At 64.7% G+C, this 54,996-nt stretch carries 59 protein-coding genes (1 of these 59 cut by a window edge); 28 read left to right on the forward strand and 31 right to left on the reverse strand.

What is annotated here, in order from left to right:
• Positions 1 to 370, forward strand: the 3' portion of a protein-coding gene (locus MOK15_RS08690; protein WP_242931244.1) for a TetR/AcrR family transcriptional regulator. Its footprint begins 224 nt before the window's first position; 370 of the gene's 594 nt are visible here — the last part of the coding sequence; the start codon falls outside the window, past its left edge; its stop codon occupies positions 368 to 370.
• 6 nt (positions 371 to 376) lie between these two features.
• Here the strand turns inward: MOK15_RS08690 and MOK15_RS08695 are convergent, their stop codons facing one another.
• The 5 genes from MOK15_RS08695 to MOK15_RS08715 form a co-directional block, all read right to left on the reverse strand.
• Positions 377 to 1,366: a nucleotidyltransferase family protein gene (locus MOK15_RS08695; RefSeq protein ID WP_242931245.1), complete on the reverse strand. Its 990-nt coding sequence runs from the start codon at positions 1,364 to 1,366 to the stop codon at positions 377 to 379.
• Positions 1,363 to 2,226 carry an HprK-related kinase A gene (locus tag MOK15_RS08700; RefSeq protein ID WP_242931246.1) on the reverse strand — a complete coding sequence of 288 codons (864 nt, stop codon included), beginning with the start codon at positions 2,224 to 2,226 and terminating at the stop codon, positions 1,363 to 1,365. Before MOK15_RS08700 ends, MOK15_RS08695 begins: the two co-directional genes overlap by 4 nt.
• The gene (locus MOK15_RS08705) at positions 2,223 to 2,531 is read right to left on the reverse strand and encodes an HPr-rel-A system PqqD family peptide chaperone (protein WP_242931247.1); all 309 of its coding nucleotides are present in this window, start codon (positions 2,529 to 2,531) and stop codon (positions 2,223 to 2,225) included. The genes MOK15_RS08700 and MOK15_RS08705 overlap by 4 nt, the downstream gene beginning before the upstream one ends.
• Before the next feature lie 40 nt (positions 2,532 to 2,571).
• The gene (locus MOK15_RS08710; RefSeq protein ID WP_242931248.1) at positions 2,572 to 3,744 is read right to left on the reverse strand and encodes a glycosyltransferase; all 1,173 of its coding nucleotides are present in this window, start codon (positions 3,742 to 3,744) and stop codon (positions 2,572 to 2,574) included.
• A gap of 122 nt (positions 3,745 to 3,866) precedes the next feature.
• The gene (locus MOK15_RS08715) at positions 3,867 to 4,205 is read right to left on the reverse strand and encodes a hypothetical protein (protein ID WP_242932693.1); all 339 of its coding nucleotides are present in this window, start codon (positions 4,203 to 4,205) and stop codon (positions 3,867 to 3,869) included.
• A 202-nt stretch (positions 4,206 to 4,407) separates the two neighbouring features.
• On the opposite strand from MOK15_RS08715, the gene MOK15_RS08720 reads away from it, so the two are divergent.
• From MOK15_RS08720 to MOK15_RS08755, 8 genes are all read left to right on the forward strand, one after another.
• Entirely contained in the window at positions 4,408 to 5,694 is a 1,287-nt protein-coding gene (locus MOK15_RS08720) for an ATP-binding protein (RefSeq protein WP_242931249.1), read from the forward strand.
• Positions 5,695 to 5,797: 103 nt separating this feature from the next.
• Entirely contained in the window at positions 5,798 to 6,850 is a 1,053-nt protein-coding gene (locus MOK15_RS08725; RefSeq protein ID WP_242931250.1) for a substrate-binding domain-containing protein, read from the forward strand.
• 10 nt (positions 6,851 to 6,860) lie between these two features.
• On the forward strand, positions 6,861 to 8,255 hold the full coding sequence (gene pstC / locus MOK15_RS08730; protein WP_242931251.1) for a phosphate ABC transporter permease subunit PstC: 1,395 nt from the start codon (positions 6,861 to 6,863) through the stop codon (positions 8,253 to 8,255).
• A gap of 130 nt (positions 8,256 to 8,385) precedes the next feature.
• Positions 8,386 to 9,627, forward strand: coding sequence for a phosphate ABC transporter permease PstA (gene pstA / locus MOK15_RS08735; RefSeq protein WP_242931252.1), 1,242 nt, complete (start codon positions 8,386 to 8,388; stop codon positions 9,625 to 9,627).
• A gap of 8 nt (positions 9,628 to 9,635) precedes the next feature.
• The gene (gene pstB, locus MOK15_RS08740; protein ID WP_278254132.1) at positions 9,636 to 10,424 is read left to right on the forward strand and encodes a phosphate ABC transporter ATP-binding protein PstB; all 789 of its coding nucleotides are present in this window, start codon (positions 9,636 to 9,638) and stop codon (positions 10,422 to 10,424) included.
• 33 nt (positions 10,425 to 10,457) lie between these two features.
• Entirely contained in the window at positions 10,458 to 11,153 is a 696-nt protein-coding gene (gene phoU, locus MOK15_RS08745; protein ID WP_242931253.1) for a phosphate signaling complex protein PhoU, read from the forward strand.
• Positions 11,154 to 11,156: 3 nt separating this feature from the next.
• Complete coding sequence (gene phoB, locus MOK15_RS08750) at positions 11,157 to 11,858, forward strand: phosphate regulon transcriptional regulator PhoB (RefSeq protein ID WP_242931254.1); 702 nt, start codon at positions 11,157 to 11,159, stop codon at positions 11,856 to 11,858.
• A gap of 252 nt (positions 11,859 to 12,110) precedes the next feature.
• Positions 12,111 to 13,400: an amino acid permease gene (locus tag MOK15_RS08755; RefSeq protein WP_242931255.1), complete on the forward strand. Its 1,290-nt coding sequence runs from the start codon at positions 12,111 to 12,113 to the stop codon at positions 13,398 to 13,400.
• Between the two features lie 58 nt (positions 13,401 to 13,458).
• Here MOK15_RS08755 and dnaJ read toward each other — a convergent pair whose 3' ends face one another.
• A complete protein-coding gene (gene dnaJ, locus MOK15_RS08760) occupies positions 13,459 to 14,598 on the reverse strand; it encodes a molecular chaperone DnaJ (RefSeq protein WP_242931256.1) in 1,140 nt (379 codons plus the stop codon).
• A 120-nt stretch (positions 14,599 to 14,718) separates the two neighbouring features.
• The gene (dnaK, locus tag MOK15_RS08765; RefSeq protein WP_242931257.1) at positions 14,719 to 16,617 is read right to left on the reverse strand and encodes a molecular chaperone DnaK; all 1,899 of its coding nucleotides are present in this window, start codon (positions 16,615 to 16,617) and stop codon (positions 14,719 to 14,721) included.
• A 173-nt stretch (positions 16,618 to 16,790) separates the two neighbouring features.
• Here dnaK and MOK15_RS08770 point away from each other — a divergent pair, with 173 nt between their 5' ends.
• From MOK15_RS08770 to MOK15_RS08785, 4 genes are read left to right on the forward strand one after another with little or no spacing between them, the layout of a single operon-like run.
• Entirely contained in the window at positions 16,791 to 17,267 is a 477-nt protein-coding gene (locus MOK15_RS08770; protein WP_242931258.1) for a copper chaperone PCu(A)C, read from the forward strand.
• Complete coding sequence (locus tag MOK15_RS08775) at positions 17,264 to 17,722, forward strand: vgr related protein (RefSeq protein ID WP_242931259.1); 459 nt, start codon at positions 17,264 to 17,266, stop codon at positions 17,720 to 17,722. Before MOK15_RS08770 ends, MOK15_RS08775 begins: the two co-directional genes overlap by 4 nt.
• A gap of 31 nt (positions 17,723 to 17,753) precedes the next feature.
• Complete coding sequence (locus tag MOK15_RS08780; protein ID WP_242931260.1) at positions 17,754 to 17,996, forward strand: type II toxin-antitoxin system ParD family antitoxin; 243 nt, start codon at positions 17,754 to 17,756, stop codon at positions 17,994 to 17,996.
• A complete protein-coding gene (locus MOK15_RS08785) occupies positions 17,993 to 18,289 on the forward strand; it encodes a type II toxin-antitoxin system RelE/ParE family toxin (RefSeq protein ID WP_242931261.1) in 297 nt (98 codons plus the stop codon). Before MOK15_RS08780 ends, MOK15_RS08785 begins: the two co-directional genes overlap by 4 nt.
• Positions 18,290 to 18,342: 53 nt before the next feature.
• Here the strand turns inward: MOK15_RS08785 and sdhA are convergent, their stop codons facing one another.
• Genes sdhA through sdhC form a run of 3 tightly spaced genes read right to left on the reverse strand, consistent with a single transcriptional unit; the run spans position 18,343 to position 20,941 of the window.
• Positions 18,343 to 20,157 (reverse strand): succinate dehydrogenase flavoprotein subunit, encoded by a 1,815-nt coding sequence (gene sdhA, locus MOK15_RS08790; protein WP_242931262.1) that lies wholly within the window; start codon positions 20,155 to 20,157, stop codon positions 18,343 to 18,345.
• Positions 20,157 to 20,546 carry a succinate dehydrogenase, hydrophobic membrane anchor protein gene (sdhD, locus tag MOK15_RS08795; protein WP_242931263.1) on the reverse strand — a complete coding sequence of 130 codons (390 nt, stop codon included), beginning with the start codon at positions 20,544 to 20,546 and terminating at the stop codon, positions 20,157 to 20,159. Before sdhD ends, sdhA begins: the two co-directional genes overlap by 1 nt.
• On the reverse strand, positions 20,546 to 20,941 hold the full coding sequence (gene sdhC, locus MOK15_RS08800) for a succinate dehydrogenase, cytochrome b556 subunit (RefSeq protein WP_242931264.1): 396 nt from the start codon (positions 20,939 to 20,941) through the stop codon (positions 20,546 to 20,548). Before sdhC ends, sdhD begins: the two co-directional genes overlap by 1 nt.
• Before the next feature lie 275 nt (positions 20,942 to 21,216).
• Here sdhC and MOK15_RS08805 point away from each other — a divergent pair, with 275 nt between their 5' ends.
• From MOK15_RS08805 to MOK15_RS08815, 3 genes are read left to right on the forward strand one after another with little or no spacing between them, the layout of a single operon-like run.
• Complete coding sequence (locus tag MOK15_RS08805) at positions 21,217 to 22,452, forward strand: methyl-accepting chemotaxis protein (RefSeq protein WP_242932695.1); 1,236 nt, start codon at positions 21,217 to 21,219, stop codon at positions 22,450 to 22,452.
• A 39-nt stretch (positions 22,453 to 22,491) separates the two neighbouring features.
• Positions 22,492 to 23,487 carry a 50S ribosomal protein L11 methyltransferase gene (locus tag MOK15_RS08810; RefSeq protein ID WP_242931265.1) on the forward strand — a complete coding sequence of 332 codons (996 nt, stop codon included), beginning with the start codon at positions 22,492 to 22,494 and terminating at the stop codon, positions 23,485 to 23,487.
• A 31-nt stretch (positions 23,488 to 23,518) separates the two neighbouring features.
• Complete coding sequence (locus MOK15_RS08815) at positions 23,519 to 24,238, forward strand: dienelactone hydrolase family protein (protein ID WP_242931266.1); 720 nt, start codon at positions 23,519 to 23,521, stop codon at positions 24,236 to 24,238.
• A gap of 81 nt (positions 24,239 to 24,319) precedes the next feature.
• Here the strand turns inward: MOK15_RS08815 and MOK15_RS08820 are convergent, their stop codons facing one another.
• Together MOK15_RS08820 and MOK15_RS08825 are read right to left on the reverse strand one after the other, a co-directional pair.
• Positions 24,320 to 25,450 carry a M14-type cytosolic carboxypeptidase gene (locus MOK15_RS08820; RefSeq protein ID WP_242931267.1) on the reverse strand — a complete coding sequence of 377 codons (1,131 nt, stop codon included), beginning with the start codon at positions 25,448 to 25,450 and terminating at the stop codon, positions 24,320 to 24,322.
• Positions 25,447 to 26,058 carry a hypothetical protein gene (locus tag MOK15_RS08825; RefSeq protein WP_242931268.1) on the reverse strand — a complete coding sequence of 204 codons (612 nt, stop codon included), beginning with the start codon at positions 26,056 to 26,058 and terminating at the stop codon, positions 25,447 to 25,449. Before MOK15_RS08825 ends, MOK15_RS08820 begins: the two co-directional genes overlap by 4 nt.
• A gap of 198 nt (positions 26,059 to 26,256) precedes the next feature.
• On the opposite strand from MOK15_RS08825, the gene ykgO reads away from it, so the two are divergent.
• The gene (gene ykgO / locus MOK15_RS08830) at positions 26,257 to 26,382 is read left to right on the forward strand and encodes a type B 50S ribosomal protein L36 (protein WP_003046794.1); all 126 of its coding nucleotides are present in this window, start codon (positions 26,257 to 26,259) and stop codon (positions 26,380 to 26,382) included.
• A gap of 226 nt (positions 26,383 to 26,608) precedes the next feature.
• Here the strand turns inward: ykgO and pyk are convergent, their stop codons facing one another.
• On the reverse strand, positions 26,609 to 28,066 hold the full coding sequence (gene pyk / locus MOK15_RS08835) for a pyruvate kinase (protein ID WP_242931269.1): 1,458 nt from the start codon (positions 28,064 to 28,066) through the stop codon (positions 26,609 to 26,611).
• Between the two features lie 104 nt (positions 28,067 to 28,170).
• Here pyk and MOK15_RS08840 point away from each other — a divergent pair, with 104 nt between their 5' ends.
• The 6 genes from MOK15_RS08840 (at position 28,171) to ruvC (ending at position 31,088) form a co-directional block, all read left to right on the forward strand.
• The gene (locus MOK15_RS08840) at positions 28,171 to 28,470 is read left to right on the forward strand and encodes a DUF1244 domain-containing protein (RefSeq protein WP_242931270.1); all 300 of its coding nucleotides are present in this window, start codon (positions 28,171 to 28,173) and stop codon (positions 28,468 to 28,470) included.
• A 62-nt stretch (positions 28,471 to 28,532) separates the two neighbouring features.
• Positions 28,533 to 28,775 carry a DUF2312 domain-containing protein gene (locus MOK15_RS08845; RefSeq protein WP_242931271.1) on the forward strand — a complete coding sequence of 81 codons (243 nt, stop codon included), beginning with the start codon at positions 28,533 to 28,535 and terminating at the stop codon, positions 28,773 to 28,775.
• A gap of 81 nt (positions 28,776 to 28,856) precedes the next feature.
• Positions 28,857 to 29,183 carry a heavy metal-binding domain-containing protein gene (locus tag MOK15_RS08850; protein WP_242931272.1) on the forward strand — a complete coding sequence of 109 codons (327 nt, stop codon included), beginning with the start codon at positions 28,857 to 28,859 and terminating at the stop codon, positions 29,181 to 29,183.
• Entirely contained in the window at positions 29,180 to 29,674 is a 495-nt protein-coding gene (locus MOK15_RS08855) for an arsinothricin resistance N-acetyltransferase ArsN1 family B (protein ID WP_242931273.1), read from the forward strand. The genes MOK15_RS08850 and MOK15_RS08855 overlap by 4 nt, the downstream gene beginning before the upstream one ends.
• A 72-nt stretch (positions 29,675 to 29,746) precedes the next feature.
• Positions 29,747 to 30,490 carry a YebC/PmpR family DNA-binding transcriptional regulator gene (locus MOK15_RS08860; RefSeq protein WP_242931274.1) on the forward strand — a complete coding sequence of 248 codons (744 nt, stop codon included), beginning with the start codon at positions 29,747 to 29,749 and terminating at the stop codon, positions 30,488 to 30,490.
• Between the two features lie 106 nt (positions 30,491 to 30,596).
• Positions 30,597 to 31,088, forward strand: a complete 492-nt coding sequence (gene ruvC, locus MOK15_RS08865; protein ID WP_242931275.1) for a crossover junction endodeoxyribonuclease RuvC — start codon at positions 30,597 to 30,599, stop codon at positions 31,086 to 31,088.
• Between the two features lie 29 nt (positions 31,089 to 31,117).
• Here ruvC and MOK15_RS08870 read toward each other — a convergent pair whose 3' ends face one another.
• The 6 genes from MOK15_RS08870 to MOK15_RS08895 all read right to left on the reverse strand — a co-directional run bounded on the left by MOK15_RS08870 (position 31,118) and on the right by MOK15_RS08895 (position 36,015).
• A complete protein-coding gene (locus tag MOK15_RS08870) occupies positions 31,118 to 31,396 on the reverse strand; it encodes a DUF2218 domain-containing protein (protein WP_242931276.1) in 279 nt (92 codons plus the stop codon).
• A 3-nt stretch (positions 31,397 to 31,399) separates the two neighbouring features.
• Positions 31,400 to 32,044: a PadR family transcriptional regulator gene (locus MOK15_RS08875; protein WP_242931277.1), complete on the reverse strand. Its 645-nt coding sequence runs from the start codon at positions 32,042 to 32,044 to the stop codon at positions 31,400 to 31,402.
• Positions 32,045 to 32,429: 385 nt separating this feature from the next.
• Positions 32,430 to 33,671: a threonine synthase gene (locus MOK15_RS08880; protein ID WP_242931278.1), complete on the reverse strand. Its 1,242-nt coding sequence runs from the start codon at positions 33,669 to 33,671 to the stop codon at positions 32,430 to 32,432.
• A gap of 149 nt (positions 33,672 to 33,820) precedes the next feature.
• Positions 33,821 to 34,375 carry a nucleotide exchange factor GrpE gene (gene grpE / locus MOK15_RS08885; RefSeq protein ID WP_242931279.1) on the reverse strand — a complete coding sequence of 185 codons (555 nt, stop codon included), beginning with the start codon at positions 34,373 to 34,375 and terminating at the stop codon, positions 33,821 to 33,823.
• A complete protein-coding gene (gene hrcA, locus MOK15_RS08890) occupies positions 34,372 to 35,415 on the reverse strand; it encodes a heat-inducible transcriptional repressor HrcA (protein WP_242931280.1) in 1,044 nt (347 codons plus the stop codon). The genes grpE and hrcA overlap by 4 nt, the downstream gene beginning before the upstream one ends.
• Positions 35,416 to 35,520: 105 nt before the next feature.
• Positions 35,521 to 36,015: a DUF6438 domain-containing protein gene (locus MOK15_RS08895; RefSeq protein WP_242931281.1), complete on the reverse strand. Its 495-nt coding sequence runs from the start codon at positions 36,013 to 36,015 to the stop codon at positions 35,521 to 35,523.
• 166 nt (positions 36,016 to 36,181) lie between these two features.
• Here MOK15_RS08895 and rph point away from each other — a divergent pair, with 166 nt between their 5' ends.
• The gene (gene rph / locus MOK15_RS08900) at positions 36,182 to 36,898 is read left to right on the forward strand and encodes a ribonuclease PH (protein WP_242931282.1); all 717 of its coding nucleotides are present in this window, start codon (positions 36,182 to 36,184) and stop codon (positions 36,896 to 36,898) included.
• A gap of 137 nt (positions 36,899 to 37,035) precedes the next feature.
• Complete coding sequence (gene rdgB / locus MOK15_RS08905; RefSeq protein ID WP_242931283.1) at positions 37,036 to 37,665, forward strand: RdgB/HAM1 family non-canonical purine NTP pyrophosphatase; 630 nt, start codon at positions 37,036 to 37,038, stop codon at positions 37,663 to 37,665.
• Between the two features lie 7 nt (positions 37,666 to 37,672).
• Here rdgB and MOK15_RS08910 read toward each other — a convergent pair whose 3' ends face one another.
• Positions 37,673 to 38,233, reverse strand: a complete 561-nt coding sequence (locus tag MOK15_RS08910) for a CAP domain-containing protein (protein ID WP_242932696.1) — start codon at positions 38,231 to 38,233, stop codon at positions 37,673 to 37,675.
• A 61-nt stretch (positions 38,234 to 38,294) separates the two neighbouring features.
• Here MOK15_RS08910 and hemW point away from each other — a divergent pair, with 61 nt between their 5' ends.
• The gene (gene hemW / locus MOK15_RS08915) at positions 38,295 to 39,470 is read left to right on the forward strand and encodes a radical SAM family heme chaperone HemW (protein WP_242931284.1); all 1,176 of its coding nucleotides are present in this window, start codon (positions 38,295 to 38,297) and stop codon (positions 39,468 to 39,470) included.
• Positions 39,471 to 39,503: 33 nt separating this feature from the next.
• On the opposite strand, the gene MOK15_RS08920 is transcribed toward hemW, so the two are convergent.
• The 11 genes from MOK15_RS08920 to ptsP form a co-directional block, all read right to left on the reverse strand.
• Entirely contained in the window at positions 39,504 to 40,022 is a 519-nt protein-coding gene (locus MOK15_RS08920; RefSeq protein ID WP_242931285.1) for a tetratricopeptide repeat protein, read from the reverse strand.
• Positions 40,023 to 40,114: 92 nt separating this feature from the next.
• Positions 40,115 to 41,290, reverse strand: a complete 1,176-nt coding sequence (locus MOK15_RS08925; protein ID WP_242931286.1) for an RsmB/NOP family class I SAM-dependent RNA methyltransferase — start codon at positions 41,288 to 41,290, stop codon at positions 40,115 to 40,117.
• A 115-nt stretch (positions 41,291 to 41,405) separates the two neighbouring features.
• Complete coding sequence (guaB, locus tag MOK15_RS08930; protein ID WP_242931287.1) at positions 41,406 to 42,863, reverse strand: IMP dehydrogenase; 1,458 nt, start codon at positions 42,861 to 42,863, stop codon at positions 41,406 to 41,408.
• Between the two features lie 111 nt (positions 42,864 to 42,974).
• A complete protein-coding gene (locus tag MOK15_RS08935) occupies positions 42,975 to 43,583 on the reverse strand; it encodes a protein-methionine-sulfoxide reductase heme-binding subunit MsrQ (RefSeq protein WP_242931288.1) in 609 nt (202 codons plus the stop codon).
• Positions 43,583 to 44,512, reverse strand: a complete 930-nt coding sequence (msrP, locus tag MOK15_RS08940) for a protein-methionine-sulfoxide reductase catalytic subunit MsrP (protein ID WP_242931289.1) — start codon at positions 44,510 to 44,512, stop codon at positions 43,583 to 43,585. Before msrP ends, MOK15_RS08935 begins: the two co-directional genes overlap by 1 nt.
• Before the next feature lie 202 nt (positions 44,513 to 44,714).
• Positions 44,715 to 46,661, reverse strand: coding sequence for an ATP-dependent zinc metalloprotease FtsH (ftsH, locus tag MOK15_RS08945; RefSeq protein WP_242932697.1), 1,947 nt, complete (start codon positions 46,659 to 46,661; stop codon positions 44,715 to 44,717).
• Between the two features lie 66 nt (positions 46,662 to 46,727).
• Positions 46,728 to 46,919 carry a hypothetical protein gene (locus tag MOK15_RS08950; RefSeq protein ID WP_242931290.1) on the reverse strand — a complete coding sequence of 64 codons (192 nt, stop codon included), beginning with the start codon at positions 46,917 to 46,919 and terminating at the stop codon, positions 46,728 to 46,730.
• Between the two features lie 131 nt (positions 46,920 to 47,050).
• Positions 47,051 to 48,007 carry a tRNA lysidine(34) synthetase TilS gene (gene tilS / locus MOK15_RS08955; protein WP_242931291.1) on the reverse strand — a complete coding sequence of 319 codons (957 nt, stop codon included), beginning with the start codon at positions 48,005 to 48,007 and terminating at the stop codon, positions 47,051 to 47,053.
• A complete protein-coding gene (locus MOK15_RS08960) occupies positions 47,998 to 48,909 on the reverse strand; it encodes a hypothetical protein (protein WP_242931292.1) in 912 nt (303 codons plus the stop codon). Before MOK15_RS08960 ends, tilS begins: the two co-directional genes overlap by 10 nt.
• 91 nt (positions 48,910 to 49,000) lie before the next feature.
• Positions 49,001 to 49,894: a helix-turn-helix domain-containing protein gene (locus tag MOK15_RS08965; protein WP_242931293.1), complete on the reverse strand. Its 894-nt coding sequence runs from the start codon at positions 49,892 to 49,894 to the stop codon at positions 49,001 to 49,003.
• Positions 49,895 to 49,965: 71 nt separating this feature from the next.
• Positions 49,966 to 52,242, reverse strand: a complete 2,277-nt coding sequence (ptsP, locus tag MOK15_RS08970) for a phosphoenolpyruvate--protein phosphotransferase (protein WP_242931294.1) — start codon at positions 52,240 to 52,242, stop codon at positions 49,966 to 49,968.
• Positions 52,243 to 52,403: 161 nt separating this feature from the next.
• Between ptsP and MOK15_RS08975 the strand changes: the two genes are divergently transcribed.
• Positions 52,404 to 53,561 (forward strand): pyridoxal phosphate-dependent aminotransferase, encoded by a 1,158-nt coding sequence (locus MOK15_RS08975; protein ID WP_242931295.1) that lies wholly within the window; start codon positions 52,404 to 52,406, stop codon positions 53,559 to 53,561.
• 157 nt (positions 53,562 to 53,718) lie between these two features.
• Positions 53,719 to 54,885 (forward strand): pyridoxal phosphate-dependent aminotransferase, encoded by a 1,167-nt coding sequence (locus MOK15_RS08980; RefSeq protein WP_242931296.1) that lies wholly within the window; start codon positions 53,719 to 53,721, stop codon positions 54,883 to 54,885.
• Positions 54,886 to 54,996: the final 111 nt, after the last annotated feature.

Genomic DNA, 54,996 nt, shown 5'->3' on the forward strand with positions numbered 1-54,996 from the left:
GTTGCCAGTCGACGCTTTGCTGGCACCGGGCGCCGAACCGGCGGCAGCGCTGACCGCCTTGCTGCACGAAGCCGCACGCATCTATGCCGCCGATCCGCAGGCGCCGGGATGCCTGGTGCTGGAAGGCGCGCGCGGCACCGATCCGCAGGCCGCGACCCACGCCTGCCACTGGAAGAAGATGAGTGCGGAGCGCGTGCGCGACTTCCTGCGCCCGACCCATCCCCGGCAGGCAGAAGTCGTCACCGACTATATGACGGCGATCATGTCGGGCATGTCCGCCGACGCACGCGGAGGCAAAAGCGCCGACCAGCTGGTCGCGGTCGCCGACATGGCTGGCCTGGCGATCGAAGCGATGCTGGCAGGGGACTGATTTTCTTTATTGGGGCCGATGCCCCTTGCGCCATTTGGTCCAGAGGTGCCGGGCCAGCATGTGCGGCGGCATACGCAGCCAGTGTGAACGGATATAAAAGGCGAAGACCAGCGGCTTGCGCGTCTCCTGCCCCCAGCCATTGCGGGCGAGCAGCCGGGCGCGGATCAGGCGATCCCACAGGGTCAGCCGCGCGCCCTCCCCATAAAGCGATGCGGCGAGCCGCCGCGCCTGACGAACATGCGGCAGCAAGCCATGATGCGCCGCGCGCACCTCCAGCACCACCGGATCGGCATCAGGCAGCAGGCAATATATATCCCACAGGTTGCGCAAGCCGCCCTGGAGATCGCCGTCTGCCAGCATATGCGCCGCCGCATGGACGATCCGGTCTTCAGCCGAAAGCATATATAATCCATCGGTTATCTCGACGGCATCGGCGATCATCGCGGCCGCGTCGGGCGTCTGGCGCGCGGTCAGCGGCAGTACTGTATGATGCACGTCGATCATCCGGTCGCGCGTCCGATGGATCATCGGCGGCAGTTCATGCATCCACTGGCGATAATAGGCGTCGTCATAGGGATCAGGCTTCACCCATTCCCAGCCCGCCGTCATCAGGGCTTTCTCCACCATCGGCATCGCGGCGCGCGGCACCAGAATGTCGAGGTCGCCGATGAAGCGCCCCTGCCCCGCGCGCAGCTCCGCAGCGGCATAGGCCGTCCCCTTGAGCAGGATGGTCCGCACACCGGTGCCTCGCAGCGCCTCGACGCAGCGATCCGCTTCCCAGAGCGCCTGCCGCGCCTCCCGCATCGTGTCGAGCCGGGCATCGGCCAGGATCGGCGCGACGGACGGCGGCACCATGATGCCCTTCAGCCGATGGGCGAGGGTGCCGATCAACCGCTCGGCGCGGGCGACAGCGATCAGGCCGTTCCAGCTTTCCGCGCTCAACCTCGCAACCGACGCGGGATCGCGCAGCGCGCGGACCAGCAGCGCCGCGCTCATGCCAGTTCTTCCCACAGCCGCTCGACCATTTCGAACGCCGCCTCACCCGAAGGGAAGTCGATCGCCCGTGCCGGCACCGCCTGCACGAAGCGCGCGAGCGCGGCAAACCCCGGCTCCCCCAGCGCGACATAGTTGGTCGAGGCCTGGGTCAGCCGCATGAAGATTTCGCCCTGCCCCACCGCCCGCACATCGGCATCATGGCCGAAGCGCGGGAAGAGCAGCAGGCGCGGCATCGCCCCGTCGTCCATGCGGGCGACGGCATCGCCACGCGGGATCATGTGGCGGATATCGCCCTTGGCCGTATCGCGCAGCAGCGGTCCCATGCGGACGTCGCCGACCTCAGCCGCCACCACATCGATCGCCTTGTTCTTGAGCGAGACGAGGCGCGGGAAAGGCAGGATCGCCCCGCTATCCAGATCCAGCAGCGCGAATTCGTCGCCCATCAGCCGCCAGCCACGTTCTCCCAGTAACGCGGCCAGCGTTGACTTGCCCGACCCGGACTCGCCGGTCATCACCAATACGCGCCCGTCCTTCTCGACGCTCGACGCATGAAGCAGCAAATGCCGCCGCCAGCCGAGCGCCATCTGCAAATTCATCCCCATTTCCGCCGCCAGAAGGCCATGGGCGAGGCTCATCGGCGCGGCGTCGGCCAGGCCATGGTCGCCGGTGATGAAGATGGAGGGCCGCACCCAGCGACGCGCAAGACTGGTCGGCTGGAGCCGGACGGTGAAGTCGGCGATCGTCCCGCTCGCCTGCGGATAGGCGGCATAGAGCCGTGCAAGCTGGTCAACCGGCGCGGCCCAGGACGATCCGATGCGGAAAGTCGCCGGACCGATGCGCAGGGTCAGTTCATGCTTCATGCCGGGCGTACCAGGCCAAGCGCCACCAGCGCATCGAGATGCGCCGCGATTTCGGGCAACGCCGCCTCGCGCGGGCCAAGGTCGTAGGCATGGGCCAGCCGGTCATGCACATCCGCGACGCTGACGCGCTGGCCATCGATCAGATGATCGAGGATTTCGGGCACCGGGCTGATGACCATATGGGTCTGGCCCGAATGCGGATGATAGAGCAGCACCAGATCGTCGAGCACGCAGACGCGCACCGCGTCACGCCCATCCAGACGATAATAGCCCGTTCCTTCCACCACCGCACTCCTGCTGCTCATCCCCCTCTTAGCGCGGGAGAGTAGCCAAGTGCCTAACGCCTCAGCGAAAAGCGGGCGATGGCAGCGGCCAGCGTTCCGGTTGCCGCACGAGCGATGCGAAGGCGCGCAGATAGGCGTCGAGCGCGGTCGTAACGCCATGGTCGCGCACCGCCGATTCCAGCAGGGCGGGCGATGCGGGACAGACAAGCGCCCGCTCGATGGCGCAGGCGAAGGCCGTAACGTCACCTACCGGCACGACCGGATGCTGACCCGCGGCCGCCAATAGGGGACGAATATTGGGCGTGCTGTCGGTCGCGACGACACCCGCGCCGCAGGCCAGCGCCTCGATCAGCGTCGCGCACAGCCCTTCCCAGCGCGACGGCTGGAGCAGCAGGTCCGTTTCGCCCATCAACGCCGCGATCCGATCGGGATCGCCGACATAGCCCACAAAATCGATCCGGTCGGCGATGCCAAGGTCGTGCGCCTGCCGCTGCAACGCCGCGAGCAACGGCCCCTGCCCCGCGATCGTCAACCGCCAGTCGAGATGCGGCAGCCGCGCCAGCGCGGCAAGCGCCGTCGCCTGATCCTTCTGCGGCGCAAGGCGACCGACCATCAGCAGGCGGAAAGGCGCGCCCGGATCGCGCGGACAGCGCGCGGCGCCTATATGCGCCATGACCGGCGTCACCGTGGGACGGGGCAAGAGGCGGACATCGCCCCGTCCTTTGGTGACGCCGGTCAGCAAGGCGCGGTCATGCTCGCCCATCACGATCGTGAGGGCGCTGAGCCGGGTGATCGCGCGAAAGCGCCTGAGCCGCGCCCAGGCATTCAGACCATGCGCGGCCGGACGGACGATCGGATTGGAGATGCGTGCAACCGATCGCGTGCGGGTGCCGAGGCAGGCGAGCGCGGCCAGCATGTTGCTCTGGTTGCCCGCCGAATAGAGAATGTCCGGGCGATGCCGGCGGACCATGGCGGCAAGCGCCGGGAATTGCCCGATCATGGCAAGCCGCCGCTGTCCGCGCGGCGCGGGCACACGCCGGACGGTCAGGCCGGGATCGATCAGATGCGCATTGGCCCCTTCCCTGCGCGCCATCCACAATTCGACCGCGACACCCCGACGCAGGAGGTGGTTGGCCAGCAGGATGGCGACGCGATCCAGCCCCCCGTCACCTGGCTGATACAGATAGACCGCTATGGAAAGACCAGGCGTCGAAGGCCCGAAATAAAGATACATGCTACCACGTCCGCCGCTGAAACAACCCCTGTCAGGTTCGACGGCATCAACACGGACAAGCCGTATCCGGTTCTAATCGTTGCGCTGGCGGTTCGGAGAAATGGTCGCGGAAAAAGGCCGGATCAGCGCGGCATCTGCAAAGAAGCGTAGCAGGTGAAGCCGCTCGTCCCCTGCTGCAGGCGACGGATATAGTTCAGATAGGCCTGGTTCTGATCGTAGCTGGTGCCCGGCAGTGGACGCCCCCGGATCGCCTGCTTCACCTGTTCGCCGGTGAAGCTGCGTCCGGTGCCGGGGAAAGCGCCGGGCGTGCCGGCAGGTACGACCTGACCATTGGGCGCGATATAATTGCCCGCCCGTCCCTGGTCCGGCACCGATATGGTGCAATTGAGCACCGAAGCGGCCGTATTGGCAAGCGCGGGGCGGATGGAAACGATCGCCGACGCGGCGACCGCGCCGCCCATCAGCAACTGACGACGCGAGGCAAGCGCCTGGTCCGCCGGACCTTCCGACGCCAGCGCGTGCTGTGGCGTGATGCCATCCTTGTCAGGCGTCGCTTCGCTCATCTTTTCCCGTTTCGCATCTCGCGCTTGCCAAAGCGTAAAGATTGCACGCTATTGCAGCAAGACATCGCAGCAAATGCGCGACAAATCCAGCACGGTAACTATGAATCGACTGAGCATTTCGCAAATCACCGCCTCCCTCGCCATGCTGTTGCTGGGCACGGGCGGCGCCCTGATGCTGGGCGCGCATCCGATCAGTATCGCCCTGCCGGTGGTGGCGGGCATCCTCGTGCTCCTCATCGCATCGGCGGACACCGGCGTTCGACCCGCTGCCTCGACTGTGATGCTGGACCAGCCCGACCTGATCGCCCATCCCGATTTCGCCAGCCTGCTGGAGGGAATTTCCGATCCGCTGATGCTGGTGGAGAAAGGCCGGATCGTGCGCGCCAACCGTGCCGCCCAACGCCTGCTGGGCGCGCATATCGAGGGGGAGGATGCGCGCATCGCCATCCGCCACCCGGCCGCCGCCGAACGGCTGGCCAGCATGGCCCCGCTCGCCGAACCGATCATGATCGAACTGGTGGGGCTGGGCACGCGCGACCAGCGCTGGCAGATGCGGGTTGCACCCGTTGGGGCGGTGAAGGACATGCGCCGGCTGGTCCATCTGGTCGACCATAGCGGCACCCATGCGGCCGAACGGATGCGCGTGGATTTCGTCGCCAATGCCAGCCACGAACTGCGCACGCCGCTGGCGGGCATATTGGGCTTTATCGAGACGCTGGCCGACCCGGAAATGGGCAAGGATGTCGAAACGCGCCAGCGCTTCCTCAAGATCATGGACGGCGAAGCCCGCCGGATGCAGCGGCTGATCGACGATCTCATCTCGCTGTCGCGAATCGAGGCGGAAAAATATCGCGTACCCGACGCCGTGGTCGACCTGTCCGAACTGGCGGCGGAAGTCGTCGGCGTCTTCCGCGCCAGCCATGGCGAACGCGGGCGCGAAGTGGAGATGGAGATAGCGCCAAAGCTGCCCGTGGTGCAGGGCGATCGCGCCCAATTGTCGCAACTGCTCCACAACCTCATCGGCAATTCGGTCAAATATGGCCGCCCCGGCACGCCGATTCGCGTCACGCTGAACGAAGGACCGAGCAACATGACCCGGCTGATCGTCGCCGACGAAGGCGAAGGCATCGGCCCCGATCACCTCCCCCGCCTGACCGAGCGCTTCTACCGTGTGGATTCGGGGCGCAGCCGGGCGATGGGCGGCACGGGCCTGGGCCTCGCCATCGTCAAGCATATCGTGGAGCGGCATCGCGGCCGATTCGACATCGCCAGCACCGTGGGCAAAGGGACGACCATCACCGTGCTGCTGCCTCCGCCGGTCGAAGAAAACCAAGGAAAAATCGACGAGAAAAGGCGTCCTTCGGCACTTTCGGACACGGTGTCATGAAAATGAAACCTGATTGTCACAAAGGCGCGATGGTCCGCGATTAGGGGCGTCTCCATTAGGGGGCGGCGATATCCGAATCGCGGCCATGATGATGGAGGTTCCCGTGAAGAAGTTCGCCCTGCTCGCTGCCACGACCGTGAGTGTCCTCACCCTTGCCGCCTGCGGCGATCAGAACGGTGGCGCCGGCGCCACCCGCGACCAGATCCGCGCGGTCGGCTCCTCCACCGTCTATCCCTTCGCCACTGCGGTCGCCGAACTGTTCGTTCAGGGCAATCCCGGCATGAAATCGCCGATCGTCGAATCGACCGGCACCGGCGGCGGCATGAAGCTGTTCTGCGCGGGCGTGGGCGCACAGCATCCTGACATCGCCGACGCCTCGCGCCGGATGAAGAAGGCCGAGTTCGACCAGTGCGCCGCCAATGGCGTCAAGGACATCGTGGAAATCCAGATCGGCGTCGATGGCCTCGCCTTCGCCGAATCGAAAAAAGGCCCCGGCCTCAAGCTGACCCCCAAGATCGTCTATGAGGCGCTGGCCGCCAATCCCTATGGCAAGGGTCCGAACAAGACCCAGACCTGGAAGGATGTCGACCCCAGCCTGCCCGCCATTCCCATCTCCGTCTTCGGTCCGCCCTCGACCAGCGGCACCCGTGACTCGCTCGCCGAACTGATCCTCGAAAAGGGCTGCCAGACCGACGAGGCGATGAAGGCGCTCAAGGAGAAGAATGAGGACGAATATAAGGCGACCTGCACCCGCATCCGCGAGGACGGCAAATATGTCGATTCGGGCGAGAACGACAATCTGATCGTCCAGAAGCTGGGCGCGAACCCCAATGCCGTCGGCATCTTCGGCTACAGCTTCCTTGAGGAAAACAAGGACACACTGAACGACATTTCGATCAACGGCGTCGAGGCGACCTACGAAACCGTATCGACCGGCCAATATCCGGGCGCGCGCCCGCTCTACATCTATGTGAAGAAGGCGCACATGACGGCCATCCCCGGTCTTCAGGGCTTCCTCAACACCTTCGCCGCCAACTGGAACCCCGACGGCGCGCTGACCAAGCGCGGCATGGTCGCGGCGCCGGAAGATGTGCGCAAGAAGAGCGCTGAAACGGTCAAGGCGCTGACCACGCTCGACGGTTCGCAGTTCAAGTAAGCGAAGGCCAATGACCGGACCCGCTATCCTCCTGCTGCTCGCGGGCCTGGGCGCCATCGCCTGGGTCAGCGCCCGCGCCCGCGCGCTGCGGTTACAGACCGCGGCGCGGGTCACCGGGCGGCGTGACGCCGTCCACAGCCTGCCTGGCTATCATGGCTGGTATGTCGCGCTGTGGACGCTCATTCCCGCCGGTATCTTCCTGGCCGTCTGGGCCAATGTGTCACCGGGCCTGGTGACGCAGGCCGTGCTGGCCGACCCGGCGGCGCAGAGCCTGCCCGCCGACGTCTTTTCCCGCTCCGCCATATTGGGCGAGGCGCGGGCGATCGCGTCGGGATTGCAGGCCGGCGCCTTCAACCCGGCCAGCCAGGCGCTGGTCGAGCCTTATCGCGAAGCGCTCAACATCTATGGCGTGGCCGGCGCGGCGTTGGCGCTGATCCTGGCCTTTGCCGGCGGCGCCTACGCCTTCACCCGCATCCGGCCCGACTTCCGGGCGCGCACGCGGGTCGAGCGGCTGGTGATGGCGACCCTGCTGGTCGCCTCGCTGCTGGCGATCGTCACCACGCTGGGCATCGTCGCTTCCCTGCTGTGGGAAAGTTTCCGCTTCTTCTCGATGGTGAACCCGCTCGATTTCCTCTTCGGCACCAAATGGTCGCCGCAATCGGCCGCCATGGGCTATGGCAATAAGGATGCGTTCGGCGCAGTGCCGCTCTTCTGGGGCACCATCTTCATCGGCGCGATCATCGCCATGATCGTCGCCATTCCGCTGGGCCTGATGAGCGCGGTCTATCTGACCCAATATGCGACGCCGACCGTGCGCAAGTGGATGAAGCCGATCCTGGAGGTGCTGGCCGGTGTTCCAACCGTCGTCTACGGCTATTTCGCTGCGCTGACCGTCGCCCCGGCGCTCCGCGATCTCGCCGTTTCGGTGGGCATCCATGGCGCCTCGTCCGAAAGCGCGCTGGCCGCCGGTCTGGTGATGGGCGTGATGATCATCCCCTTCGTCTCCTCCATGGCCGACGACAGCATCGCCGCCGTGCCGCAGTCGATGCGCGACGGCAGCCTGGCGATGGGTGCGACCACCAGCGAGACGATCACCCGCGTCCTCATCCCCGCCGCCCTGCCCGGCGTGGTCGGCGGCGTCCTGCTGGCCGTCAGCCGCGCCATCGGCGAAACGATGATCGTGGTGATGGCTGCCGGCCTTGCCGCCAACCTGACCGCCAATCCCTTCGCCAGCGTGACCACCGTGACGACCCAGATCGTCCAGTTGCTGACCGGCGACCAGGAATTCGACAGTGCCAAGACGCTGGCCGCCTTCGCACTCGGCCTGGTGCTGTTCATCGTTACTCTGCTGCTCAACATCGTGGCCCTGCGGGTCGTGAAGAAATATCGCGAGGCTTACGAATGAGCCGGAATATCAAAAATCCGTTCGCCCTGAGCCTGTCGAAGGGCACGCCTGAGCGGAGCGAAGGCTCTGTGCTTCGCTCCGCTCAGCATGGGGCTTCGACTTCGCTCAGCCCGAACGGGGAAAAGCTATAATGTCAGTCCGCAACCCCACCGACTGGAAGTCGGATGTGATGCGCAGGCGGATCGCGCGGCGCTATGGCGCGGAGCGCCGCTTCCGCCTGCTGGGCCTGGGCGCGGTCGCGTTGAGCGCGGCCTTCCTCGCCTTCCTGCTCTTCACCATGATGGGCAATGGCCTGCGCGGCTTCACCCGGACCGAGATCGCGCTGAAGGTCGACTTCCCAGCCTCGCCGCTGCTGCTCGACCCCGCCACCATCACCGATGAGGCACTGGCCAACGCCAACCTGCCGATGGTGACGGGAGAGGTTGCGAAAAAGGCGCTGGGCGCGGATGCCGACGCCTTGCTCTCTCCCACCGCCTGGGTCAGCATCCGCGATGCGATCAAGGCCGATCCGAAGATCCTGAGCCGAACCGAAACCATTCGCGTCCCCGCCTCCACCGCGATCGACCTTGCCGCCAAGAGCAAGGGTTCGCCGGAAGCGGAGGCCGCCGTCGCCCGTCTCAAACAGGCCGGCGTCCTCTCGACCGGCTTCAACTGGAACTTCCTGACCGCCAGCGACGGCACCGATCCGACCCAGGTCGGCATCTGGGGCGCGTTCAAGGGGTCGCTGCTGACCATGCTGGTGACGCTGCTGCTCAGCTTCCCGGTGGGCGTGGCGACCGCGCTCTACCTGGAGGAATATGCGCCAAAAGCGTGGTGGACCGACATCATCGAAGTGTCGATCAACAACCTGGCAGCCGTCCCGTCGATCATCTTCGGCCTGCTCGGCCTGTCGATCTTCCTCAATTTCCTGCATCTGCCGCGATCGGCCGCGCTGATCGGCGGCATGACGCTGGCACTGATGACGATGCCGGTCATCGTCATCGCCGGACGCAACGCCATCAAGTCGGTGCCGCCCAGTATCCGCGATGCCGCGCTCGGCATCGGGGCAAGCCCGGTGCAGGTGGTGTTCCAGCACGTCCTGCCACTCGCCCTGCCCGGCATCCTGACCGGCACGATCATCGGCATGGCCCGCGCGCTGGGTGAGACGGCGCCGCTGCTGATGATCGGTATGCGCGCCTTCATCGCGACCCCGCCGGGCGGCATCACGGACCCTGCGACCGTGCTGCCGGTGCAGATTTTCCTCTGGTCGGACGAAGTCTCCAAGGGCTTCGTCGAGAAGACCTCGGCGGCGATCATCGTGCTGCTTGTCTTCCTGCTCGCGATGAACGGCCTCGCCATCTACCTGCGCAACAAGTTTGAAAAACGGTGGTAAACAGCCCCATGACAGAAGAACAGCAAGACCTGACCATCGCGGATCCAAAGATGACCGCGCGCGACATCAAGGTCTTCTACGGCCCCAAGCAAGCGATCAAGGGCGTGTCGATCGATGTCGGCATGGACCATGTCACCGCCTTCATCGGCCCGTCGGGCTGCGGCAAGTCCACCTTCCTGCGGACGTTGAACCGCATGAATGACACCGTCGCGTCGGCGCGTGTCGAGGGCACGATCACGCTGGACGGAGAGGATATCTACGCGCCGTCCATGGACGTGGTGCAGCTACGCGCACGGGTGGGCATGGTGTTCCAGAAACCCAATCCCTTCCCCAAGTCGATCTACGAGAATATCGCCTATGGGCCGCGCATCCACGGCTTGGCTGCGGGCAAGGCGGACATGGACGTAATCGTCGAAAAGTCGTTGCGCCGCGCGGGCCTGTGGGACGAGGTGAAGGATCGCCTGCACGACAGCGGCACCGCACTTTCGGGCGGGCAGCAGCAGCGCCTGTGCATCGGCCGCGCCATCGCGGTGGAACCCGAAGTCATCCTGATGGACGAGCCATGCTCGGCGCTCGATCCCATCGCCACCGCCAAGATCGAGGAACTGATCCACGAACTGCGCGGCCGCTACGCGATCGTCATCGTCACCCACAATATGCAGCAGGCCGCCCGCGTATCGCAGCGGACCGCCTTCTTCCACCTGGGCGAACTGGTCGAATATGGCGTGACGTCGGACATCTTCACCAATCCGCGGCAGGAGCGGACCAAGGACTATATCACCGGACGTTATGGCTGATTTTGGGGCTGAATCCGGTGCGGAGAGAAGAACATGGCTGAACATACGATCAAGGCATTCGACGAAGAGATCGACCGGCTGCGCGGCCTGATCGCCGAGATGGGCGGTCGCGCCGAAGCGGCGATCGAGAATGCGATGCTGGCCCTCCAGCGGCAGGACAAGAAGCTCGCCGCCGAAGTGGTCGAGGGTGACAAGCGCATCGACGCGATCGAGGCGGAGGTCGAAAAGCTGGTGATCCAGGTCATCGCCCTGCGCGCGCCCATGGCCAACGACCTGCGCGACGTGATCGCCGCCTTGAAGATCGTCGGCGTGGTCGAACGCATCGGCGACTATGCCAAGAATATCGCCAAGCGCGTGCCGTTGATCGCCACCAACACCCGGACGCTGGAGCCGATCTCGCTGCTCCCGTCGATGGGACAGGTCGCGGGCGAGATGGTGCATGACGCGCTCAACGCCTTCGCCGCGCGCGACGCCGACCTGGCGCTGGCGGTGGTCGAGCGCGACACGGTGGTTGACGATTTCTACAACAGCGTTTTCCGCACGCTCGTCACCTTCATGGTCGAAAATCCCAAGACGATCAGCGAGTGCGCGCATCTGCTGTTCGTCGCCAAGAATATCGAACGCATCGGCGACCATGCGACCAATGTCGCGGAGATGGTCTATTATGCCGCCACCGGCCAGATGCTGCCGGATCGCGAGCGCGGCGCCGATATCCAGGTGGAGGACTGAGCCATGGCGAAGGCGAAGATGCTGCTGGTCGAGGATGATGCGGCGCTCGCCGAACTCCTCATATGGCATTTCAAGCGCGAGGATTTCGACGTCGCCCACACGGTCGACGGCGAGGAAGCGCTGCTGATGGCGCAGGAAAATGTGCCCGACATCGTGTTGCTCGACTGGATGGTCGAAAGCCTGTCGGGGATCGAGGTCTGCCGCCGCCTGCGCCGCATGAACGGCACGGCCAACATCCCGATCATCATGCTCACCGCGCGCGGTGAGGAAGAGGATCGGGTGCGCGGCCTGGAAACCGGCGCCGACGATTATGTGACCAAGCCCTTCTCCCCGCGCGAACTGGTCGCCCGCGTCGGCGCGGTGCTGCGCCGCGTGCGCCCGGCGCTGGCCGGCGAGACGCTCAGCTTCGCGGACGTCGAGATGGACACGGTCGGCCACAAGGTCCGCCGCAGCGGCCAGGTGATCCCGCTCGGCCCCACCGAGTTCCGTTTGCTCAAGCATTTCCTGGAGCATCCCGGCTGGGTCTTCTCGCGCGAGCGGCTGCTCGACAGCGTCTGGGGCCAGGACAGCGACATCGAACTGCGCACCGTCGACGTGCATATCCGGCGGCTTCGCAAGGCGATCAACGCGGACGGCCTGTATCAGGACATCATCCGCACCGTGCGCTCGGCCGGTTATGCGCTGGACACCGAGGGCGTGGGGTAACGCGCCTCCACCTATGGAATAAGCAAAGACCTCTCCAAGGCGACTTGGGGAGGTCTTTTAGCGATCAGGGCGCTTGCAAACCCACTTCCTGAATGTGGATGCGGGAAGCGAGCTATAAAGACTCCTCCCTCTGCCGGGGAGGATAAAAAAGCCGCCCGACCGCCTTTCCTACCCAGTATTGTCGCTCCGGTCTTCGTCGGATTCGTTCGCATAGCCTAGCAATAGCCGCCTTCACCCATTAGGCATCCAACAATGAAGCCATCAGAGATCGACATGGGCGCGGGGCGCTCATCTTCCCGCACCCTGGGCCTGGCCGCCTGCATCGCCCTGGTCATGGGCAACATGATCGGGTCGGGCGTATTCCTGCTACCCGCGTCGCTGGCGCCCTTTGGCTGGGATGCGGTGGCGGGATGGATGTTCACCATCGCCGGTTCGCTGGTGCTGGCCTTCGTCATCGCGCGGCTGACGGTCGCACTGCCGGACGCCAATGCATCGCAGATGATTGCGCGCGCCTATGGGCCGCTGGCCGGGTTCGCGATCGGCTGGATCTACTGGATCTCGATCATCATCACCAATGTCACCATCGCGGTGGCGGCGACGGCGAACCTCAGCAGCATCGTCCCCACGCTGGCCAAGCCCGGCGTCGGCGCGCTCTGCTCGATCGCCTTTCTCTGGATAATGACCGGCGTCAATCTGATTGGCGCGCGCGCCGCCGGCCTCACCCAGATCGGTACGACGATCATCAAGCTGATCCCGATCGTCGTCATACTCGTCCTGCTGGCGCTGATCCTGGGCAGCGGCAAGGCGGAGGTTGTCCCCTTTCCCGCGCAAGGGCTGACCGGAGCGGGCATCACCGCGTCCGCAGCGCTGACATTATGGGCGCTGCTGGGCTTCGAGTCCGCCAGCGTGGCCGCCGACAAGGTGCGTGACCCCGCCCGTACCATTCCGCGCGCGACGTTGATCGGCACGGCGGTGACGGGCCTCATCTATCTGGTGGTCTGCTCCGGCATCGCGCTCACCCTGCCAGCGGCGGAAACGCAGACCGGATCGCCCTTCGGCGCTTTCGTCAGCCATTATTGGTCCCCCGGCCCGGCCAGCTTCATCGCGATCTTCGTGGTGATAAGCTGCCTCGGCGCGCTCAACGGCTGGACGTTGTTGCAGGGCGAGGTGCCGCTGGCCATGGCGCGTGCGGGCGAATTGCCGCGCTGGCTGGCCAAAACGGACGCCAAGGGGACGCCGATGCGCGGCCTGATCCTCTCGACCGTGCTGGCGAGCCTGATGCTGGTCGCCAACAGCCTGCAGGGGCTGGTGGCATTGTTCACGGCAATGGCGCTGCTGGCGACGTCGGCGACCCTGTGGCTTTATGTCGGCTGCGCACTGGCGAGTCTGCGCTTCCGCCTGGTGGTGCCGGCGGCCATCATCGGCCTGGGCTATGCGCTATGGACGCTTTGGGGCGCGGGTGTGGCGGCAAGCGGGTCCAGCATCCTGCTGATGCTGGCGGGCCTGCCCTTCTACTGGTGGGCGCGGCGGGGGCGATCGTGACTGTTCCCCCGGTCCTTCAACTGCCTGCTTGCAATCGAAGGGCCGGGACACATAAAGCTTAATCGCCCCACAATTCCTTGAGCTTGGAGAAGAAGCCCGTGGATTGCGGGCATTCCTCGCCCGTCTCGGTCTCACGAAAGGCTTCGAGCAGTTCCTTCTGCTTGACGGTTAGGCGAGTCGGTGTCTCGACGTCGATCTGCACCACCAGGTCGCCCTGCCCCCGGCCGTTCAGCACCGGCATACCGACACCGCGCTGGCGGATCTGCTTACCCGACTGGATACCGGTGGGAATCTTGATTTCATGCCGCACGCCATCAAGGCCCGGCACTTCGATCACCCCCCCCAGCGCCGCCGTGGTGAAGCTGACCGGCGCCCGGCAGAAGAGCGTCGTGCCGTCCCGTTCGAAGATCGGGTGCCGCTTCACATGCAGGAAGATATAGAGGTCGCCCGCCGGCGCGCCGCGCGCACCAGCCTCTCCCTCACCCGACAGGCGGATGCGGGTGCCTTCATCGACACCGGCCGGAATATTGACCGACAACGTCTTGGGCTTGTCCATACGCCCTTCGCCCCGGCAGGAACGGCAAGGGCTTTCGATCACCTGGCCCGCGCCATGGCAGGACGGACAGGTCCGCTCGACCACGAAGAAGCCTTGCTGCGCCCGCACCTGTCCATGACCGTGGCAGGTGCCGCAGGTCTTGACCCCGGTGCCGGACTGCGCGCCCGATCCGTCGCAGCTTTCGCACGCGGTCGAAACCTCGATCTGGATTTCGGTCTGCTTGCCATGGAACGCTTCGTCGAGCGAGATTTCGAGGTCGTAGCGCAGGTCCGCGCCACGCCGGTTGGCCTGACGCCCACCGCCGGCACCGCCGCCGAAACCGGCCTGACCGAAAATCGTCTCGAAAATATCGCCAAGGTCGGAAAAGCCGCCCGCGCCGCCGTGGAAACCACCGCCGCCGCCCTGTTGCTGCTGCTTGAAGGCAGCATGGCCGAACCGGTCATAGGCCGCGCGCTTCTGCGGGTCCTTCAGACATTCATAGGCTTCGGACACGGCCTTGAACCTGGCCTCACTGTCGGTGCATCCCCCGGTCTTGTCCGGGTGATATTTCATCGCCATTTTGCGATAGGCGCTCTTGATGGCCGCGCCATCCGCCGTCCGCTCGATTTCGAGCAGTTCATAATAATCGATTTCGGTCGTCATATCGCCCCCGGCCCCCATCTACCGTCACCCCGGCGGAGGCCGGGGTCCAGGATCACGGAAGTTGCCGCGTGAAGCTCTGGATTCCGGCTTCTGCCGGAATGACGGTAAGAGGTCATGGCTTTAAGCCTTGTTGTCGTCCACTTCCGAAAATTCGGCATCGACGACATCGTCATCAGCCTTCGGCGCGGCCGCGTCGGGAGAGGCGGCTTCCGCCTGTTCCTTTTCATAGATGGCCTGACCCAGCTTCATCGCAACCGTGGCGAGTTCCTGCGCCTTGGTCTTCATGGCTTCGGCGTCGCCGCTCTCGATCGCGCTCTTGGTCGCGGCGATCGCGGTTTCGATCTCGCCCTTCAGCGAAGCATCGACCTTATCGCCATGCTCGATCAGTTGCGCCTCGGTGGTGTGAACCAGGCTTTCAGCGTTATTCTTCGCCTCGGCCGCCTCACGGCGCTTCTTGTCCTCGTCGGCGAAACGCTCGGCATCCTTGACCATCTGGTCGATATCAGCGTCGCTCAGCCCGCCGGAGGCCTGGATACGGATCTGCTGTTCCTTGCCGGTGCCCTTGTCCTTGGCCGACACGTTGACTAGGCCGTTGGCGTCGATGTCGAAGGTCACTTCGATCTGCGGCACGCCGCGCGGCGCGGGCGGGATGCCGACCAGGTCGAACTGGCCGAGGATCTTGTTGTCCGCCGCCATTTCACGCTCGCCCTGGAACACGCGAATCGTCACCGCCTGCTGATTGTCGTCGGCGGTCGAATAGACCTGCGACTTCTTGGCGGGGATGGTGGTGTTGCGGTCGATCATGCGGGTGAACACGCCACCCAGCGTCTCGATGCCCAGCGACAGCGGAGTCACGTCCAGCAGCAGCACGTCCTTGACGTCGCCCTGCAGCACGCCCGCCTGAATGGCCGCGCCCATGGCGACGACTTCATCCGGATTGACGCCAGTGTGCGGTTCCTTGCCGAAGAAGTCCTTCACGGCTTCGCGCACCTTGGGCATACGGGTCATGCCGCCGACCAGCACGACTTCGCTGATCTCGCTCGCCGAAACGCCCGCGTCCGCCAGGGCCTTCTTGCACGGCTCCATTGTCCGTTTGATAAGGTCGGCGACCAGACGCTCCAGATCGGCGCGGGTGATGGTCTTCACCAGATGCTTGGGACCATTCTGATCGGCCGTGATGAAGGGCAGGTTGACTTCGGTCGTCTGTGCCGAGGACAGCTCGATCTTCGCCTTCTCGGCGGCTTCCTTCAGGCGTTGGAGGGCCAGCTTGTCCTTGGTCAGGTCGATGCTCTCGGCCTTCTTGAAGTCGGCGGCCAGATATTCCACCAGCTTGGCGTCGAAATCCTCGCCGCCAAGGAAGGTGTCGCCGTTGGTCGACTTCACTTCGAACACGCCGTCGCCGATCTCCAGGATCGAGATGTCGAACGTACCGCCGCCAAGGTCATAGACCGCGATCGTCTTGCCGTCCTGTTTGTCGAGGCCATAGGCCAGCGCGGCCGCGGTCGGCTCGTTGATGATGCGCAGCACTTCGAGGCCAGCGATCTGGCCGGCGTCCTTGGTCGCCTGACGCTGAGCGTCGTTGAAGTAGGCGGGGACAGTGATGACCGCCTGCGTGACCGTTTCGCCCAGATAGCTCTCGGCGGTTTCCTTCATCTTCTGCAGGGTGAAGGCGGAAATCTGCGACGGGCTGTAATCCTCGCCACCGGCCTTGACCCAGGCGTCGCCATTCGGACCCTTGGCAATGTCATAGGGGACGAGTTCCATGTCCTTCTTGGTCATGGGATCGTCGAAGCGGCGGCCGATCAGGCGCTTCACCGCGAAAATCGTGTTGTCCGGGTTGGTGACAGCCTGGCGCTTGGCCGGCTGGCCGATCAGTCGCTCGCCATCCTTAGCGAAGGCGACGATGGAGGGCGTGGTCCGCGCCCCTTCCGCATTCTCGATGACCTTGGGCTTGCCGCCGTCCATCACAGCGACACAACTGTTGGTGGTCCCCAGGTCAATACCAATAACTTTTGCCATCTTGTCCTCTTGTAACCCCAAATTCATTCAGCGGTTGACGGCCCCATACCTCACGTAAGCGCCAAGGCAAGGCCGGTTTGCACGAGGGATATAAGCTCGCTTTCGCTTGGCACAAGAAGCGGGCGCGATTAGCTATGCAAGCGACCGGAAACGAGACAGTCATGGAGTGCAGGATGCGCGCGCCCTTTAGCCTATTCGCCCTTGCCGCGCCGCTGGCGCTTCCCCTGGCGCTGAGCGCTTGCGGCGACCCTGCGCCAGCCTATGTCGACCAGGCCTGGATTCGCCTGTCGCCCAACAAGGATATGCCCGCCGCCGGCTATTTCGTGGCGCATGGCGGCGACTCAGGCGCACAATTGCGCGGCGTCATCACCGACTACGCACTGAAGGTCGAGATGCATGAAAGCATGACCAAGGACGGCATGACGACGATGGAGCGGATCGACAGCGTCGACATCCCCGCCAAGGGTAAGGTCGCCTTCGCGCCCGGCGGCAAGCATCTGATGCTCTGGGGCGTCAATGATACGGCGATCAGCCGAGGCAAGATGCAACTGACCTTCCTGATGGCCAATGGCGACCGGTTGCTGGTGGACGCGGTTATCCAGAAGCCCGGCGTCGCGGCGGGCAACACGGGCGAGCATCAGCAACATTGAGCAGCCGTCCACTTACATCCGACGAAATCGCGCTCGCCCGGAGCATGTTCGGCAATGCTGTCGATTACGCAAGGGTTCGGGTCCACAATCGGAAATGGTGGCCGCTCCAGCCGCGACATGTAACGATGGCGCCCGATGGCGATCTCTGGTTCCATCCCGACGGCGGCCTGTTCTGCGCCGACTTCTGCACAAGCCCGCTGCATATCCAGGGGCATTTCATCCATGAGATGACGCATGTCTGGCAGGCGCAGCGGTCGGGGAAATATTGGCTGCCGCTGATGCGGCACCCATTTTGCCGCTATGGCTACGACATCGTGCCCAGCAAGCCGTTCGACCGCTACGGTATAGAGCAGCAGGCCGAAATCGTGCGGCACGCCTTTCTGTTACGGCGAGGCGTACGGGTCGATGGAAAGCCGGGGCTGGAAACCTACGAGACGCTGCTGCCCTTCGCTTGAGGCCATTACCAATATTTGGTAATCTGTGGCCATGAGCAGCAAGACCACCTCCATCGCCCTGGGCGATCATTTCCGCGAATTTGCCGAACGCAAGGTCAGCGAAGGACGGTACGGCTCGACCAGCGAGGTCGTGCGGGCAGGTTTGCGGCTGTTGGAACATGAGGAACAGAAATTGGAAGCGTTGCGTGCAGCGTTGATCGAAGGGGAAGAAAGCGGCATCCTTCATGACTTCGACATGCGCGAGTGGATTGATCGCCGGTTTCCCACCGCGTGACGGCAACGATCCGCTTCAACGCAGCCGCTGAACGCGATTTGGCAGAAATCGCTACCTACACCCAACAGCGATGGGGACCGGAACAGGCCAAGTCCTATTTGATCGGCATCGCCGACACCATTGACAGGATCGCTATCCATCCAGGCATTGGCAGCCCGATCAACGATGTTCGAGGGGGCTACCGTAAGTTGCGCTTCGAAAGTCACCATATTTATTATCGCTCAGACAAGACTGCCGTCGAAATTGTCCGCATCCTGCACCAGCGCGCAGATCATATCCCTCAACTGCAATGAAAAAAGGCGGACCAATCGGCCCGCCCTTTCTGTTTTCAGAGATCAGATGCGGATCAATATACCCGCGCCTTCGGCTTGATATACTCGGCCTCGTCGGTCATCGTATAGTCGTGCACAGGACGGTAATCGAGCGTCACCTTGCCGTCCGAACCACCCCAGCCTTCGAACCAGCTAATGGTGTGCTTCATCCAATTTTCGTCGTCGCGATTGGGGAAATCCTCATGCGCGTGGGCGCCGCGCGATTCCTTGCGGGCCTCGGCGCCTTCCATCGTGCAGATGGCCTGGCTCATGAGGTTGTCCAGTTCCAGCGTCTCGATAAGGTCTGTGTTCCAGATCAGCGAGCGGTCGGACACCTTGACGTCCTGCAACCGCTTGTTGACCGCCTGCATCTGCGTGACACCCTCGGACAGCAGTGCGCTGTCGCGGAACACGGCGGCGTGCTTCTGCATAGTGCGCTGCATGTCGAGGCGGATGTCCGCTGTCGGCGTACCGCCCTTGGCATTGCGATAATGGTCGAGGCGGCTGAGCGCCAGATCGGCGGAATCCGCAGGCAGCGGCTTATGCGGCGCGTTGGGTTTCAGATTGTCCTTGAGGAACAGGCCGGTGGCGCGGCCGAAGACGACAAGGTCGATCAGCGAGTTGGAGCCAAGGCGATTCGCGCCATGGACCGACACGCAGGCCGCTTCGCCCACCGCAAACAGGCCGGGCACCACGACTTCCGGATCGTCGCCAACCTTGGTCACGACCTGGCCATGATAGTTACAGGGGATGCCGCCCATATTATAATGGACCGTCGGCGTGACGGGCAGCGGCTGACGGGTCAGGTCGACGCCCGCGAAGATCTTGCCGCTCTCGGTGATGCCCGGCAGGCGCTCGGCCAGCACCTTGGGATCGATATGGTCGAGGTGCAGGAAGATATGATCCTTATGCTCGCCCACGCCGCGCCCTTCGCGCATTTCCATCGCCATCGATCGCGACACGACGTCGCGCGACGCCAGGTCCTTCGCCGACGGGGCATAGCGCTCCATGAAGCGCTCGCCTTCGGAGTTGGTGAGGTAGCCACCCTCGCCGCGCGCGCCTTCGGTGATGAGCACGCCCGCGCCGTAGATGCCGGTCGGGTGGAACTGCACGAACTCCAGATCCTGAAGCGGCAGCCCCGCGCGCAGCACCATGCCGCCGCCGTCGCCGGTGCAGCTATGCGCCGAGGTGGCGGAGAAATAGGCGCGGCCATAGCCGCCCGTCGCCAGCACGACCGCATGGCTGCGAAAGCGGTGGATGCTGCCATCTTCCATGCAGATGGCGATGACGCCCCGGCATTCCTTGCCGTTCGGGCCATCTTCCATGATGAGGTCGATGGCGAAATATTCGATGTAGAAGTCCGCGTCATATTTCAGCGACTGCTGATAAAGCGCGTGGAGCATGGCGTGGCCGGTACGGTCGGCCGCCGCGCAGGTACGTTGCACCGGCGGGCCGGCGCCCATATTCTGCATATGGCCACCGAAGGGGCGCTGATAGATCGTCCCATTCTCGTTGCGGCTGAACGGCACGCCGGCATGTTCCAGCTCGATCACGGCGGCAGGCGCCTCACGCACCATATATTCGATCGCGTCCTGGTCGCCCAGCCAGTCCGACCCCTTGACGGTGTCGTACATATGCCAGGTCCAGTGGTCGGGCGAGTTATTGCCCAGCGAAGCGGCGATGCCGCCCTGCGCCGCGACGGTATGCGACCGGGTCGGGAACAGCTTGGTGATGCAGGCGGTCTTGAGGCCCGCTTCGGCGCTGCCCATGGTCGCGCGCAAGCCCGATCCACCCGCGCCCACCACGACGGTGTCGTAGCTGTGATCGATGATCTTATAGGCTTCGCTCATTACTTGACGATCCCCGTGAAGGCGATCTTGGCGATCGCAAAGACGCCCGCGGCCGCGCCGCCCAAGGCATAGAAGTTCAGCAGCAGCATCGACAGGAAGGCGAGGCCCTTGTCATGGACATAATCCTCCAGCATCACCTGCATCCCCAGGCGCAGGTGCATGAAGATGCTGACCACCATCAGCATCAGCGGCACGGCGACCAGCGGGTTGCCGATCCAGTGGACCACGCTTTCATAATCGAGGCCCGGCAGCGCGATCAGGCTGAACAACAGCCACAGCACTAGAAGCAGATTGCCGACGGCGGTGTAACGCTGCGTCAGCCAGTGGTGCGCGCCATGCCTGGCCGAGCCAAGACCACGAACGCGGCCGATTCCGGTTCCCGTACCCATCAGAATTTCCCCGTGCAGATCGCGCCCCAGAAGGCGATGGTGGCAAGCGTGGACAGGACGAAGGTCAGCAACGACCAGATCTTGTTGCTCTTCAGCTCATAGCCCGCGCCCATGTCGAGCACGAAGTGGCGCAGCCCTGAGAAGAGATGCTGGAAGAAGAACCAGGAAAGGCCCGCCATCACCAGATAGCCGATCGGCGAGGTCGCGCACTTGACGAAGGTCGCATAGGCTTCCGGGCCGGCCGCGGCGGCAATCAGCCACCAGACGAGGCCAAGAGCGCCGGCGGTGGCGAGGCCATTGCCGGTCACGCGGTGTATGATGGAGACGGCCATGGCCGGCCCCCATTTCCAGATCGTCAAATGCGGCGAGAGTGGCCGGCTGGTGGATCGCGCCATGTCTACCCTAGTCCTTGATGCTTGTCCCTGAGTCCCGTCCCCTTAGGAGCGAACAGGCGGCAGGGCAAGCCGCGCGGGGAAACTGCCTTAGCGGGTTCGAATAAGGATCAATTAACCAAAGGCCGCTATTCCTTCCCACCAAAGGTTCGCGCATTTTCGAGGGACATCCGACCAACATGTATTCCGCCGAGTCATTCCGGATCGTGAACGCCAACAATCTGGCCAATCTCGACCTGGCCGACAGCATCGCGCCCGAAGCGCTGGAAATCCACGCGATGATCCAGGATTCGCTTCCACTCGTCGCGCGCACCTTCTTTGACAGCTATGCCGCCGACGCGCATCTGCGCCAGCATCTGACCGAAGGCACGCTGCGCAAGATCGAAGCGGAAACCGCCCGCTATATCGAGCAGAAACTGGCCAATTTCTCGGCGGGCCAATGGATTTCCATGGCGACCAATTGCGTGCGCCACGCCAGCAAACATGGCTTCCCGGTCCAGGCCGTGTTGACGGCGGTGTCCCGATCCAACGAGAAGATCGCCGAACTGGTCTGCGACCGTTGCTGGGACGACCGGCCGCGCTGCCAGCGGCTGTTGCGGGCGATCAACCGGCTTTCCTCCATGGACATCGGCATTATGAGCAATGTCCTGGCGCAGGACATCGCCGAATCCCAGAAGGTCGAGCGGCAACGCTATGGCTCCCTGTTCGAACAGCGCATCGTAGGTGAGATCGACGGTGCGTCTAAACTGGGCGAATCGCTGCGCGAACAGGCCAAGGATGCCTCCGCCGCCACGCGGGGCATGTTGGGCAAGGCGTCCGAAGTCGCCGCCGCCGCCGAACAGTCCGCCCTGGCGATGCGGGAGGCGGCCCGCACCTCCGCCGGCCTTATTCGCGCCATCGAGGATGCCCGCACCGAAGTGGAGGGCGCCGCCGATGTTGCCCAGCGCGCCGCGCGCCAGTCTGGCGATGCGGTCTCCATGTCCGCTACCCTGTCCGAACATGCCAAGTCGATCGAATCGATCCTGGGCCTGATCCGCGACATTGCCGGGCAAACCAACCTGCTCGCGCTCAACGCCACGATCGAGGCCGCACGGGCGGGGGATGCGGGTCGCGGCTTTGCCGTCGTCGCGCAGGAAGTGAAGAGCCTGGCCAACCAGACCGCCCGCGCGACGGATGAGATCGCCGGCAAGATCGCCGACATTCAGATGTCCACGCGCCAGTCGGTCGAGACCAACGAGCGCATCCGCAACACGGTGGGCGAAGTGCAGGCGAGCGCCGAACGCATCCGTCATGCGATGGACGCGCAGGCCCAGACCGTCACCATGATTACCGCCGCCGTCGACGAGACTGCCCTCGCCGCCGACTCCATGTCGACCACCATTTCCGCCATCCGCCAGGATACCGAAGTGGTTGCGTCGGAGATCGACCAGCTCGAACGCGGCTTCATGAGCGTCGAGGAAAAGCTCGCCAGCCTGCGCCACGCCTCCTCCGACTTCGGCCGCCAGGTCGCCTGACGCTTCCCCTCTTTCCTCCCCTCGTCTAAAGGCAGCGGGATGAACGATGTCGCCACGTCAGCGCAAAGCTGGAAAGTCACCCTGCCCTGCACCCGTGCTGAAGCGGAAGCGCTGGAGGGGGACATTGCCGCCTTTTCCCTGATGGACCGGCCGCCGGTGCTGATGACCAGCGAAGCGAAACCGGACGACGAAGATAGCTGGCAGCTCGACGCCTATTTTGAGGGCAAGCCCAGCCCTGCCGCGATCAAGCTGCTCAAGACATTGGTGCCCAGCGCCACCGGCGTGAAACCGGTCGTGCTGCAATTGCCCGACGAGGATTGGGTGACGCTGAGCCAGCAGGGGCTGGAAGCCGTGACCGCCGGGCGTTTCCACGTCCGCAACCTTGCCAGCGACCCCAAGCGGCGCGGCCATGTCAATCTGTTGATCGCGGCAAGCCGCGCCTTCGGCACCGGCCAGCACGAAACCACCGCCGGATGCCTGATGATGCTCGACCGGATGCGCCGGGTCGGTATGCGTGCGCGCAATGTCGCCGATATCGGCACCGGCACCGGGCTGCTGGCTTTCGCCGCGCTCACCCTTTGGCCGCGCGCCCATGCGATCGCGTCGGACATCGATCCGGTCGCGGTGGAGATCAGCGCCGACAATGCCCGCACCAACGGCGTGGCGTTGGGCGATGGGCCGGGACAATTGGCGCTGGTGACGGCGGCGGGCGTCGATCACCCTGCCCTGATCGGCCGGGCGCCCTATGACCTGCTGATCGCCAACATCCTGGCCGGGCCACTGATCGAACTGGCGCCCGCCCTGTGCGCTGTGGTCGAGGATGGCGGGACGATCATCCTCGCTGGCCTGCTCAAGGAACAGGCGGGCGCGGTGCTGGCCGCCTATCGCGCGCAGGGTATGCGCCTGGCCGAGCGCAGCGACCGGGGCGACTGGCCGACCCTGCGCCTGCGCAAGCGCCCCAGCATCGGCTGGAAACGCCCCCGCCGCCTCAGCGCCGCTGCGCGCGGCGAAGCGCCGGGGTTCGGCAGCCTCTGATCCCATAAACCGGACAGCGAAGCAGACAGCCATGAGCATCACCCGCAGCGTCATCATTCAGGACATATCCGAGCAACCCTTTGAACATATGGTTGTTTTTGACCGGTCCGATAGCAGCCCACGTCCGGGCATTCTGCTCTTTCCCAACGTGTTGGGCACCAAGCAAGCAGATTTTATCCGGGCAGAAATGGTGGCGGCGCAGGGCTATGTCGTGCTCGTTGTCGACATGTTCGGTCAGAGCAAACGCACTATCCGCGCCGATCCGGATCCGGCACGCTATATGAACGAACTCAACGCCGACCGCGCCCTGCTGCGCGATCGGGCGAATGCGGCGCATGGCCTGCTCAAGGGTCTCGATTCGGTCGATCCAGCGCGCACCGCCGCGATCGGCTTCTGCTTCGGCGGCCGCTGCGTCCTCGACCTTGCCCGCAGCGGCGCGGATATCGCCGGTGGCGTCAGCTTCCACGGCGTCTACCAGGCGCCACCCTTCCCCAATGCCGCAATCACGGCGAAGCTGCTGCTCTGCCATGGCTGGGACGATCCCATTGCTCCGCCCGACGCCACCGTCGCGCTGGCGCGGGAACTGACGGAAGCAGGCTGCGACTGGCAGATCCACGCCTATGGCGGGACTGGCCACGCCTTCACTGACGAATCGGTCAACATGCCGGAAAAGGGTCTCGCCTACAGCGCCGCCGCCGACCGGCGCAGCTTCAAGGCGATGGCGGATTTCCTGAACGAACTGTTCGGCTGAACAAGAATTATTGATGAGAACTGTTCCCCGGCGCAAGCCGGGGAACGAGGTGGCATGGGTTTGAAGCCATGCCGTTCACCTTCAAATCTCGTCGATCATCTCCGCCAGCACAGCCAGGCAATCCTTGGCGAGCTGGATCGAACGCGCGGGCGACCAGCCATAATCGGCGTCGGGCAGGTCGTCATTATCCTTGAACGGCATTTCCAGCGTCATCGCCACCGCGCCGAAGCGTTCGGCGACCTGATTGGTGGACATGGACAGGTTGGCCCTGCCCGCCGCCGCGACCGGATAGCCCAGCCGCGTCTGGAAATCAGGCGTGCGCGCGGCCAGCGTGTCGCGATAGCGATGATAGAGCGTCGTCTGCCGCTCGGTGATCGAAGGAATGCCCTCGAAGCCCGCGATGAAGACGGCGGGAATCGCCTCGTCGCCATGCACGTCGATCGCGAAGTCGACGCCCGTCTCGTCCATCGCGTTGCGGACCAGCAGCACCTCGCGGCTCTTCTCCGCCGTCGGCTCATGCCATTCGCGGTTGAGGTTCACGCCCACCGCATTGGTGCGCAGATGACCGCGACGGCTGCCGTCCGGGTTCATGTTTGGGACGAGATGGATCGTCGCCTTCTGCCGCAGCAGACGGGCAACGGCGTCTTCCTCGTCGCACAGCCGCTCCAGCGCGCCTTCCATCCACCATTCAGCCATCGATTCGCCCGGATGCTGGCGCGCGTAGAGCCACACCTGCTTCGGCCCCTCACCCACGGTCAGCAGGTCGAGCGGCTGGCCGTCCAGCGTGAGACCCAGTTCGCGATGCGCCACGCCCGGCTGGCTCGCGGCCCAGGCGATCAGGTCATGATGCCGCTCCATCGAATAGGGCGCGAAATAGGCGACCCAGACCGCATTGCTGTCCGGCGACAAGCGGATGGTCAGCGTGCCGTCCGCATAGTCGGTGTCGGCCAGCAACCAGTTTTCGCGATCCTCGCTCACCCGCGCGCTATAGCCCGGCCAGCCGTCGGGATAGGCGGAACCTGCGCCGTTCACGATCGCCAGTTCCACCTCGCGGCCCGCCGCATTGGCGACCCGGAAGTGGAACCATTGATAGAAGTCGCTCTGGTGATCTGTCACGATCTCCAGCTCGGCGCGGACGCCGGCGGGAGTATCGCTGATGGAGAGGACATGAATGTTGCCGCTGTCGAAGCCGCTCGAAATGCTGATGGTCATTTGACCGTTATAGTGCGCCCCGATTCACCCGGATAGCCCCCGATCAGCGCGGTCGCGAGTTTCTGCGCGGCGGTCGCGGGCTGCGCGGCGGGAGATCCCTGCCTGGCCTGCGTCGATGCGCGCCCTTCCCAGATGGCGGTCGAATCGGACCGGCGACGCAGTTGCACATGCAATTCGGTGGTCACGATATCCTTGGGCTTGCCAGACAGGTTGATGCCGACGCCCAGGCCAAGGCCGCCGAAACTGCCGCCACGGCGACCGCCGCCACTACCTACCGCACCGCCCACATCGACGCTGACCGGCTTGTCGCTGCGATCGACGCCGGTCGGGCGGAAACTGCGGTTGAAGCTGACCAGCGCGACATATTCGCTCTGCGCGCCGTCCGCCGGGGTGAATCCCGCCTGTTGAAATGCCTGCGACACTGCCGAGGCATAGGTGCGGAACTCCAGGCTGACGTCCGGATTGCCGGGCATTTCCTCGACCGCGACCGTGCCCGATGTGGCGGGATTGTCGATATGGAATCGCGTCACCTCCACCCGCGGCGCGGCTGTCGCGCAGGCAGCGAGAGGCAGGGCGACACAGGCGATGAGAATCAGGCGCTTCGACATGAGTTCACTCCAACGGGCATTTATCGATACACGACGCGGAGGACATAATCCCCTCCAATGCGTGAAGCCATCAACTTGCTGCATGGGGGATGAACAAGGGCAAAAACCGGCGCTCCACCCTTGACTTTGAACCGCCGCGCCCATAGGGGCTGCGCTTCGATTTTCCGATCAAACCAGATTCATCAAAGGCCGACTGCCATGAAGATCCGCAACTCGCTCAAGTCGCTCAAGGACCGCCACCGGGACAACCGCGTGATCCGTCGTCGCGGCCGCACCTACGTCATCAACAAGACCAATCGCCGCTTCAAGGCCCGCCAGGGCTAAGCGACGGCCGCAGCCTCCTACGGGAGGCGGCGCCTTTGGATCTTGTAGTCCGATCAGCGCCCGGTCATCGACCGGGCGCTTTTCTGCGTGTGCGGGATAAGACGATTCGGCCGAATCGCCTTTCCGAGACAATGGAATAAATCCGTTCGTTTCGAGCGAAGTCGAGAAGCGGCTAGCGCTGCGCTTCCGTTTCTCGACACGCTCGAAACGAACGGAGGTTGGCGACTTAACCCTCGTCCCGGCCCTTCAGTTCATCGCCGCGCACCGCCGCGACATGGAGCACGTTGGTCGACCCCGGCGTTCCGAAGGGGACACCGGCCAGCACGACGATCTTGCCGCCCTTCTCGGCCATGCCATGGCGCAGCGCCATGCGCCGGGCCTTGCCGATCATCTCCTCGAACGTACCGATATCCTTGGTGCGTATCGCATGGACGCCCCAGGTAAGCCCCAGCTTGCGCGCGGTGTCAGCGCGCGGCGTCATCGCCAGGATCGGCGCGGATGGCCGCTCGCGCGCCACGCGGCGCACGGTGCTGCCCGATGAGGTGAAGCAGGTGATCGCGCTGGCGCCCACCACCGACACGATGCCGCCCGCCGCTTCGGCCAGCGCGTCGGCAGTGGTCGGGTCGGGTCGCGTTTCGGTGTAATGGAGCCGTCCGAAATAGCCCGGATCGCGCTCCACGCTATGGGCGATGCTGTCCATCATCGTCACCGCCTCGACCGGCCAGTCGCCCGCCGCGGTCTCGGCCGACAACATGATCGCGTCAGCGCCGTCATAGACGGCCGTCGCCACGTCCGACACTTCGGCGCGGGTCGGGGATGGTGATTTGATCATCGATTCGAGCATCTGCGTTGCGACCACCACCGGGCGGCCAAGACGGCGCGCCGTGGCGACGATCTGCTTCTGCAGCGGCGGCACCGCCTGGGGCGGCAATTCGACGCCCAGGTCACCGCGCGCGACCATCACGCCGTCGGCCAGTTCGACAATCTCCTCCAGCCGCTGGACGGCGGCCGGCTTCTCGATCTTGGCCATCAGCGCACCATAGCCGCCCATCAGCTTGCGCGCTTCGGCCAGATCCTCCGGCCGCTGCACGAAGCTCAAGGCGATCCAGTCGCACCCCTGCTCGATCGCGAAGCTCAGGTCGCGCCGGTCCTTGTCGGTCAGCGCGGGCACCGGCACCACCACGTCGGGCACGTTCACACCCTTGCGGTTGGACAGGGTGCCGCCAACCTCGACGATCGTCTCGATTCGGTCGGCGCCGATCGCCTTCACCCGCAGCACCATCTTGCCGTCATCCAGCAGCAGCCGGGTTTCAGGCACCAGCGCGGCATAGATTTCGGGATGGGGCAGGTTGACGCGGCGCGCGTCGCCGGGGGTTTCGTCCCGGTCGAGAATGAAGGCCGCGCCAGTCTCCAATATGGCCAGCCCCTTCTCGAACGTGCCGACGCGCAGCTTGGGGCCTTGCAGGTCGCCCAGGATAGTGGTCGGCCGGTCGAATTCCTTTTCCAGCGCGCGGATAGCGGCGATACGCGCGGCATGATCCTCATGTGCACCATGGCTCATGTTGATGCGGAAGGCGTCGGCCCCAGCGACGAACAAGGCCCGGATCATCTCCGGTGTATCGCTCGCGGGGCCAAGGGTCGCTAGGATGCGAACCTTGCGCGAACGGGGCGGTAGTCGTGTCATGTCTTCTCCTGGCCGTCATGATCGCTCCTGATCTTGTCAGAGCGTCGTTATGGGTTATCCGTGCTGCACGACAGGATGATGTAGATCAGCGAAAGGGATCGCCGATGGCAGATAGCATACTCACGGATGCGGTTGCTGCAACCGCCTTCCGCCGTCTGGTTGCGCATTTACAGCACAGAAGCGACGTCCAGAATATCGACCTGATGGGCAGCGCAGGCTTTTGCCGCAACTGCCTGGCCGACTGGATCGCGGAAGCGGACGGCAATCTGACCCGCGATCAGGCGCGGGAGATCATCCACGGGATGCCCTTTTCCGACTGGAAAGCCCGCCATCAGGGCGAAGCGACACCGGAACAGGTCGCAAAGATGCAGGAGAGTGTGGCGAAGAACGCGGACAATCATTAGAGGCGTCCGCCAGCCTGATTCAATTGGCCGATTCACATATTCACACTTGCACGGAGATTCCCATGAGCGAACCCAATGTCGCCGCCGATCAGCTACGTCTTCTCATCGAGCGCATCGAGCGCCTGGAAGAGGAAAAGAAGGGCATCGGCGACGATATCAAGGACGTCTATCTGGAAGCCAAGGCGACCGGCTATGACGCGAAGATCATGAGGCAGATCATCCGCCTGCGGAAGATGCAGCCGCATGACCGCCAGGAAATGGAAGCCATCCTCCAGACCTACCTGTCCGCCCTGGGCATGGAATAAGGCCCGTCCATGCGCGCTGCCCTTGTCGAAGGGCGGCGCGCGGGGTAGCCAGTCACCATCTTTGCGGAGAGGAGCCGTCCCATGTCCGAGATCATCGTCAGCACCACCAGTCGTCTGGAAGGCAAGCCCGCGAAGGACTATCTCGGCATCGTCACCGGTGAGGTGATCGTGGGCGCCAACCTGTTCCGCGACCTGTTCGCCAGCGTCCGCGACATCGTCGGCGGGCGGTCGGGCGCCTATGAGGATGTGCTCCAACGCGCCCGCGAACAGGCGATCGCCGAAATGCGGACCCGCGCGACGGCCCTGGGCGCCAACGCCGTGGTCGGCGTCGACCTCGATTATGAAGTGATCGGCGCCAACGGATCGATGTTGATGGTGTCGGCTTCCGGCACCGCCATACTCTTTTGACGATCCGCGTTCGCCCTGCCGAGGGTCATGACGCCGCATCCTGCGCGGCGATCTACGCCCCCTACGTGACGGACGGCTGGACCAGCTTCGAAACCGATCCACCCGACGCCGCCGAAATGGCCCGGCGCATCGCCGATTATAGCGCCTCGCATGGCTGGCTGGTCGCACAGGCTCCGGACGGCCGGATCGCGGGCTATGCCTATGGCAGCCCCCATCGCAGCCGCGCCGCCTATGCGACCTCCGCCGACGTCGCCATCTATGTCGACGACGCTTTCGCGCGTCAGGGCGTGGGCCGCGCGCTCTATGCCGCCCTGTTCCCGATGCTGAAGGATCGCGGCTTTCACGCAGCCTTCGCCGGCATCGCACAGCCCAATGCCGCCAGCGTCGCCCTGCACGAGGCGATGGGCTTCACCCTCGTCGGCATCTATCGCGAGGTCGGATGGAAGCTGGACGGCTGGCGCGACGTCGGCTGGTGGCAGAGATTGCTCTGAAGGTTGCCCTTTGACCAGCCGCTGGTGTAAGGGCGCCCATCACATTCAACCGGCAGATAAGAATTCAGGACCATGGCAGGCCATTCCAAATTCAAGAATATCATGCATCGCAAGGGCGCGCAGGACAAGAAGCGCTCGTCGATGTTCTCCAAGCTCAGCCGCGAAATCACCGTCGCCGCCAAGATGGGTATGCCCGACCCGGACATGAATCCGCGCCTGCGCCTGGCGGTCAACGCGGCCAAGGCCCAGTCGATGCCCAAGGACAATATCCAGCGCGCGATCGACAAGGCGAACGCGGCCGGCGGCGAAAATTACGAAGAAGTGCGCTATGAGGGCTACGGCCCTGCCGGCATCGCCATCATCGTCGAGGCGCTGACCGACAACCGCAACCGCACCGCCACCAACATCCGCACCGCCTTCTCCAAGAATGGCGGCAATCTGGGCGCGTCGGGCGCGGTGAGCCACGGCTTCGACCGCCTCGGCCTCATCACCTATCCGGCCAGCGCGGGCGATGCCGACGCGGTATTTGAAGCCGCGCTGGAAGCCGGCGCGGACGATGTCGCCTCGAACGAGGACGAACATGAAATCTGGACCGCGATGGATTCGCTCCACGAGGTCGCCAAGGCGCTGGAAGCCAAGCTCGGCGCCGCCGACGCCGCCAAGCTCGCCTGGAAGCCGCAGACCACCGTCGAAGTCGACGAAAGCAACGCTGCGACCCTGATGAAGCTGGTCGATACGCTGGAAGACGATGATGACGTCCAGACTGTCTGGGGCAATTACGAAGTCTCTGACGAGGTGATGGAGAAGCTGGGTTGATCCATCCTCCCCTCCCGCTTGCGGGAGGGGCCGGGGGAGGGCCTGTTCCACCTCAGGCCCCACTGACACCCCCTCCCCTAACCCCTCCCGCAAGCGGGAGGGGAATTTGATCCTTCTCGGTCTCGACCCTGGCCTTGGCACCACCGGCTGGGGTCTTATCGCCGCAGACGGCAATCGGCTGACTCATATCGGCAATGGCCAGATCAAGACCGATAGCGCCATGGCGCTGGCGACGCGGCTGCTGGCGCTCGATCTGGCGCTGACCGATCTCATCCTCGAACATCGGCCCGATGGCGCCGCGGTCGAGGAGGTGTTCGTCAATGTGAACCCGCAATCGACGCTGAAGCTGGGCCAGGCGCGCGGCGTCGTGCTGCTCGCTGCGTCGCGATCGGGCATGGAGGTCGGCGAATATGCCGCCCGGCTCGTCAAGAAATCGGTGGTCGGGGTCGGCAACGCATCCAAGGAGCAGGTCCACGCCATGGTGTCGCGCCTGCTGCCTAGCGCGAAGATCGCCGGGCCAGATGCCGCCGACGCACTCGCCGTCGCCATCACCCACGCCCATCATCTGGCGAGCGCGCGGCGTATCCCGCGCAAATGAAAAGAGGCGGATAGCCCGCCCCTCTTTTCCTATTTCCAGTCGAACGGCAGAGGCGCCTCGCGAAAGGCGAAGCGGTCGAGATGGTCGGCGACCACCTGCTTGAACCGTTCCACATCGGCGTCGGCGTTCGGCTCCAGAACCACGACCAGCGCTTGCGGGTTGGCCTCCAGACGGATCGGCCCCATGGGGAAGCTGATCTCGCCCTGGTTCGGATCGAAATTCGTCTCGAACTTGTGGCTCCAATGCTTGCAAAGCTGCTGTATGTAGCGGCTGCCGTAGGTGGTCGGGACGGTCGCGGTCAGGGTCATGGATCAGAGCCTTTCGATCTTGCTCACAGCCTCGTCGATCAGGGCGGCGATATCGAACAGGGTCTGGTTATCCGCGCCTTCCTTTTCAAGGCGCTGCTGGACGGCGAAACGCAGATTGTGCATCGCGCGGCGCACCGGCCCGCCATCGGCCCGTTCGGCCTTACGCGCCAAATGGGCCAGCCGTTCCAGCACCATGTCGATCGCGGCCTGCCGCTCCTCTATCTGGGTCTTGCCGGCGTCGGTGATGGCGAAACGCTTGCGGCTGCCCTCACCAGGCTGTTCGGCGATCAGGTCCATCTCGGCCAGCAGGGTCAGCGTCGGATAGACGACGCCGGGGCTGGGCGCATAAACCTCGCCCGACAGCGCCTCGATCGCGCGGATCAGCTCATAGCCGTGGCGCGGCTCGGCAGCGATCAGCTTCAACAGGATCAGGCGGAGCGCCTCATTGTCGAACAGCCGCCGCCGACCGCCGCCGCGCCCGCCACCACGCGGGCCGTCCTCGCCGAAGGGATCGCCGCCGAACGGGCTGCGCCCGAAGCCGCCCCGGCCGAAACCGTCAGCGGAAGCAAAGCGGCCATGACCGTGATGGGGGCCGCGATGAGGATGGTCGCCATGGCGACCGTGGAAGGGATGGGAGAATCGCATCATTTGCTCTTTCATATATTTCATGATGCTTTGCAATATATCTTAAAAATTCCGATCGTCAAGAGTTAAGATATATCTTTTTATATCATTCGTGGAGCTGAGTGCGCTTGATGGCAGGATGATCCGTCCGATTGCGGCCAGTTGCGGACATGAAATCCTCTCCTGTAAGGGGAGGGGGGCCACCGAAGGCGGTGGAGGGGTATCACCCTATCGAGAGCGGGACACCCCTCCGTCAGGGCTACGCCCTGCCACCTCCCCTGCCAGGGGAGGAAGACTGGAAACGGCCAGGAGCAGGCTTTCTTCCTCCCCTCCCTTACAGGGAAGGGAATGTCTTGGTTGCCACCATCCCGGCCGATCCCACCGTCAGCGCGATGGGTCTCCGCGTCTTTTACAGCGACGCAAAGTCGATCGGCGCGTGGCGGTCCAGCGTGCGGCTCTGGTCCTCCAGCGGATATTTGAGACCGCTGGCGCAGTTGAACAGCACCGCCCGTTCGTCGCGACCGATCAGCCCTTCATCCAGGGCGCGGCTGTAAGCGGCCAGCGTGGCGCCGCCCTCCGGGCATAGCAGCAATCCGTCATCCCGCGCGACATCGCGCACCGCCGCCGCAATCGCATCGTCCGACACGGCCAGTGCCGCGCCGCCGCTTTCTCGGACCGCGCGCAGGATCAGGAAGTCGCCCACCGCGCGCGGCACGCGAATGCCCATGGCGATGGTATGCGCGCCTTCCCAACGCTCAGCGAACTCGACGCCCTGTTCGAACGCGCGCACCATCGGCGCGCAACCTTCGGCCTGCACCGCGAACATTTTCGGCCGCTTCGATCCGATGAAACCGATCTTCTCCAATTCGTCGAACGCCTTCCACATGCCGATCAGGCCGGTGCCGCCGCCTGTGGGGTAGAAAATCGCGTCGGGCAGTTCCCAGCCAAGCTGCTCGGCCAGTTCCAGCCCCATCGTCTTCTTGCCCTCGATCCGATACGGCTCTTTCAGCGTCGAGAAGTCGAACCAACCACGCTCCTTCGCGCCCTGCCCTACGATCGCCCCACAATCGTCGATCAGGCCGTTGACGCGATAGACGCGCGCACCCTGCGCCGCGATCTCGCGCACATTCACTTCGGGCGTGTCGTCGGGGCAGAAGATCACCGCCTCCATCCCCGCCACAGCCGCATAGGCGGCCAGCGCCGCGCCGGCATTGCCGTTGGTCGGCATCGCAACCTGGGTCACGCCCAGTTCCTTCGCCATGGAAACAGCCATGACGAGGCCCCGCGCCTTGAAGGAGGCGGTCGGCAACCGGCCCTCATCCTTCGCCAGTAGATGCACGCCACCCAGCCGCGCGGCGGTGCGCGGCAGCGGGATAAGCGGGGTCGCATTCTCGCCAAGGCTGACGATATTGGATGTCCGGCGTACCGGCAGCAACTCGCGCCAGCGCCACAGGTCCATCGGCCGCTGCGCGATCGCTTCCTTCGTCAGCGTCGCACGCACACCGTCGAGGTCGTAGCGCACCAGAAGCGGCTTCCCCGCCGCCGACAGCCCATGCAGCCTGTCCGCCTCATAGCGCTCGCCGGTCAGCGAACATTCGAGATGGGTGACGAAAGTCGGCCGGTCGGTGGTGAGGTTGAGGTCGTGGCGCATCTGGGCCTCCCTGAATCCAAATCATCCTTCCCTGTAAGGGGAGGTGGCGGGGCGTAGCCCTGACGGAGGGGTGTCACCCTATCGATAGGGTGACACCCCTCCACCACTTCGTGGTCCCCCTCCCCTTACAGGGGAGGATTTCAGGCAGTTTACTCCGCCTTCTTCGCCACGCTCACCATGGCGGGGCGCAGCAGGCGGTCCTTGATCATGTAGCCGGCCTGCATCTCGACCAGGATGGTGCCCGGCTCGGCGTCGGTCGAGGGGACCTCCATCATCGCCTGATGCTTGTTGGGGTCGAGCGGCTGACCGACCGATTCCAGCTTGGTGATGCCGTTGCGGCCGAACACGCTTTCCAGTTCGCGACCGGTGGCTTCCAGACCGACGACCAGGCTCTTGAACTTCTCATCCTCGCGCAGATCGGCGGGGATGGTAGCCAACGCGCGGCTCAGATTGTCGGAAACCGACAGCATGTCGCGGGCAAAGCTGGTCGCGGCATAGGCCCGCGCATCAGCCAGTTCCTTCTCCAGCCGGCGGCGCACATTCTGCGTGTCGGCATGGGCGTAGAGAATGTCCTGCTTCGCGGTGGCGAGTTCCGCCTCCAGCGCGGCCAGCTTCTCGGCCGTGGCGTCTCCAGCGGGCGCCGCATCTTCCGGCAGCACGTCCACGACTTCGGTATTTTCCAGATTCTGTTTGTCTTCGCTCATCTCATCAATCTCGACAGCGTCTGTGCGGTGAAGTCCACCATGGGGATCACCCGCGCATAGTTCAAGCGCGTGGGGCCGATCACGCCGACTACGCCGACGACCCGGCCGTCCGCGCCACGGTAGGGGGCGGCTATGACCGAAGAACCCGACAGGGAAAAGAGCTTGTTTTCCGAGCCGATAAAGATTTTGGTCGCGCTGCCGGCCAGAGCGCCGCGCAGCAGGTCCAATATTTCCTGCTTGCCCTCCAGTTGCTCCAGCAATTGCCGCGCCCGCTCCAGGTCGGCGGCCGCGCCGTCATCCAGCAGGTGCGACTGGCCGCGCACGATCAGCACCGGCCGGTCGTCGGCGTCCTGCGACCAGATGGCGAGGCCACGGGCAACCAGGTCGCGCGCCGTATTATCCAGTACGTTGCGCTCCGCTTCCATCTCCCGCGCCAGCACCTCGCCCGCCTGGCGCAACGTCATGCCGCCAAAGCGCGCCGACATGAAATTGGCCGCTTCATTGAGCATCACGGGGCTGACACCGTCGGGCAGGTCGAGCACGCGATTTTCGACCGATCCATCATGCCCCACCAGCACGGCCAACGCCTGGCGCGCGTTCAGTGGCACGAAACCGAACTGGCGCAGCACCGGCTCATGCTTGGGCACCATGATGATGCCGGCGCAGGCGGACAGGCCGCTCAGGGTTGCGGTGGCGGCGGACAGCGCCTCCTCGATCGGCCCGCTTTCGGTGATGCCCGCCTCGATCGCGCGACGCTCCTCAACGGACGGTTCGGCCGCCTGCATCATGCCGTCGACGAACAGGCGCAGCCCCGTTTCGGTCGGCATCCGCCCGGCCGAGGTGTGCGGCGCGGCGAGCAGGCCCAGTTCCTCCAGATCCTGCATGACGTTGCGAATCGACGCGGGCGACAGGCTCAGCGCCGCGATCTTGCTGATGGTGCGCGACCCCACGGGCAGGCCCGTGCCCAGATAGCTTTCCACCACCAGGCGAAAAACGTCGCGCGCGCGATCATTCAATTCGGAGATCGGGATGACCGACATGATGTCTATCTAGAGCGATTTCTAGTCAGATGAAACATCAGACGACTCGGAAATCGCGGAAAACAGAGGAAATCACAGCAAGACGGCGCGTGCGCTCAAGACGGCTCATGGCGCGACCGCCTTGGGATTGAGCATGGGCTGCACGTCCAGGATCTTCGGCACCGACGCAATCGCGACACGCAACCTGCCATAGCGCGCGTCCATACAGCCGGACTGATATTCCAGGCGCGTCGCCGGCTGCCCCGGCCGGCTCCATTCGACCACATAATTGGGCATGTCGGTGGCGAAGCGCTCGCAATTGGCGCCCTGGGCGATTTTCCGGGTCGTGCCCGCCGCCGGACGATATGGCGCCAGCGTCGCGACAAGCTTGCGATATTGCGCCCTGGTCACGGTAAATCGCGTCGGCCCCGGCACGGAGGTGAAGCGTTCCGGCTGCAACAGGCCCGATCCGTCAGGCGACACCTGCATCGTATAGGCCGGGCAGGCGCCGAAGCAGCGCCCGGCGGTGAAGCGGATCATGTCCCCCGGCGCCTTGGGCGGTTCCAGCCCTTCCTGTTTCGCCAGGCACCCCGTCAACATCGCGCAGGCCATCAGCATCATTGTAAAATTGCGTCCCATCGCCCCCTCTTATCGCCAAATTGTCCGCATGGCACTGGCAAGAAGCGTCTTCGGGCGCTAAGCGGCCTGTTAAGTGCGCTTCCTGGCGCATTGGCGGCACCGGCGCTCGCAAGAGCATGTTGTCACCTGATCGTTTCGGAGAAATATTATGCGTCCTTCCGGCCGCGCGCCCGACCAGATGCGCGACATCACCATGGAACCCGGCTTCACCATCCATGCCGAAGGTAGCTGCCTCGTCAGCTTCGGCGACACGCGCGTGCTCTGCACCGCGTCGGTCGAGGAAAAGGTGCCCCCCTTCTTGCGCGGCAAGGGCCAGGGCTGGGTCACGGCCGAATATGGCATGTTGCCCCGCGCCACCCATACCCGCGGCAGCCGCGAGGCGGCCAAGGGCAAGCAGTCGGGCCGCACCCAGGAAATTCAGCGCCTGATCGGCCGTTCGCTGCGCACCGTGGTCGACATGAAGAAGCTGGGCGAGCGCCAGATCGTGATCGACTGCGACGTGATCCAGGCCGATGGCGGCACCCGCACCGCCGCCATTTCGGGCAGTTGGGTCGCGCTGCGCATCGCCGTGGACAAGTTGCTGGCGTCGGGCGCGCTCAGCGAAGACCCGATCATCCAGAAGGTCGCGGCGATCAGTTGCGGCATCTATGAAGGCACGCCGGTGCTCGACCTAGACTATGCCGAGGACAGCAACGCCGAAACCGACGCCAACCTGATCCTGACCGGCGACGGCAAGTTCGCCGAAGTGCAGGCCACGGCCGAAGGCGCGGCCTATGACGAGGAGGAACTGCTCCGCCTGCTCCGCCTCGCCCGCATCGGCTGCGCCCAGATTTTCGCCGCGCAGGACGCGGCAACGGGACGGTAAAAGGATTGAGCCTCCCCTCTCCTCCGTTCGGGCTGAGCCTGTCGAAGCCCCGCCTTTCTTCTTGAAAAAGAAGAACAGCCCTTCGACAAGCTCAGGGCGAACGGAATTTTTGGTTCGGGATTTAGGATAATCGCATCATGAGCGACGAATTCGGACAGGAACAGGCGATCCGCAAGCTCGCCCCCGGCAAGCTGGTGATCGCCAGCCATAATTCGGGCAAAATAAGGGAAATCGCGGAACTGCTCGGCCCCTATGGCATAGAGCCGATCTCCGCCGCCGCCCTGGACCTGCCCGAACCGGAAGAGACCGGCACCACCTTCATAGCAAACGCAGAGTTGAAGGCGATGCAGGCGGCCGACCTCAGCGGCCTGCCCGCGCTCGCCGACGACAGCGGCCTGTGCGTCGAAGCGCTGGGCGGCAACCCCGGCCTCTTCTCCGCCCGCTGGGCCGGCCCGACCAAGGATTTCGGCTTCGCCATGCAAAAAGTGTGGGACGGGATCGAAGCCAAGGGGCCGGACGCCGGCCACGACGCCCATTTCATCTGCGCCCTCGCCCTTGCCTGGCCCGACGGCCATGTCGAAGCGTTTGAGGGCCGGGTCGACGGCACGCTCGTCTGGCCGCCGCGCGGCGATAAGGGGTTCGGCTACGACCCGATGTTCGTGCCGCTGGGGTATGACATCAGCTTCGGCGAGATGGCGGCGGAAAAGAAGCACGCCATGAGCCATCGTGCCGACGCCTTCGCGCAACTGGTGAAGGCTGTGTTTTAACCGACATTCACTCCCCGCCGGCCACCGCCTTAGGCCCCGTATCCGGGTCCAGCGGTCCCTGTCCGAAGATATTGCCGGCCGGGAAATAGCGACAAACCAGATAGTCGGAACTGGCCCCCGCCGCCAGCGCACAGCCCAGCTTCTGCGTGCTCCTCCAGATCATCTGGGTGTAATGGGCGACATCCTGCCAGCGGCCGGTGGTGCTGATATTGGGTAGGCGACCGCCGCGCCGCATCAGGCGCTTTTCGTCGAGGAAGGCGCCCGCCATCACGTCATAGTCATACAGGCCGCGCGTCCCCATCCAGAGATTTTCGCCGCTGGGGATCGCCCGGCTGGCGCGACTCGAATGAGCGAACACGCCCGTCCGCGCCATCGTCCGGGCATAAAGGCGCGCATCGGCCGCCAGCGCGGCATCCCATTCCAGCGGAGGCAGGCCCAGCGATTCGCGCTCTTCATTATGCATGTCCAGCATGACGTCCCGCATCAGCCCGTCGTCGCGCTCCGCCTCCTCCATGCCGTAGGAAGCCGCGGATCGCGGCTGCGCGCCCGCGACGCCGGCAACCATCATCAGTCCCGCCGCACCTGCCCATAGCAGCGCGCGGCAAATCGGTTTAAGGCGCACCCCATCCATGTCGATCCACGATCCTTGCAACCCGTCGGCTCTTGCCGCTCCGCTCGCCTTATATGTGCATTGGCCCTTTTGTGTATCCAAATGTCCCTATTGCGATTTCAACAGCCACGTCCGGGACCGGATCGACACGGAAGCCTGGCGCGCCGGGCTGCTGGCGGACATGGCGCATGAAGCCGCGCTGACCGCTGGACGGCCGCTAACGTCCATCTTCTTCGGCGGCGGCACGCCTTCGCTGATGCCGCCCGCACTGGTTGCGGACCTGATCGCGGCAGCCGACCGCCATTGGGGTCTCGCGCCGGACATGGAGATCACGCTGGAGGCCAATCCCAATTCGGTCGAAACCGCCCGCTTCGCCGATCTTGCCGCCGCCGGGGTCAACCGCGTATCGCTCGGACTACAGGCGCTGGACAATGAAGCGCTCCATTTCCTCGGTCGCGCCCATGACGTGGCGGAGGGACTGGCCGCGCTCGACACCGCGCAGCGCGTGTTCGACCGGGTGAGCTTCGACCTCATCTACGCCCGCCCCGATCAAGGCGAAGCCGACTGGCGCGATGAGCTAGCCCGCGCCTTGTCCTTTGGCACCGGCCATCTCTCGCTCTATCAGTTGACGATCGAGCCGGGCACCCGCTTCGCCACGCTGGTGGCGCAAAACAAGCTGACGCCCGCCGATCCCGATCATGGCGCGACGCTCTACGAACTGACCCAGGCGATGACCGGCGAAGCGGGCATCCCCGCCTATGAGATCAGCAACCATGCCCGGCCCGGCCAGCAAAGCCGGCACAACCTCACCTATTGGCGCTATGGCGACTATGTCGGCATCGGCCCCGGCGCCCACGGCCGTCGCACGGGCCAGGCGACGCTGCGCCACAAGAAGCCGGAAAACTGGATGAGCGCGGTGGAGCGCAACGGCCATGGCACGCAAAGCGAGGATGCGCTGACCGGCGAAGACCGCGCGCGCGAAGCGCTGCTGATGGGGTTGCGCCTGGCCGAAGGGGTCGATCTGGACCGCATCGCCGCCCTGTCCGGGATCGGCGCCGCGCATCTGGTGGACGAACGCGCCATCGACCAGCTTATCGATATCGGCCTGCTCCACCGCAACGGGCCAAGGCTCCAGGTCGCGGCGGCAGGAATGCTGCTGCTCGACGCCATCCTGCCGGAAATCGTGATGGCCTGACGATCAGAGCGGCGCTCTACGCGCCCATCCGCGTCAGGGCTGTTCGGTCGCGCTGTTCTGCGATGATGGCACCGCATCCTTGCTCGTCATGGCGACGACCGGCGGCCCCTTCTGGATCGCGGCGGCGAGCTTGCCGACCGGTGCGCAGTCGGCCTTGCACAGCTTCTGCGCCTGCGCCAGCACCTCCTTGGCACGGGCGACTGCGCCCTTTTCCATCATCGCCTCGCCCTGCCCGGCCAGCGCGGTGATGTCGGTCGGGTCCAGCAGCAGCGCTTCCTTGTAGAGGCGAATCGCCTTGCCTTGCAGCCCCTGCACGCGCGCGACCTCGGCCAGTTCGACATAGGCGGAACGGTTGCGCGGATCGACCGCCAGCGCGCTTTCCAGCGCATCGGTCGCGCCGTCCAGATTGCCGGCCTTGCGCGCGCTTTCCCCCGCCCTCTGCCATTCGATCGACTGCGGGTTGATCTGGTTGTCAGGCTTCTGGCTCAGGCCCATGCTCGACACGGTGGTGAGAACGACGGCAAGGGCAATCGAGGCAGGGGTGAAACGCATTATAGTCTCCAGCCATGTTTCAGGCATTGATTCCAGCCCAAGGTTCAAACGGAAAGTGTCGCGGTTTTGCGCGCCTTTGTCCATGGTCCGTTTCAAGCCCCCCGCTTGAGCCGCGCGAAATAGAAGCCGTCGCTGCCATCATGTCCCGGCGTCAGCAACAGTCCCGCGCCATGCGTCCGCCCAACCGGCAGATCGATCGGCTCCGCCGTCCAACTGGCATGGCGGCCCAGGAAAGCATCGACCTGGCCACGCCCTTCCCGGTCGGTCAGCGCGCAGGTAGCATAAAGCAGCGTACCGCCCGGCGCCAGCAGCGGCGCGGCGAAATCGAGAATCCGGGCCTGTTCCGCGACGAGCCGGTCCAGCCGCGCCGGCGTCAACCGCCAGCGCGCCTCCGGATTGCGCCGCCAGGTGCCGGTGCCCGAACAGGGCGCATCGACCAGCACGACATCCGCCTGCCCTATCAACGGCTCCAGCCCGCGCGCCTCATGATTCTGGTCGAGCAGCAGCGTCTCGATAAAGGTCGCCCCGGCCCGCTGCGCGCGCGGCTCCAGCCGGGCAAGGCGCGACCGGATGGTGTCGGCGGCAATCAGCCGCCCCTCACCCGCCATGGCGGCGGCCAGCGCTAGCGTCTTGCCGCCCGCACCGGCGCACATATCCACGACCGTCATGCCCGGCCGCGCCGCGCAGGCGGCCGCGATCCACTGGCTGCCGGCATCCTGCACCTCGACCAGCCCATCCTTCCAGGCGTCATTCTGCTCGATCGGATGGCCCTCTGGCAGGCGCAGCGCGTCGGGCAGGCCCGCGATCGTCGTGGCGTCGAGCAACAGGGGAGCGACATCGGCCGTCACGGCCTTGAGCCGGTTGACCCGCAGATCGACGGGCGCACGGCCCAACAGCGCGTCCTGCTCGACGGGCGCGGCGATCAGGGGCTGGAGCCAGGCGGGCACCGCGCCCGCTTCCGCCCCGGCCTCACCCGGCTCGATCGGCGCGGGCGCATGGGCCGATCCGTCGAACAGGGCAGCAATCTCCGGCCGCTCCCACGCCAGCCCGATCATCGCCGCGCGTCCATGGTCGGGCCGTTCGGCAGCACGGCGGATCGCATCATAGACATGGTCACGCACCGCCCGCCGGTCGCGCGACCCAGCATAGCGCCGCTCCTTGAAATAGCGGGCGATCAGCGTATCGGCCGCCGGCCCGCCATCGCGCGCCGACGCGATGATGAGGTCCAGCAGATCGATCGCGGCCTGGATGCGGGCGGAGGGGGTCATCTTTACCTTCCCCCCTCCCTTCCAGGGAGGGGCCGGGGGTGGGTGCCTCCGAAGGAGGCTCGCTACGCTCGCACCCACCCCTAACCCCTCCCTAAGAAGGGAGGGGAATGTTTATTTACCGCGTCGGATAATTGGGCGCTTCCCGCGTGATGGTGACATCATGGACATGGCTTTCCGACAGCCCGGCATTGGTGATCTGGACGAAGCGGGCGCGTTCCTGCAGGTCCGTGATCGTGCGGCTGCCGGTATAGCCCATCGCCGCCTTCACGCCGCCGACAAGCTGGTGGATGACGTCCTTGGCCGGTCCCTTGAACGGCACCTGACCCTCAATGCCTTCGGGCACCAGCTTCATCTGGTCCTTGATGTCCGCCTGGAAATAGCGGTCAGCGCTGCCGCGCGCCATGGCGCCGACGCTGCCCATGCCGCGATAGCTCTTATAGGCGCGGCCCTGATAGAGGAACGTCTCGCCCGGCGCTTCGGTCGTGCCCGCCAGCAGCGACCCGACCATGACGCAGCCCGCACCCGCCGCCAGCGCCTTCGCCACGTCGCCCGACGTGCGCAGGCCGCCATCGGCGATCACCGGCACGCCATGCCTGGCGGCTTCCTCCGCCGAATCCATGACGGCGGTCAACTGTGGCACGCCCACGCCCGCGACGACGCGGGTGGTGCAGATGGAGCCGGGACCGATGCCGACCTTCACACAGTCCGCGCCCGCATCGATCAGCGCCTTGGTCGCTTCGGCGGTGGCGACGTTGCCGGCCACGACCTGGACGTGGTTGGACAGCTTCTTCACCGCCTCGACCGCGACCGCAACCTGCTTGCTGTGGCCATGGGCGGTGTCGATGACGATCAGGTCGCATTCGGCGTCGATCAGCGCCTTGCTGCGTTCCAGCCCCTTCTCACCCACGGTGGTGGCGGCGGCGACGCGCAGGCGGCCCGTGCTGTCCTTGGTCGCCTGAGGATAGGTGACGGCCTTCTCGATATCCTTGACAGTGATGAGGCCGACGCAATGATAGCTGTCATCGACCACCAGCAGCTTTTCGATCCGGCGCTGGTGCAGCAGGCGCTGCGCCTCTTCCTGGTCGACGCCGACCTTGACCGTGGCGAGATTGTCTCTGGTCATCAGTTCGCTGACCGGTTGCTTCGGGTTTTCGGCGAAACGGGTGTCGCGATGGGTCAGGATGCCGACTAGCTTGCCGCTCGATTCGACGACGGGAATGCCGCTGATCTTGTGGCGCTGCATCAGCATCTGCGCATCGGCCAGCGTGGCGCTGGGCAGAATGGTGATGGGATTGACCACCATGCCGCTTTCGAACCGCTTGACCGCGCGCACCGCGTCGGCCTGTTCCTCGACCGACAGGTTGCGGTGAAGCACACCGATGCCGCCGAGCTGCGCCATGACGATCGCCATGTCGGCCTCCGTCACCGTGTCCATGGCGGACGACAGGATCGGGATGTTGAGCTTGATCGCCCGCGTCACATAGGTGCTGGTGTCCGCCTGGCTGGGCAACACATCGGATTCGCCGGGCTGCAACAGCACGTCGTCAAAGGTGAGACCAAGGCGGATATCCATGGGGCAAGCCACTTTCTGCTGCGGGGTCGGCGCCAATAGGTCGGCGCATTCCGGGGGAATTTGTGGCGGCCCATGTAACCACTCCGGGGCCAAACGGCCAGACCCCTTGTATCATTTTATTGCGGCGCGATGGCGCGGGACCAAACGGATGCCCAGCAGCATCAAAACTATGATGCCGTAGAAAAGGGGATCGCGATGATCCGCCTTCACCAGCAGATAGAAATGTGCGACCCCCATGATCGCGATCGGATAGATAGCGCGATGGAGCCGCAGCCAGGATCGTGGCGCCATGCGCCGCCGGATCCTGTTGATCGACGTGATCGCCAGTGGCACCAGCAGTAGGAAGGCCGCCATGCCGATGGTGATATAGGGACGCTTCACGATATCCTTGACGATGGTGGGCCAGTCGAGCGCCTGATCCACGAAAATATAGGTCGACAGGTGAAGGCAGGCATAGGCGAAGGCCCACAGGCCGATGCGACGGCGATAAAGCAGTGCGCGCCGCCATCCTGAAAACCGCGCAAGGGGACTGAGCGCTAGGGTCAGGCAGAGAAAGCGCAATGCCCATAGCCCCAGTTCGCGCAGAACATACTCGACAGGATTCGCCGTCAGCGCGTCAGCAAAGCCCTGACCAACGAGGATCAGGAGCGGCATCACGCATAATAGCCAGATCAGGCCGGATTCCACCTGGCGCGAAAGGGCGCCCGACGTCCGGGCCATCAATAGAGCGTGCGCGGGTCCAGGCCGCGATAAAGCCCCGCCACCTGATCGCCATAGCCATTGAACGGCAGGGTCTTGCGGCGGAAAAATTCGCCGATCCGCCGCTCCTTGGCCTGCGACCAGCGGGGATGGTCCACGTCCGGGTTCACATTGCCGTAAAATCCATATTCGCGCGGCGCGAGCAGATTCCAGCTCGTCTTGGGGCGATTGGCGGTAAACTGGATGCGCACGATCGACTTGATGCCTTTGAACCCGTATTTCCAAGGCACCACTAGCCGGATCGGCGCGCCATTCTGATTGGGCAGGGTCTGGCCATAGAGGCCGACGGCCATCAGCGTCAGCGGATTGAGCGCCTCATCCAATCGCAGCGCTTCCTGATAGGGCCAATTCAATATGTCGCTGCGCTGACCGGGCATTTGCCGGGAATCCCGCAAAGTCTGGAAAGCGACATATTTGGCCTGGCTGGTCGGTGCCGCTGCCTTGATGAGACTGGCCAGCGGAAATCCGACCCAGGGAATGACCATCGACCAGGCTTCGACGCAGCGCATCCGATAGATGCGTTCCTCCAGCGGAAAACGGCGGATCAGGTCGTCGACCCCATATTGGCCCGGCTTGTCGCACAGGCCCGCCACAATCACCGTCCAGGGGCGGGTTTTCATCATCTTGGCGTAGCGCGCCGGGTCACTCTTATCGGTCCCGAATTCGTAGAAATTATTATAGCCCGTGACGTCCTTCAACGGAGTCTTGTCCTCATCGATCGCCATGCGGTTGGGGCGGTATTTCAGCGCCGCCGCCTGCGCCGACGACGCGCCGATCAGCGATGCCGCACCCACGCCCGCGGAGCCGAGGACAAATTCCCGGCGGCGCAGGTAAAGGCCATGGTCAGTGACGTCGCAATCCTTGAAGTCCGTTGGAGGACGAATAAGCACGCGGAGTCTCCTGGCCGATTGCTGCTTTCGATAGATGACTGTTACTGAACGCAGCAGGAACGGGTGCGATCCCACGGACATGGGCCAAAAGACATGACCCAGAGGACATACCGCTTGCGATCCAGCACCGGCCTTCGCCACAACGAAAGAAGGGCGTGGCCGATGGCCGCGCCCTTCTTCGTTCAATCCTCTGGATGCATCCTTACGCCCCAGCCGGCGACGCTTCGCCGAACGGCCCCTTGCGCTTGCGGATACGCGGGATGGACGAACCCGCCGCCGGGATCACCGAAGGCTTAATCGTGGTGCCGTCGTCGCGGGTGATCTCACCCTTTTCCAGCAACACCCGGATTTCCTCGCCGCTCAGCGTCTCATATTCCAGCATCGCGTTGGCGAGCAGATGGAGCTGGTCCTCATGGCTCTTGAGCAAATCCTGCGCGCGGGCATAGCCCTGCTCCACCAGACCGCGAATTTCCTTGTCGATCAGCTTCGCCGTCTCATCCGACATATGGGTGCGCTGGCTCTGCGAATAGCCGAGGAAGGTCTCGCCCTGCTGCTCTTCGTACTGAAGCGGCCCCAGCTTGTCCGACATGCCCCATTGCGTGACCATGTCGCGCGCCAGCCGGGTCGCGTACTGGATGTCGCCCGAAGCGCCGCTCGACACCTTGTCATAGCCGAAGATGATCTCCTCGGCGACGCGCCCGCCCATGGCGACGGCCATGTTCGCGTGCATCTTGTCGCGGTGATAGCTGTAGCTGTCCCGCTCCGGCAGGCGCATCACCATGCCCAGCGCGCGGCCGCGTGGGATGATCGTCGCCTTGTGGATCGGGTCCGACGCCGGCTCATGGACCGACACGATGGCATGGCCGGCCTCATGATAGGCGGTCATCTTCTTTTCATCGTCGGTCATGACCATGGACCGGCGCTCCGCACCCATCATCACCTTGTCCTTGGCCGATTCGAACTCGTCCATCGCGACCAGACGCTTGCCCCGACGCGCCGCCATCAGCGCCGCTTCGTTGACCAGGTTGGCGAGGTCGGCGCCGGAGAAGCCCGGCGTACCGCGCGCGATGACGCGCGGTTCGACGTCGGGCGCCAGCGGCACCTTCTTCATATGAACGGCAAGGATCTTCTCGCGGCCCTCGATGTCGGGACGGGGCACCACGACCTGACGGTCGAAGCGGCCCGGACGCAGCAGCGCAGGGTCCAACACGTCGGGGCGGTTGGTTGCCGCGACGATGATGATGCCCTCATTCGCCTCGAAACCGTCCATCTCGACCAGCAACTGATTCAGCGTCTGCTCGCGCTCGTCATTGCCATTGCCAAGACCCGCTCCGCGATGGCGACCCACCGCGTCGATTTCGTCGATGAAGACGATGCAGGGCGCGTTCTTCTTGGCCTGCTCGAACATGTCGCGGACACGGCTTGCACCGACGCCGACGAACATCTCGACGAAATCCGAACCCGAAATGGTGAAGAAGGGCACGCCCGCCTCACCCGCGATCGCGCGGGCCAGCAGCGTCTTGCCGGTGCCGGGCGAGCCGACCAGCAGCGCGCCCTTGGGGATCTTGCCGCCCAGGCGTGCGAATTTGGTCGGGTCCTTCAGGAACTCGACGATTTCCTGCAATTCTTCGCGCGCTTCATCGATGCCAGCGACGTCATCGAACGTCACCTTGCCATGCTTTTCGGTCAGCAGCTTGGCTTTGGACTTGCCAAATCCCATGGCTCCACCGGCACCGCCGCCCTTCTGCATCTGACGCAGCACGAAGAAAGCGATGCCCAGGATCAGCAGGAACGGCAACGACTGGTAGATCAGGATCATCCAGAAGCTGGGCTGCGCCTCTGCCTGACCCGAATATTTGACGTTATAGTCGTCCAGCAGGCCGGTGAGGCCCGGATCGGCGACAGGCAGGGTCGAGAATTTCTGGCCGCTCGACAGCGTGCCCGAAATCTTGTCCGGCGCGATGGCGACGTCCTTGACCTGCCCTTCCTGCACCTTGGCGCGAAATTCGGAATAGGCGATCTCACTGCCCGGCGCGCCCACCGGGCGGTCGAACATGGACACGAACAGCAGCAGGGCGACGATAACGCCGGCCCAAATCATCGCGCTCTTGATCCAGGGATTGCCCTGCGGGTCTTTCTCGTCGTTCATCATCACTCTCTTTCACCCGCCAAGATAGGGCGCGCCCGTAAAAGCGCAAGCGGATGCGCGTGATGGTCAACCGCCAAGGGTCGCCGAAATCGCGATACAGCCCAGCGCGATCGCCGCGCCCGCCGACAGGCCACATAGAAGATAGCCCATATAGAGCAGCAGCGGCGGATGCGGTTTACGCAGCCGATAGTTCCGTTGCGCCGCCGAAAGGATCACGCTCGCCAGCAGGCCGTAGGTCAGGGCCGCAAATTCCATCATTCTCTTAATGTATCCCCGCAGAAATCGCGGATCGGTTAACCATAGCAGGCTTCAAGAAAACATCATTGCACTGCAGCAAAGCGGCAAGCCGTGAGAGTCGCGCGCCTAGCCGTGGAACCATTGCGTAACGATCAGCGGCGCGGCGGGGCCGGCATCAATGTCCAGGCCACTCCCCCCTTCAGCAGCCATGCGCCGAGACTCGCCTGCCCCCCGATTGCGGCGGCGGCGATCGCCCGATCCAGAGACTCGCCACGAAGCGGCAAGGCATCGGGCGCAACCCGTTCCAGCATGACCAGCACCAGCCGCCGCAGATATTCGCGTGGCAGGTCCGTCTGGTCGAGCCGACAACCCGCGCCGTCCGCCCGCACATGCTGCGCCGCAAGATCGGCGACGCTCCACTCCAGCGCCACCTCCGCCTCCGCCAGCGCCGCCGCGCTCCGCGCCGCCGCCTCGGCATCCAGCCAGTCGGCCCGCGCCAACGCAGACCGGATCAGCGCCCGGTCGAACCGCGGATCGGCATTGGACGGATCATGGACATGGGGCAGCCCCTGCACATCAACCAGCGCCTGGAGCGCCGCCTTGCGCACGCCCAGCAGCGGCCGGATCACGCGCCCCGACCGCCCCCGTACCCCGGCAAGGCCACCGACGCCCGATCCCCGGTTGAGCCGCATGACCATGGTTTCCAGTTGGTCGTCGGCATGATGCGCGGTCATGATCCAGTCGATGCCGCGTTCGACGCGCCACGACTCGATCCGGGCATAACGCTGCCCGCGTGCCCAGGCCTGCACATTGCCGGAAATCGGCGCATCAGGCGCCAGCACCCTATGATCGATGCCCTGCCCGGCACACCAGCGCCCGACCATCACCGCCTCCTCCGCCGATTCCGGGCGCAGCCCATGATCCAGCGTCACCGCCGCAACGCGCCCCGGAAAGGCGCGCGCCGCCAGGTACAGCAAGGCCATGCTGTCCGGCCCGCCCGACACGGCAATGCCATAGCGCGCCGCCGGATCGCCACCGGCCAGCGCGTCCACCGCCGCGATCAGCCGGGCTTCCAGCGCCGCCCAGCCCTGGTCGTCGTTTAGCTGCACTTCGCCTTGACGCGGCCCTTGTCCATCATGCCGCGCTGGCTGGCCGACAGGCTCGATCCATAGACCTGCTCCAGTTCCTGATAGACCTTGCAGGCGTCGGCCGGCTTCTTGAGCTGGATCAGCGCCTCACCCAGATAGGTCAGGCTGTCGGCAGCGCGGTCGCCGCGCGGCCGCTTCTGGTAATTTTCGTAAAAGGCGACCGAGGCGAGCGCGGGCTTGCCATCGTCCAGATAGGCGCGACCCAGCAGGTTGGCGGCCCGGCTGCCTACCGTGCCGTCACCATATTTGTCGACGGTGGCCTTCAACTGCGCCTGCGCCTCAGGATAGAATTTGCCGTCCCACAGCCGGAAGCCATAGCTGTAGCTGTCCATCGCCGCATCGCCGCTATTGGGGCGCTCGATCGCCGCTACAGCGGCCTTGCGCTCCTCGCTCGCCGGTGCGGCGCTCGCGGTCGGCTTGGTCGCGGCCGGCGTCGGCTCTATGGGCGTGGATGTGGTTGGCCGCACGGCGGGCGGCGTCGTGTCCGGCGGCGACAGGCGGCTGTCCGTCTCGGCCTTATATTTGTTGAACGCTTCCTCCAGTTGGCGGAGCTTGAAGCTGGTTTCCTCCACCTGTCCGGTGATCGACGCGAGTTGCGATTCCAGCGCGCCGACCCGCGCGGTCAGATCCGAGATCGGTGTGCCGGCCGGCGAACCAGGCGCGACCGTGGGTGTCGTCGGACGGGTAATTTCCGCTTCCAACGGCGCGCCGGCGGGGAAAACCTTGCGCTGCACGGCGCGCATTTCCTTCTCCAACCGGTCGACCCGCACTTCAACCCCACCGCTCTGAGCGGCGGCCGGCGGCGCGATCGCAAGAAGCGCGCCCCCTAGCAAAGCTGAGGTCGCGAAAAAGGCGTGACGCATGATAATCCCCGACAAAAATTCAGGCCTTAACCATAAGCCCTTATTCCGCGCGGTAAAGCGCGACATGCAGAGCGTCCGGCAATGGCGACGTTCAATCCGGCGTGGCCGTGTCCGGCTGGGGAACGGCAGACGCGGGTTGCGTCACGGCAGGCGCAGTCGCGGCAGGGCGCGGGACGGAAGGCCGTGCGGCAGGCGCTACCGCCGCTGCGCCTCGCGCCAGCAACGCTTCCGCACTGACCGGCACATCGGCGATGGTGCGATCGGCCGCGCCCAGCGGCGGCACCGGCTTCCCGCCTACCGTGACGCTCAGCGCCTGGGGACGACCGGTCAGGATCATCGGGTTGCGGGCGTTGGCCGGCAGGGTAAAACTCTCCCCCTTCTTCATCAGGCCATCCTTCAACCGCTCCCCCGCTTCATCATAGATGCGCAGCCACACATCATCGATAGCGGTGAAGACGACCGCCTGCACCACCGGCGCGGTCGGCGCGGCGTCGACCGGGCGAGCCGCAACCGGCTGTACCTGATCCTGCGCCGTGATTTCCTCACTGGTGGGCGGGGTGAACATCTGGGTGCGCCAGACCATGTAGCCACCGGCCAGCAAGATGACGATGGCGGCTAGCGTCCAGGCCAGCGTGCGCGACGGCACCCGCGCGGGATCGACTGGCTCGAACGCCTCATAGCGGTTGGCGCCCAGGTCCGATTCCTGCACCCCACTGCGCACATTCGCCGCAATCATCACCTCGTCGACGCCAACGGCGCGCGCATAGGCGCGGGCGAAACCAACCGCATAGGGGATGCCAGGCAGCGCGGCATAGTCATCGCGCTCGACCGCCTCCAACTGACGCTGGGCAATCCGGGTACGGGCCGCGATATCCTGGATCGACAGGCCCCGCGCTTCCCGCGCAGCGCGCAGCGTCGCGCCAGGCGTGGATTGCACCTCCTGCGCTTCTGCCGCGCCGGTTTCGACTTCTGGTTCTTCTGCCATGCTGCTCCGCGACCTGTGGTGGTCGGCCTTGTCTCATTGCGGGACGGGCGTTGTCAACGCCGCACGCTGCCTCAATTCAGTTCGATATCCCGCGCGATCGCCCATTGGGTCAGCCGTTCGCGCAGGTCACGCGCGCCGCTGTCCAGATGCTCGCGCATCAGCACCTGCAATTCGGCGGCATCGACTGCGCGGATCATTGCCTTGACCGGTCCCACCGACGCGGGGGTGATCGACAACCGCCGGATGCCCAGGCCGATGAGCGCCATCGCCTCCAGCGTGCGCCCGCCCATTTCGCCGCACACGCCGACCGGCACCTGATAGGCCTGACACGCCAGCACCACCCGGTCGAGAAAGCGCAGGATGGCGAGGCTGAGCCAGTCGTATCGCTCGGCCAGCTTGGGATGGGCGCGGTCAGCGGCGAACAAGAACTGGGTCAGATCGTTGGTGCCGATCGACAGGAAATCGACCTGCGGCAGCAATATATCCAGCACCTCAGCCAGCGCGGGCACCTCAAGCATCGCGCCATATTTGACCGCGATCGGCAGTTTCTTCTTCTGCGATTGCAACCAGTCGCGCTGGCGCTCGACCAGCGCACGCGCCTCCTCATATTCCCAAGGCTCCGACACCATCGGGAACATGACATTCAGCACCTTGCCCGCGCTCGCCTCCAGCAGGGCGCGCGCCTGCGCCTTCATCAACCCGTCACGGTCCAGCGCCAGCCGCAGCGCGCGCCAACCCATCGCCGGATTATCCTCCAGTTCCTCGTCGCCGTCGCGCGTCATGTAGGGCAGCGCCTTGTCACCGCCGATATCGACTGTACGGAAGATGACCGGGCGGTCGCCCGCCGCATCCAGCACATCCTTGTAAAGTCGCTGCTGCTTTTCACGCTGCGGCAGGGTGGCGGACACCAGGAACTGGAATTCGGTGCGGAACAGGCCGATGCCGTCTGCCCCCACCAGGTCCAGCGCCTGCGCATCCTCACGCAATCCCGCATTGACCATCAACTCGACACGCTGCCCATCGGTCGTGACCGATGGCAGGTCGCGCATCGCGGCAAATTCGGCGCGGCGCTTCTGCGTCACATGCAGCTTGTTCTCGAACGCCTCGTCCATGTCGGCGCTCGGCCGGATCAGCAGCGCATTGTCGCCAACATCCATCAGGATGAGGTCGCCCTCATTCAATTGATGACGGACATCGCGCACACGCCCCAGCACCGGCACGCCCATGGCCCGCGCGACGATGGTGACATGAGCAGTCAGCGATCCTTCCTCCAGAATCACGCCCTTCAACCGCCGCCGGTCATATTCCAGCAGTTCCGCCGGCCCCAGGTTGCGCGCGATCAATATGGCGTCCTGGCGCAAGCCCAGTTGCGCCGCCGTGCCCAACTGCCCGGACACGATGCGCAGCAGCCGGTTCGCCATATCCTCCAGATCATGCATCCGGTCCTGCAACAGCGGATCGTCGATCTGCCGCATCCGCATCCGGGTGCGCTGCTGCACCCGTTCGATCGCCGCCTCGGCAGTCAGGCCGCTGTCGATCGCTTCGTTGATGCGCCGGATCCACCCTTCATCATAGGCGAACATCTTGTAGGTTTCGAGCACCTCCTGATGCTCGCCTTCGGTGCCGAACTCGGCCGCGCCGGTCATTCGGTCGATCTGCTCGCGCATCTTGGTGAAGGCGGAAATGACGCGCGCGCGCTCCGCCTCCGTATCCTCGGCAACGGTATGCTCGACATGAATGCGCGGCTGGTGGAACACCGCATGGCCGCGCGCCATGCCCATGACCAGTTGCAACCCATGCAGCATCGTCGTGCCGGTTTCGGTGACGCGCGCGTCAGCCGGACCGTCATCGGCCAGCTCCGCATTGGCGATCAGTTCAGAGAGGACCATGGCGACCGTCTGCAGCGCCTCGATCTCGACCTCTTCATATTTGCGCGGCTCCACATGCTGCACGCATAAGACGCCAAGGGAACGCTCACGCCGTACGATCGGCACGCCGGCAAAGCTGTGAAACAGTTCCTCGCCCGTCTCTGGACGATAGCTGTAATCGGGATGCGCCGCCGCCTCGTCCAGGTTCAGCGTCTCGACATTGGTCGCGATCAGGCCGACCAGACCCTCGCCCATCGCCATGCGGGTGACATGGACGGCCTCCTGCTTCAACCCGCGCGTAGCGAACAGTTCCAGCACGCCTTCCCGCACCAGATAGATGGAGCAGACCTCGCTCGACATCGATTCGCCGATAATCTCCACCACCTTGTTCAGCTTGGCCTGCGCACTGGTGCGCGACGCCATCACTTCCTGCAAGCGGATGAGGATCTGTCGGGCGGCGGCGGCGGGCGTGCTGGGCATAGCAATGCGCTAACAGATACACGGGCCGCTTTCCAAGGCGTTTCATGTTTCGACGCGCAGGATATTCTTGAGCAGACCTCATTTGCATGGCGGAAATATTCGATACAATCGTCCAGCAGAGCGAACAGGCCGTCAACGGCCCCGCAGGGAGACTAGGGATTATGGCGACGCAGCTTGAACCGGCATTCGAACAGGATCTTCTCGATCGCGGCTATTCGCGCCGCCAACTGGCCAAGGCCGCCGCGCTGATCGGCGCCGCCACGGCCACGATCCGCGTCACCGGCGCCGCCGCGCAGCAGGCGGCCAAAGCCGTCGCCGGCGCGGTGCGCATCGGCGCCAACGAATGCTGGACCGGCCCCTTCCCGGTCGCGGCGGAAGCGGCCTTCAAGCTCGTGACCGAAGGCAATCGCTACGAACCCGACAATGAACATCAGAAGCTGTTCGAGGCAGTGTCCTCGGTAGAGGGCATTCCCGCCGATCGCGTGACCGCCTGGCCCGGCTCGTCCGACCCGCTCAACCGCGTGACCGTCGCCTTCGCGTCGCCCACGCGCGGCATCGTCACCGCCGACCCGACCTATGAAGCCATCTGGCGCACCGCCGCCTGGGTGGGGGCGCCGGTCAAGCGCGTGCCGCTGACAAAGGACTATGCCCATGATGTGAAGGCGATGCTGGCGGCCGACCCCAATGCGGCAGTCTATTATATCTGCTCGCCCAACAATCCGACCGGCACCGTCACCCCGATCGCGGACATCGAATGGCTGGCCAACAACAAGCCCAAGGATGCGGTGCTGGTCGTCGACGAAGCCTATATCCACTGGGTCGATGGCCCCAACGCCGCAAAGCTCGCCGCCACGCGCGACGATGTGCTGATCCTGCGCACCTTCTCGAAACTGTTCGGCATGGCGGGGATGCGCCTGGGCCTCACCTTCGCCTCGCCGGTGCTGATGGAAAAGATGATGCGCTATGACGGTGGCCAGGTGACGGCGATGCTGCCGATGACCGCCGTCGCCTGCGGCACCGTCTCGGTCGCGCAGGCCGACCTCATCAAGGCGCGCCGCGCCGAAATGATCGCTGCCCGTGAAAAGGCAGTCAGCCATTTGAAGGCGAAGGGGATCAAGGTCATTCCCGGCAGCCAGGCGAACATGTTCATGGTCGACTGGGGCAAGCCCGCCAAGGAAATGCAGGCCGCCATCCTCGCCGCCAACGTGCAGATCGGTCGCAACTGGCCCATCTGGCCCAATGTCTCGCGCGTGTCGGTCGGCTCGATCAGCGAAATGGAAGCCTTCAACACAGCGGTAGACAAGGTCTGGAAGGCATAAATCCCGACCTGCGCCTCAAGCATCGCGCCTCGCAGTAAGACCGTTCGGTCCTGGCGCATAAAATTTACATTCCCCGGCGGCGGCCCATTGCGGAAATGGGCCGCCGCTTCGTTTTCCCCGGTAACAGACGCGCTTCTCAGAACAGGGGACGGACAACATGACCATGATGCTGAACAAGGATGCCAGGGAAGATTTGATCGAGCGTGGCTATTCGCGCCGTCAGTTGGGCGAGGTTGCGGCACTGTTGAGCGCCGGCGTCGCCGCCAGCACGCTGCTGGGCGGGGCGGCCCAGGCGCAGCAGCAGGCCGCACGCGGCATTGCCGGCGCAGTGCGCATCGGCTCCAACGAATGCTGGACCGGCCCCTTCCAATCGGGCGTCGATGCCGCCGCCAAGGCTGCTTCGGTCGGCAACTGGTATGATCCCGACAATTACCGGGGCGACCTGGTCGCAACCGTCGCCAAGGTGGAGGGCATCCCCGAAAGCCATGTCATGCTCTGGCCCGGATCGGGCGGCCCGCTGGTCAGCACGGTCGCGGCCTTCTGCTCGCCTGCCAAGGGGCTGGTAACGGCCGATCCGACCTTCGAATCCGCCTGGCGCACCGCCGACTATCTGAAGGCTCCCATCGCAAAGGCGCCCCAGGCCATCGGCAAGGGTCATGATGTGAAGGCGATGCTGGCCGCCAATCCGAACGCGGGCCTCTATTATATCTGTTCGCCCAACAACCCGACCGGCACCGTCACCCCACTGGCCGATATCGAATGGCTGTTGGCGAACAAGCCGGCCGACTCCGTCCTGCTGGTGGACGAAGCCTATATCCACTTCTCCGAGGCGCCGAGCGCGGCGAAGCTGGTGGCGGGCCGCAAAGATCTTATCGTCATGCGGACCTTCTCGAAGCTGTTCGGCATGGCGGGCATCCGCCTCGGCCTCACCTTCGCCGATCCCGACGTCCAGAAGCGGCTGATGCTGTTCGGCCCGTCAGCCGGCGGCCTGTCGATCACCGCCATGGCATGCGGTAACGCCGTCTATCCCGAAGCCGCGCTCATCAAGGCGCGCCGTAACGAAATGATCGCCGCCCGCGACGCGACCATCGCCTGGCTCACCAAGAAGGGCATAGAGGTCCAGCCCGGCAGCCAGGCGAACATGTTCATGGTCAACTGGAAGAAGCCCGCCAAGGAGATGCAGGCCGCCCTGCTCACCGCCCCGGAAAAGGTGCAGATCGGCCGCAACTGGCCGATCTGGCCCACAGTTTCCCGTGTCACCGTCGGTTCCGCCGACGACATGAGCAAATTCTGCGCCGCCGTGGACAAGGTCTACAAGGCGTAAGATCGCATCCCTTCTGTCACGAGGGGAAGGGCGTCCGGGCAACCGGGCGCCCTTTCGATTCGGTATGATAGCGATTGAGGGTAGAGGGCAGACGTTGCTCCACTCGGTCAT

The sequence above is a fragment of the Sphingobium sp. BYY-5 genome (genome assembly GCF_022758885.1).
Classification (GTDB): domain Bacteria; phylum Pseudomonadota; class Alphaproteobacteria; order Sphingomonadales; family Sphingomonadaceae; genus Sphingobium.

Coding starts and splice junctions, on each gene's coding strand:
- pstC (WP_242931251.1), top strand. CDS start 6,861: ATGACCGGACCCGCTATCCTCCTGCTGCTCGCGGGCCTGGGCGCCATC.
- MOK15_RS08960 (WP_242931292.1), bottom strand. CDS start 48,909: ATGCGTCACGCCTTTTTCGCGACCTCAGCTTTGCTAGGGGGCGCGCTT.
- MOK15_RS08705 (WP_242931247.1), bottom strand. CDS start 2,531: ATGAGCAGCAGGAGTGCGGTGGTGGAAGGAACGGGCTATTATCGTCTG.
- hemW (WP_242931284.1), top strand. CDS start 38,295: ATGTCGATCCACGATCCTTGCAACCCGTCGGCTCTTGCCGCTCCGCTC.
- guaB (WP_242931287.1), bottom strand. CDS start 42,863: ATGGATATCCGCCTTGGTCTCACCTTTGACGACGTGCTGTTGCAGCCC.
- MOK15_RS08880 (WP_242931278.1), bottom strand. CDS start 33,671: ATGCGCCACGACCTCAACCTCACCACCGACCGGCCGACTTTCGTCACC.
- MOK15_RS08935 (WP_242931288.1), bottom strand. CDS start 43,583: ATGGCCCGGACGTCGGGCGCCCTTTCGCGCCAGGTGGAATCCGGCCTG.
- sdhC (WP_242931264.1), bottom strand. CDS start 20,941: ATGGCGCGATCCACCAGCCGGCCACTCTCGCCGCATTTGACGATCTGG.
- ptsP (WP_242931294.1), bottom strand. CDS start 52,242: ATGCCCAGCACGCCCGCCGCCGCCGCCCGACAGATCCTCATCCGCTTG.
- MOK15_RS08700 (WP_242931246.1), bottom strand. CDS start 2,226: ATGAAGCATGAACTGACCCTGCGCATCGGTCCGGCGACTTTCCGCATC.
- rph (WP_242931282.1), top strand. CDS start 36,182: ATGCGTCCTTCCGGCCGCGCGCCCGACCAGATGCGCGACATCACCATG.
- pstA (WP_242931252.1), top strand. CDS start 8,386: ATGTCAGTCCGCAACCCCACCGACTGGAAGTCGGATGTGATGCGCAGG.
- ykgO (WP_003046794.1), top strand. CDS start 26,257: ATGAAGATCCGCAACTCGCTCAAGTCGCTCAAGGACCGCCACCGGGAC.
- sdhD (WP_242931263.1), bottom strand. CDS start 20,546: ATGGGTACGGGAACCGGAATCGGCCGCGTTCGTGGTCTTGGCTCGGCC.
- sdhA (WP_242931262.1), bottom strand. CDS start 20,157: ATGAGCGAAGCCTATAAGATCATCGATCACAGCTACGACACCGTCGTG.
- rdgB (WP_242931283.1), top strand. CDS start 37,036: ATGAGCGACGAATTCGGACAGGAACAGGCGATCCGCAAGCTCGCCCCC.
- MOK15_RS08895 (WP_242931281.1), bottom strand. CDS start 36,015: ATGATGCTGATGGCCTGCGCGATGTTGACGGGGTGCCTGGCGAAACAG.
- MOK15_RS08805 (WP_242932695.1), top strand. CDS start 21,217: ATGATCCAGGATTCGCTTCCACTCGTCGCGCGCACCTTCTTTGACAGC.
- MOK15_RS08840 (WP_242931270.1), top strand. CDS start 28,171: ATGGCAGATAGCATACTCACGGATGCGGTTGCTGCAACCGCCTTCCGC.
- grpE (WP_242931279.1), bottom strand. CDS start 34,375: ATGAGCGAAGACAAACAGAATCTGGAAAATACCGAAGTCGTGGACGTG.
- MOK15_RS08975 (WP_242931295.1), top strand. CDS start 52,404: ATGGCGACGCAGCTTGAACCGGCATTCGAACAGGATCTTCTCGATCGC.
- MOK15_RS08850 (WP_242931272.1), top strand. CDS start 28,857: ATGTCCGAGATCATCGTCAGCACCACCAGTCGTCTGGAAGGCAAGCCC.
- pstB (WP_278254132.1), top strand. CDS start 9,636: ATGACAGAAGAACAGCAAGACCTGACCATCGCGGATCCAAAGATGACC.
- MOK15_RS08755 (WP_242931255.1), top strand. CDS start 12,111: ATGAAGCCATCAGAGATCGACATGGGCGCGGGGCGCTCATCTTCCCGC.
- ftsH (WP_242932697.1), bottom strand. CDS start 46,661: ATGAACGACGAGAAAGACCCGCAGGGCAATCCCTGGATCAAGAGCGCG.
- MOK15_RS08950 (WP_242931290.1), bottom strand. CDS start 46,919: ATGATGGAATTTGCGGCCCTGACCTACGGCCTGCTGGCGAGCGTGATC.
- MOK15_RS08695 (WP_242931245.1), bottom strand. CDS start 1,366: ATGAGCGCGGCGCTGCTGGTCCGCGCGCTGCGCGATCCCGCGTCGGTT.
- dnaK (WP_242931257.1), bottom strand. CDS start 16,617: ATGGCAAAAGTTATTGGTATTGACCTGGGGACCACCAACAGTTGTGTC.
- MOK15_RS08720 (WP_242931249.1), top strand. CDS start 4,408: ATGAATCGACTGAGCATTTCGCAAATCACCGCCTCCCTCGCCATGCTG.
- MOK15_RS08965 (WP_242931293.1), bottom strand. CDS start 49,894: ATGGCAGAAGAACCAGAAGTCGAAACCGGCGCGGCAGAAGCGCAGGAG.
- MOK15_RS08710 (WP_242931248.1), bottom strand. CDS start 3,744: ATGTATCTTTATTTCGGGCCTTCGACGCCTGGTCTTTCCATAGCGGTC.
- MOK15_RS08825 (WP_242931268.1), bottom strand. CDS start 26,058: ATGTCGAAGCGCCTGATTCTCATCGCCTGTGTCGCCCTGCCTCTCGCT.
- pyk (WP_242931269.1), bottom strand. CDS start 28,066: ATGACACGACTACCGCCCCGTTCGCGCAAGGTTCGCATCCTAGCGACC.
- MOK15_RS08715 (WP_242932693.1), bottom strand. CDS start 4,205: ATGGGCGGCGCGGTCGCCGCGTCGGCGATCGTTTCCATCCGCCCCGCG.
- MOK15_RS08875 (WP_242931277.1), bottom strand. CDS start 32,044: ATGATGCGATTCTCCCATCCCTTCCACGGTCGCCATGGCGACCATCCT.
- hrcA (WP_242931280.1), bottom strand. CDS start 35,415: ATGTCGGTCATCCCGATCTCCGAATTGAATGATCGCGCGCGCGACGTT.
- MOK15_RS08910 (WP_242932696.1), bottom strand. CDS start 38,233: ATGATGGTTGCCGGCGTCGCGGGCGCGCAGCCGCGATCCGCGGCTTCC.
- MOK15_RS08920 (WP_242931285.1), bottom strand. CDS start 40,022: ATGCGTTTCACCCCTGCCTCGATTGCCCTTGCCGTCGTTCTCACCACC.
- MOK15_RS08980 (WP_242931296.1), top strand. CDS start 53,719: ATGACCATGATGCTGAACAAGGATGCCAGGGAAGATTTGATCGAGCGT.
- MOK15_RS08845 (WP_242931271.1), top strand. CDS start 28,533: ATGAGCGAACCCAATGTCGCCGCCGATCAGCTACGTCTTCTCATCGAG.
- MOK15_RS08860 (WP_242931274.1), top strand. CDS start 29,747: ATGGCAGGCCATTCCAAATTCAAGAATATCATGCATCGCAAGGGCGCG.
- MOK15_RS08925 (WP_242931286.1), bottom strand. CDS start 41,290: ATGACCCCCTCCGCCCGCATCCAGGCCGCGATCGATCTGCTGGACCTC.
- phoB (WP_242931254.1), top strand. CDS start 11,157: ATGGCGAAGGCGAAGATGCTGCTGGTCGAGGATGATGCGGCGCTCGCC.
- MOK15_RS08810 (WP_242931265.1), top strand. CDS start 22,492: ATGAACGATGTCGCCACGTCAGCGCAAAGCTGGAAAGTCACCCTGCCC.
- MOK15_RS08815 (WP_242931266.1), top strand. CDS start 23,519: ATGAGCATCACCCGCAGCGTCATCATTCAGGACATATCCGAGCAACCC.
- MOK15_RS08780 (WP_242931260.1), top strand. CDS start 17,754: ATGAGCAGCAAGACCACCTCCATCGCCCTGGGCGATCATTTCCGCGAA.
- MOK15_RS08820 (WP_242931267.1), bottom strand. CDS start 25,450: ATGACCATCAGCATTTCGAGCGGCTTCGACAGCGGCAACATTCATGTC.
- MOK15_RS08870 (WP_242931276.1), bottom strand. CDS start 31,396: ATGACCCTGACCGCGACCGTCCCGACCACCTACGGCAGCCGCTACATA.
- phoU (WP_242931253.1), top strand. CDS start 10,458: ATGGCTGAACATACGATCAAGGCATTCGACGAAGAGATCGACCGGCTG.
- MOK15_RS08770 (WP_242931258.1), top strand. CDS start 16,791: ATGCGCGCGCCCTTTAGCCTATTCGCCCTTGCCGCGCCGCTGGCGCTT.
- dnaJ (WP_242931256.1), bottom strand. CDS start 14,598: ATGACGACCGAAATCGATTATTATGAACTGCTCGAAATCGAGCGGACG.